At 63.6% G+C, this 56,900-nt stretch carries 53 protein-coding genes and 1 tRNA gene (2 of these 54 cut by a window edge); 19 read left to right on the forward strand and 35 right to left on the reverse strand.

The features are described from left to right. Nucleotides 1–488, reverse strand: the 5' portion of a protein-coding gene (locus FJ941_RS04365) for a J domain-containing protein (RefSeq protein WP_032922426.1). The gene continues 142 nt to the left of window position 1, outside the view; the window shows 488 of its 630 coding nt (coding positions 1–488); the start codon lies at nt 486–488; its stop codon lies off the left edge, out of view. 179 nt (nt 489–667) lie between these two features. On the opposite strand from FJ941_RS04365, the gene FJ941_RS04370 reads away from it, so the two are divergent. Continuing rightward, nucleotides 668–970, forward strand: a complete 303-nt coding sequence (locus FJ941_RS04370) for a BolA family protein (protein WP_140503342.1) — start codon at nt 668–670, stop codon at nt 968–970. A 39-nt stretch (nt 971–1,009) separates the two neighbouring features. Here the strand turns inward: FJ941_RS04370 and FJ941_RS04375 are convergent, their stop codons facing one another. Next, nucleotides 1,010–2,563, reverse strand: coding sequence for an acetolactate synthase large subunit (locus FJ941_RS04375; protein WP_140503344.1), 1,554 nt, complete (start codon nt 2,561–2,563; stop codon nt 1,010–1,012). A 317-nt stretch (nt 2,564–2,880) separates the two neighbouring features. Between FJ941_RS04375 and FJ941_RS04380 the strand changes: the two genes are divergently transcribed. The 3 genes from FJ941_RS04380 to FJ941_RS04390 are packed head-to-tail and all read left to right on the forward strand — an operon-like array spanning nt 2,881 to nt 7,717. Further along, the gene (locus FJ941_RS04380) at nt 2,881–4,830 is read left to right on the forward strand and encodes a PrkA family serine protein kinase (RefSeq protein WP_140503346.1); all 1,950 of its coding nucleotides are present in this window, start codon (nt 2,881–2,883) and stop codon (nt 4,828–4,830) included. A 19-nt stretch (nt 4,831–4,849) separates the two neighbouring features. Next, complete coding sequence (locus FJ941_RS04385) at nt 4,850–6,163, forward strand: YeaH/YhbH family protein (protein WP_140503348.1); 1,314 nt, start codon at nt 4,850–4,852, stop codon at nt 6,161–6,163. 9 nt (nt 6,164–6,172) lie between these two features. Further along, the gene (locus FJ941_RS04390) at nt 6,173–7,717 is read left to right on the forward strand and encodes a SpoVR family protein (RefSeq protein WP_140503350.1); all 1,545 of its coding nucleotides are present in this window, start codon (nt 6,173–6,175) and stop codon (nt 7,715–7,717) included. Nucleotides 7,718–7,792: 75 nt separating this feature from the next. On the opposite strand, the gene FJ941_RS04395 is transcribed toward FJ941_RS04390, so the two are convergent. The 4 genes from FJ941_RS04395 to FJ941_RS04410 form a co-directional block, all read right to left on the reverse strand. After that, nucleotides 7,793–8,596, reverse strand: a complete 804-nt coding sequence (locus FJ941_RS04395) for an alpha/beta hydrolase (protein WP_140503352.1) — start codon at nt 8,594–8,596, stop codon at nt 7,793–7,795. 128 nt (nt 8,597–8,724) lie between these two features. Next, nucleotides 8,725–9,615 carry an HlyC/CorC family transporter gene (locus FJ941_RS04400; RefSeq protein ID WP_140503354.1) on the reverse strand — a complete coding sequence of 297 codons (891 nt, stop codon included), beginning with the start codon at nt 9,613–9,615 and terminating at the stop codon, nt 8,725–8,727. A gap of 1 nt (nt 9,616) precedes the next feature. Continuing rightward, the gene (aroB, locus tag FJ941_RS04405; protein ID WP_140503356.1) at nt 9,617–10,753 is read right to left on the reverse strand and encodes a 3-dehydroquinate synthase; all 1,137 of its coding nucleotides are present in this window, start codon (nt 10,751–10,753) and stop codon (nt 9,617–9,619) included. Beyond that, nucleotides 10,750–11,361 carry a shikimate kinase gene (locus FJ941_RS04410; RefSeq protein ID WP_027143532.1) on the reverse strand — a complete coding sequence of 204 codons (612 nt, stop codon included), beginning with the start codon at nt 11,359–11,361 and terminating at the stop codon, nt 10,750–10,752. The genes aroB and FJ941_RS04410 overlap by 4 nt, the downstream gene beginning before the upstream one ends. 210 nt (nt 11,362–11,571) lie before the next feature. On the opposite strand from FJ941_RS04410, the gene FJ941_RS04415 reads away from it, so the two are divergent. The 5 genes from FJ941_RS04415 (at nt 11,572) to FJ941_RS04435 (ending at nt 15,584) form a co-directional block, all read left to right on the forward strand. Continuing rightward, a complete protein-coding gene (locus FJ941_RS04415) occupies nt 11,572–11,724 on the forward strand; it encodes a hypothetical protein (protein ID WP_027143533.1) in 153 nt (50 codons plus the stop codon). Nucleotides 11,725–11,759: 35 nt separating this feature from the next. Further along, on the forward strand, nt 11,760–12,677 hold the full coding sequence (locus tag FJ941_RS04420) for a site-specific tyrosine recombinase XerD (protein ID WP_140503358.1): 918 nt from the start codon (nt 11,760–11,762) through the stop codon (nt 12,675–12,677). A 97-nt stretch (nt 12,678–12,774) separates the two neighbouring features. Then, nucleotides 12,775–13,725 carry an acetyl-CoA carboxylase carboxyltransferase subunit alpha gene (locus tag FJ941_RS04425; RefSeq protein WP_140503360.1) on the forward strand — a complete coding sequence of 317 codons (951 nt, stop codon included), beginning with the start codon at nt 12,775–12,777 and terminating at the stop codon, nt 13,723–13,725. A gap of 239 nt (nt 13,726–13,964) precedes the next feature. Then, nucleotides 13,965–15,284 carry a murein L,D-transpeptidase family protein gene (locus FJ941_RS04430; protein WP_140503362.1) on the forward strand — a complete coding sequence of 440 codons (1,320 nt, stop codon included), beginning with the start codon at nt 13,965–13,967 and terminating at the stop codon, nt 15,282–15,284. Between the two features lie 51 nt (nt 15,285–15,335). Continuing rightward, nucleotides 15,336–15,584 (forward strand): sulfurtransferase TusA family protein, encoded by a 249-nt coding sequence (locus FJ941_RS04435; RefSeq protein WP_140503364.1) that lies wholly within the window; start codon nt 15,336–15,338, stop codon nt 15,582–15,584. Between the two features lie 3 nt (nt 15,585–15,587). Here the strand turns inward: FJ941_RS04435 and FJ941_RS04440 are convergent, their stop codons facing one another. After that, nucleotides 15,588–16,685: a GTP-binding protein gene (locus tag FJ941_RS04440; protein ID WP_140503366.1), complete on the reverse strand. Its 1,098-nt coding sequence runs from the start codon at nt 16,683–16,685 to the stop codon at nt 15,588–15,590. Nucleotides 16,686–16,747: 62 nt separating this feature from the next. Continuing rightward, entirely contained in the window at nt 16,748–17,914 is a 1,167-nt protein-coding gene (locus FJ941_RS04445; protein WP_140503368.1) for a D-alanyl-D-alanine carboxypeptidase family protein, read from the reverse strand. 273 nt (nt 17,915–18,187) lie between these two features. Between FJ941_RS04445 and FJ941_RS04450 the strand changes: the two genes are divergently transcribed. After that, nucleotides 18,188–19,351 (forward strand): M20 aminoacylase family protein, encoded by a 1,164-nt coding sequence (locus FJ941_RS04450; RefSeq protein ID WP_140503370.1) that lies wholly within the window; start codon nt 18,188–18,190, stop codon nt 19,349–19,351. Between the two features lie 86 nt (nt 19,352–19,437). After that, a tRNA-Arg gene (locus FJ941_RS04455) sits at nt 19,438–19,514 on the forward strand. Nucleotides 19,515–19,557: 43 nt separating this feature from the next. Here the strand turns inward: FJ941_RS04455 and FJ941_RS04460 are convergent. The 9 genes from FJ941_RS04460 to FJ941_RS04500 all read right to left on the reverse strand — a co-directional run bounded on the left by FJ941_RS04460 (nt 19,558) and on the right by FJ941_RS04500 (nt 28,592). After that, the gene (locus FJ941_RS04460; RefSeq protein WP_140503372.1) at nt 19,558–20,445 is read right to left on the reverse strand and encodes an MBL fold metallo-hydrolase; all 888 of its coding nucleotides are present in this window, start codon (nt 20,443–20,445) and stop codon (nt 19,558–19,560) included. Between the two features lie 236 nt (nt 20,446–20,681). Continuing rightward, complete coding sequence (locus FJ941_RS04465) at nt 20,682–21,146, reverse strand: DUF2231 domain-containing protein (protein WP_140503473.1); 465 nt, start codon at nt 21,144–21,146, stop codon at nt 20,682–20,684. Between the two features lie 281 nt (nt 21,147–21,427). Then, nucleotides 21,428–21,781, reverse strand: coding sequence for a cupin domain-containing protein (locus FJ941_RS04470; protein WP_140503374.1), 354 nt, complete (start codon nt 21,779–21,781; stop codon nt 21,428–21,430). Between the two features lie 133 nt (nt 21,782–21,914). Beyond that, the gene (locus FJ941_RS04475) at nt 21,915–22,808 is read right to left on the reverse strand and encodes a sugar phosphate isomerase/epimerase (protein ID WP_140503376.1); all 894 of its coding nucleotides are present in this window, start codon (nt 22,806–22,808) and stop codon (nt 21,915–21,917) included. A gap of 75 nt (nt 22,809–22,883) precedes the next feature. Beyond that, a complete protein-coding gene (locus tag FJ941_RS04480; protein WP_140503378.1) occupies nt 22,884–23,822 on the reverse strand; it encodes an ABC transporter substrate-binding protein in 939 nt (312 codons plus the stop codon). 78 nt (nt 23,823–23,900) lie between these two features. Beyond that, complete coding sequence (locus tag FJ941_RS04485; RefSeq protein WP_140503380.1) at nt 23,901–24,899, reverse strand: ribose ABC transporter permease; 999 nt, start codon at nt 24,897–24,899, stop codon at nt 23,901–23,903. Next, nucleotides 24,896–26,440: a sugar ABC transporter ATP-binding protein gene (locus FJ941_RS04490; RefSeq protein WP_140503382.1), complete on the reverse strand. Its 1,545-nt coding sequence runs from the start codon at nt 26,438–26,440 to the stop codon at nt 24,896–24,898. The genes FJ941_RS04485 and FJ941_RS04490 overlap by 4 nt, the downstream gene beginning before the upstream one ends. After that, nucleotides 26,437–27,813 (reverse strand): carbohydrate kinase, encoded by a 1,377-nt coding sequence (locus FJ941_RS04495; protein WP_140503383.1) that lies wholly within the window; start codon nt 27,811–27,813, stop codon nt 26,437–26,439. Before FJ941_RS04495 ends, FJ941_RS04490 begins: the two co-directional genes overlap by 4 nt. Beyond that, nucleotides 27,810–28,592, reverse strand: coding sequence for a DeoR/GlpR family DNA-binding transcription regulator (locus FJ941_RS04500; protein ID WP_140503385.1), 783 nt, complete (start codon nt 28,590–28,592; stop codon nt 27,810–27,812). The genes FJ941_RS04495 and FJ941_RS04500 overlap by 4 nt, the downstream gene beginning before the upstream one ends. A 177-nt stretch (nt 28,593–28,769) precedes the next feature. On the opposite strand from FJ941_RS04500, the gene FJ941_RS04505 reads away from it, so the two are divergent. The 3 genes from FJ941_RS04505 to FJ941_RS04515 are packed head-to-tail and all read left to right on the forward strand — an operon-like array spanning nt 28,770 to nt 31,948. After that, nucleotides 28,770–29,810 (forward strand): class II aldolase/adducin family protein, encoded by a 1,041-nt coding sequence (locus FJ941_RS04505; RefSeq protein ID WP_140503387.1) that lies wholly within the window; start codon nt 28,770–28,772, stop codon nt 29,808–29,810. Between the two features lie 15 nt (nt 29,811–29,825). Beyond that, nucleotides 29,826–31,100 (forward strand): FGGY-family carbohydrate kinase, encoded by a 1,275-nt coding sequence (locus FJ941_RS04510; RefSeq protein ID WP_140503388.1) that lies wholly within the window; start codon nt 29,826–29,828, stop codon nt 31,098–31,100. Further along, complete coding sequence (locus tag FJ941_RS04515) at nt 31,097–31,948, forward strand: TIGR01459 family HAD-type hydrolase (protein WP_140503390.1); 852 nt, start codon at nt 31,097–31,099, stop codon at nt 31,946–31,948. The genes FJ941_RS04510 and FJ941_RS04515 overlap by 4 nt, the downstream gene beginning before the upstream one ends. Here FJ941_RS04515 and FJ941_RS04520 read toward each other — a convergent pair. Further along, a complete protein-coding gene (locus tag FJ941_RS04520) occupies nt 31,935–32,960 on the reverse strand; it encodes a sugar-binding transcriptional regulator (RefSeq protein WP_140503392.1) in 1,026 nt (341 codons plus the stop codon). The genes FJ941_RS04515 and FJ941_RS04520 overlap by 14 nt on opposite strands. Before the next feature lie 157 nt (nt 32,961–33,117). Between FJ941_RS04520 and FJ941_RS04525 the strand changes: the two genes are divergently transcribed. Further along, the gene (locus FJ941_RS04525) at nt 33,118–33,918 is read left to right on the forward strand and encodes a hypothetical protein (RefSeq protein ID WP_140503394.1); all 801 of its coding nucleotides are present in this window, start codon (nt 33,118–33,120) and stop codon (nt 33,916–33,918) included. Between the two features lie 41 nt (nt 33,919–33,959). Here FJ941_RS04525 and ptsP read toward each other — a convergent pair whose 3' ends face one another. The 5 genes from ptsP to FJ941_RS04550 form a co-directional block, all read right to left on the reverse strand. Continuing rightward, on the reverse strand, nt 33,960–35,936 hold the full coding sequence (ptsP, locus tag FJ941_RS04530) for a phosphoenolpyruvate--protein phosphotransferase (protein ID WP_140503396.1): 1,977 nt from the start codon (nt 35,934–35,936) through the stop codon (nt 33,960–33,962). Between the two features lie 57 nt (nt 35,937–35,993). Then, complete coding sequence (locus FJ941_RS04535; protein WP_140503398.1) at nt 35,994–36,374, reverse strand: PTS glucitol/sorbitol transporter subunit IIA; 381 nt, start codon at nt 36,372–36,374, stop codon at nt 35,994–35,996. 26 nt (nt 36,375–36,400) lie between these two features. Then, nucleotides 36,401–37,399 carry a PTS glucitol/sorbitol transporter subunit IIB gene (locus FJ941_RS04540; RefSeq protein ID WP_140503400.1) on the reverse strand — a complete coding sequence of 333 codons (999 nt, stop codon included), beginning with the start codon at nt 37,397–37,399 and terminating at the stop codon, nt 36,401–36,403. Nucleotides 37,400–37,415: 16 nt separating this feature from the next. Beyond that, nucleotides 37,416–38,183, reverse strand: a complete 768-nt coding sequence (locus FJ941_RS04545; protein ID WP_027143558.1) for a PTS glucitol/sorbitol transporter subunit IIC — start codon at nt 38,181–38,183, stop codon at nt 37,416–37,418. 117 nt (nt 38,184–38,300) lie between these two features. Then, the gene (locus FJ941_RS04550; RefSeq protein WP_140503402.1) at nt 38,301–38,738 is read right to left on the reverse strand and encodes a transcriptional regulator GutM; all 438 of its coding nucleotides are present in this window, start codon (nt 38,736–38,738) and stop codon (nt 38,301–38,303) included. A gap of 192 nt (nt 38,739–38,930) precedes the next feature. Here FJ941_RS04550 and FJ941_RS04555 point away from each other — a divergent pair, with 192 nt between their 5' ends. Next, entirely contained in the window at nt 38,931–39,572 is a 642-nt protein-coding gene (locus tag FJ941_RS04555; RefSeq protein ID WP_140503404.1) for a hypothetical protein, read from the forward strand. A gap of 108 nt (nt 39,573–39,680) precedes the next feature. Beyond that, nucleotides 39,681–40,355, forward strand: a complete 675-nt coding sequence (locus FJ941_RS04560; protein WP_140503406.1) for an HAD family phosphatase — start codon at nt 39,681–39,683, stop codon at nt 40,353–40,355. Here FJ941_RS04560 and FJ941_RS04565 read toward each other — a convergent pair. From FJ941_RS04565 to FJ941_RS04610, 10 genes are all read right to left on the reverse strand, one after another. Next, a complete protein-coding gene (locus FJ941_RS04565; RefSeq protein WP_140503474.1) occupies nt 40,352–41,518 on the reverse strand; it encodes a DUF930 domain-containing protein in 1,167 nt (388 codons plus the stop codon). The two genes, FJ941_RS04560 and FJ941_RS04565, sit on opposite strands and share 4 nt — an antisense overlap. Nucleotides 41,519–41,733: 215 nt before the next feature. Further along, nucleotides 41,734–42,813, reverse strand: coding sequence for an ABC transporter ATP-binding protein (locus FJ941_RS04570; protein WP_140503408.1), 1,080 nt, complete (start codon nt 42,811–42,813; stop codon nt 41,734–41,736). Next, nucleotides 42,801–44,504 (reverse strand): iron ABC transporter permease, encoded by a 1,704-nt coding sequence (locus tag FJ941_RS04575; RefSeq protein WP_140503410.1) that lies wholly within the window; start codon nt 44,502–44,504, stop codon nt 42,801–42,803. Before FJ941_RS04575 ends, FJ941_RS04570 begins: the two co-directional genes overlap by 13 nt. Before the next feature lie 143 nt (nt 44,505–44,647). Then, nucleotides 44,648–45,634 carry an ABC transporter substrate-binding protein gene (locus tag FJ941_RS04580; RefSeq protein ID WP_140503412.1) on the reverse strand — a complete coding sequence of 329 codons (987 nt, stop codon included), beginning with the start codon at nt 45,632–45,634 and terminating at the stop codon, nt 44,648–44,650. A gap of 234 nt (nt 45,635–45,868) precedes the next feature. Next, complete coding sequence (locus FJ941_RS04585) at nt 45,869–47,218, reverse strand: pyruvate dehydrogenase complex dihydrolipoamide acetyltransferase (protein WP_140503414.1); 1,350 nt, start codon at nt 47,216–47,218, stop codon at nt 45,869–45,871. Nucleotides 47,219–47,221: 3 nt separating this feature from the next. Next, nucleotides 47,222–48,220 carry an alpha-ketoacid dehydrogenase subunit beta gene (locus FJ941_RS04590; RefSeq protein WP_140503416.1) on the reverse strand — a complete coding sequence of 333 codons (999 nt, stop codon included), beginning with the start codon at nt 48,218–48,220 and terminating at the stop codon, nt 47,222–47,224. After that, complete coding sequence (locus FJ941_RS04595; protein WP_140503417.1) at nt 48,220–49,248, reverse strand: thiamine pyrophosphate-dependent dehydrogenase E1 component subunit alpha; 1,029 nt, start codon at nt 49,246–49,248, stop codon at nt 48,220–48,222. The genes FJ941_RS04590 and FJ941_RS04595 overlap by 1 nt, the downstream gene beginning before the upstream one ends. A 2-nt stretch (nt 49,249–49,250) precedes the next feature. Beyond that, on the reverse strand, nt 49,251–50,579 hold the full coding sequence (locus FJ941_RS04600) for an NAD(P)H-dependent oxidoreductase (protein WP_140503419.1): 1,329 nt from the start codon (nt 50,577–50,579) through the stop codon (nt 49,251–49,253). 223 nt (nt 50,580–50,802) lie between these two features. Next, on the reverse strand, nt 50,803–51,561 hold the full coding sequence (locus tag FJ941_RS04605) for a phosphodiesterase (protein ID WP_140503421.1): 759 nt from the start codon (nt 51,559–51,561) through the stop codon (nt 50,803–50,805). A gap of 67 nt (nt 51,562–51,628) precedes the next feature. Continuing rightward, nucleotides 51,629–52,417, reverse strand: a complete 789-nt coding sequence (locus tag FJ941_RS04610) for a 3-hydroxybutyrate dehydrogenase (RefSeq protein ID WP_140503422.1) — start codon at nt 52,415–52,417, stop codon at nt 51,629–51,631. Nucleotides 52,418–52,638: 221 nt separating this feature from the next. Here FJ941_RS04610 and FJ941_RS04615 point away from each other — a divergent pair, with 221 nt between their 5' ends. Both FJ941_RS04615 and FJ941_RS04620 read left to right on the forward strand, forming a co-directional pair. Beyond that, nucleotides 52,639–53,427, forward strand: coding sequence for an acetoacetate decarboxylase (locus tag FJ941_RS04615; RefSeq protein ID WP_140503424.1), 789 nt, complete (start codon nt 52,639–52,641; stop codon nt 53,425–53,427). Further along, on the forward strand, nt 53,420–54,580 hold the full coding sequence (locus FJ941_RS04620) for a patatin-like phospholipase family protein (RefSeq protein ID WP_140503426.1): 1,161 nt from the start codon (nt 53,420–53,422) through the stop codon (nt 54,578–54,580). Before FJ941_RS04615 ends, FJ941_RS04620 begins: the two co-directional genes overlap by 8 nt. A 43-nt stretch (nt 54,581–54,623) precedes the next feature. On the opposite strand, the gene FJ941_RS04625 is transcribed toward FJ941_RS04620, so the two are convergent. Together FJ941_RS04625 and FJ941_RS04630 are read right to left on the reverse strand one after the other, a co-directional pair. Further along, nucleotides 54,624–55,649, reverse strand: a complete 1,026-nt coding sequence (locus FJ941_RS04625; protein WP_181169710.1) for a transporter — start codon at nt 55,647–55,649, stop codon at nt 54,624–54,626. A gap of 89 nt (nt 55,650–55,738) precedes the next feature. Beyond that, nucleotides 55,739–56,900: the 3' portion of an inorganic phosphate transporter gene (locus FJ941_RS04630; protein ID WP_140503430.1), read on the reverse strand. It continues 449 nt past the right edge of the window; 1,162 of the gene's 1,611 nt are visible here — the last part of the coding sequence; its start codon lies off the right edge, out of view; its stop codon occupies nt 55,739–55,741.

Consider the following 56,900-nt stretch of genomic DNA (forward strand, 5'->3'; position numbering starts at 1 on the left):
GTCGCCTTTGTATCAAGACCAAGCGTTTCCAGCGCCTTGGCCTCAAGGGGCTTGGCCTTGCGCTCGCGTGCCTCGCGCGGATCCTTCGGCCCCTTGAACAGGTCGAACGGGTCGCGCATGCGGTTGTAGTAGCCGGCGCGGCCGGAGCGCATCTGCGCCATATCGGGCGAGGAGCGTGTCGAGGCGCCGTTGACGCCCATCTTCCAGGTCGGCCGATGGCCGGTCATCGCTTCCTTCTGGAAGCGGGCGACCTCGGTGTCCGGCACGCCGGAGAAGTAGTTGAAGCCCTTGTTGTACTCGCGCACATGGTCGAAGCAGAAGCGGAAATACTCGCCCTCCTTCATGCGCCCGACAGGCGCGCGATGCGTGCCCGCCTCCTTGCAGCCATCCCACTGGCAAATCGGCGCGTGCGCCTTCACCTCCGCGTCCTTGTCTGGACGGACGCGAATCTTCTCGAAATATTTGGGATACGGCTTCATCTCACCCATTTATGGGGCGTTCGCAGATGCGAAACAAGAATTGACATTTTCGCGATCATCGCCCTAACCGCTGAATCGCGGCTTAAAGCGGGCGAATGACCGATTTTGTTGTACGCCGGCGGCCTGGTGAAACCGATTTTCGGTTTTCATGGCGGCGAGCCAGCCATATGTGGTGAAGGGAAAAGACGATGTCCATACAGGCGACCATGGAAGACAAGCTCAACAAGGCATTTTCGCCCGAGCGGCTCGTCATCCTCAACGAAAGCCATCTCCACGCCGGCCATCATCACATGGAATCCGGTCACCACACAGAATTCGACGGCGCCGGAGAGACGCATTTCCGGGTCCGCATCGTCTCTCGGAGTTTTACGGGCATGAGCCGCATCGACCGTCATCGCGCCGTCAACCAGCTTCTGGCCGACGAGTTGAAATCGGGCGTGCACGCCCTGGCGATCGAGCCCGCGGCGCCCGGCGAACAGACGCGCTGGTAGGCCAAGCTGCGAGCCAGCCCTGCGCCTCTCATGCTGCGTTTAAATGACCGCTTCGATCAGAAACGGCCCCGGTCGAGACAAGGCAGCGTCGAGCAGCGCGTCGAAACGTTCGCAGCTATCCGCACGCGCCGCCTCCACGCCCATGCCTTTGGCCAGCGAAACCCAGTCCAGCGCCGGATGGTCGAGATCGAGCATGCGCCTAGCATTCTCGCCGATCGCGTTCACGCCGACATTACGCATCTCGCCATGCAGGATCGCATAGGTGCGGTTGGAAAAGACGATCGTCAGCACGTCGAGATGTTCCCGCGCCTGCGTCCATAGCCCCTGCACCGTGTACATGCCGCTGCCATCTGCCTCGAGATTGATCACCTTGCGGCCGGGACAGGCGATCGCCGCACCTGTCGCCAGCGGAATGCCGCCGCCGATCGACCCGCCCGTGCCCATCATGTAATCATGCGGCGCGGCAAAGGCCGACAGCGCGAAGAAACGTCGCGCCGAGGTGACGGCCTCGTCGCAGACTATCGCGTCGGCCGGCAGCTTTCTCGCGACGGACAGCGCAATGGCATCTTCCGTCAGCCGGCCATTCGGCGTTGCCTCGTCACGGAAGGCACTGGCAACCGCCGTCAGATGTGACCGCTTGACGCCCAGTTCGTCGCGAAGCGCTTCCAGCGCCGCATGCAAGTCTTGCCCATGGGCTGCGAGCGTCAGCACCTGGCAGTCATCACGGACAAGCCGTCCCGGTTTTCCCGGATAGGCAAAGAAGGCGACCGGCTCCTTTCCGCCGACCAGCACAAGGACATCGATATCCCTGAGCATCGCCGTCGCCGCGTCGACCGGATAGGGGATGCGCGTCGGCGCGACACGCCCGCGCCCGCGCTGCATCCGGGCGATCAGGACCTCGCTGAACAGCCTGACATCGCAGGCCGTCGAAATCTGGCCGGCGATTTCAAGAGCATCGGCCCGTGCCGCCCGCCCCCGGACGACCATGCCAACACGGCCCGGAGTCGCGCGGATCGCGGTAGCGATCGTTCGCACGGCCTCCATGCCGACGGCTGGCGGCGATGCGAGTTCCACCTTGCCGGGCGAAACCGCGTTGGCGTCGCCCCATGCGGCATCAGCCGGCAGGATCAGCGTCGTGACGCCGGGCGGCGTCAGCGAGGCGCGAAAGGCCGCCTCCGTGGCCGGCTGGACATCGGCGGGCCCTTCGATGCGTCGAACCCAGTTGGACATCGGCGCCGCGAGGCCTTCGATATCGCTGGTCAGCGGCGCGTCGAGTGGCAAATGGTATGAGGCGTGGTCGCCGACGATGTTGATCATCGGGCTCATGGCGCGCCGGGCGTTGTGCATGTTGGCAAGACCATTGGCCAGCCCCGGCCCGGTATGCAGCAGCGTCGCGGCGGGACGGTCGGTCATGCGCGCATAGCCGTCGGCCGCACCGGTCACCACGCCCTCGAACAGGCCAAGCACACAACGCATCTCGGGCTTACGGTCGAGCGCGGCGACAAAATGCATTTCGGATGTGCCGGGATTGGCGAAGCACACCTTCACATCATTGGCCAGCAGCACGTCGCACAGGACATCGGCGCCATTCATGCAAATTTCTCCCATTCACGAAGAGCAGTTGCACCCGCGGATGTCCGCACGGCAATATCCCGCCGCCGCTTTTGGCATGATCCAGCCACAGGCGCCGCGGCGGTCAGCATGTCTCCATCCCTGCCGAAATCGCGGTCGATCTCCAAATCGCAAGAGTCTCCGCGGACGCTGCGAGCGCTCAATCAGGACAGGCAGCCATTCGGGCTGGAGCGATGCCAGGATTTTGATGCCAGATGCACGCGCGTCGACGGAACAAACAATGCCTTCCCGCAGTTGAATGTGTGGGCCCCGCCAGAATGGCTCTGAAGGCAATGATCATGCGTGAGAACCCATCCGACGTCTTCCACCTGTTTTCGGAAATTTATGCAAACGCCGCCCAGGAGGAGATAAGTCTCCAGCAATATCTGCTTGCCTGCCGCGAGGACAAGTCGATGTATGCCTCGGCGCCGGAACGAATGGTCGAGGCGATCGGCGAGCCTGACCTGGTCGACACCAGCAAGGACGAGCGGCTCGGCCGCATTTTCTCGAACCGGACCGTCAAGATATATCCCTCCTTTTCCGATTTCTACGGAATGGAGGATACGATCGAGCGCATCGCCGGATATTTCCGCTATGCCTCTCAGGGCCTCGAGGAGCGCAAGCAGATCCTTTACCTCCTAGGCCCGGTCGGCGGCGGTAAGTCCTCCTTGGCCGAACGGTTGAAGAAATTGATGGAGGAGCGCCCGATCTACACGCTGAAGGTCGGCAACCAGATCAGTCCGGTTTTCGAATCGCCGCTTGGCCTGTTCCATCCGGATCGCATGGGCGATCTCCTGGAGGACAAATATGGAATAGCCCGGCGCCGCCTGAACGGGCTTATCTCGCCATGGGCGGCCAAGCGCCTCGACGAATTGTCCGGCGACATTTCCAAATTCAGCGTCGTCAGACTGATGCCGTCGCGGCTGCGCCAGATCGGCATTGCCAAGACAGAGCCTGGCGACGAGAACAATCAGGATGTCTCAGCCCTGGTTGGCAAGGTCGACATCAGGCAATTGGAAAATTTCAGCCAGTCCGACCCCGACGCCTATTCCTACAGCGGTGGACTGAACCGGACGACGCAGGGTCTGCTCGAATTCGTCGAGATGTTCAAGGCGCCGATCAAGGTGCTGCATCCATTGCTAACGGCGACCCAGGAAGGCAGTTACAACGGCACCGAGAATTTCGGTGCCTTTCCCTACCAGGGCATCATCGTTGCCCATTCCAACGAATCCGAGTGGCAACAGTTCAAGAACAACAAGAACAATGAGGCGTTTCTCGATCGCATTCTCGTGGTCAAGGTGCCGTATTGCCTACGCATCACCGAAGAAAGGCAAATCTACGAAAAACTGCTGCGCGAGAGTGAATTGGCCGCCAGCCCCTGCGCGCCCGAGGTGTTGGACATCCTCAGCCGGTTCAGCGTCTCGACGCGCCTTGCCGAGCACGACAATTCGCCGCTGCACACCAAAATGCGCGCCTATGACGGTGAGAACCTGAAGGAAGTCGACCCGAAGGCGAAGTCAGTCCAGGAATATCGCGACGCCGCCGGCGTCGACGAAGGCATGACCGGCGTCAGCACGCGCTTTGCCTTCAAGATCCTGTCGCAGACGTTCAACTATGACACCGCGGAAGTGGCCGCCGATCCGGTGCATTTGATGTACATACTGGAAGAGGCGATCAAGCGGGAGCAGTTTCCGAAGGAGATGGAAGCGGCCTATCTCGAATTCATCAAGTCGGAACTGGCCGCCCGTTACGCCGAGTTCATCGGCCACGAAATCCAGAAGGCCTATCTGGAGTCCTATAGCGAATATGGCCAGAACCTGTTCGACCGCTACATCGCCTATGCCGATGCCTGGATCGAGGACCAGGACTACAAGGACCCCGATACCGGCCAAATCCTCAACCGCGAGGTGCTGGACAGCGAATTGTCGCAAGTCGAAAAGCCGGCAGGCATCGCCAATCCGAAGGATTTCCGCAACGAGGTGGTGAAGTTCACGCTGCGTGCCCGGGCGCGCAACCACGGTCGCAACCCGTCATGGACGAGCTACGAGAAGCTGCGCGAGGTGATCGAAAAGCGCATGTTCGGCCAGGTCGAGGACCTCCTGCCGGTGATCAGCTTCGGCTCCAAGCAGGACAGCGTCACCGAAAAACGGCACAGTGAATTCGTCCAGCGGATGGTGGAGCGCGGTTATACGGAACGGCAGGTCCGCCGGCTGGTCGATTGGTACATGCGGGTGAACAAGGCGGGCTGAGAGCAGCCCGAATGGTTGCATGCCGATCTTTATCGACCGCCGCCTCAATCCGAAGGACAAAAGCCTTGGCAATCGCCAGCGCTTCCTCAGGCGTGCCCGCGAGGAACTCAAGCGCAGCATTCGCGACCAGATCCGTGCTGGGCGGATCGCCGACGTGGACGCGGACCATGTCGTGCCGATGCCCGAGAGAGGCACCGGCGAGCCGACCTTCAACGACGCCAGGGACACCGGCCGGCGCCGGCACATTCTGCCGGGCAACAGGCAATTCGCCCAAGGTGATCTGATCCCCAAGCCTGGCCAGGGCGGAGGCAAGGGCGGTTCGTCACCGGGAAACACCGCGTCCGAGGACGACTTTCGTTTCGTCCTGTCGCGCGAGGAGGTGCTCGATCTTTTCTTCGAGGATCTCGAACTGCCCGACCTGGTGAAGCTCAATCTCAAGGAGATCCTTGCCTTCAAGCCACGCCGGGCGGGTTTCGCGGCCACCGGTTCGCCGACCAACATCAATGTCGGCCGCACGATGCGCAACAGCCACGGCCGCCGCATTGCGCTCAGGCGCCCCAAGCAAGCGGCGGTAGATGCGATCCTGCAGGACCTCGCCTCGCTGGAGGCCGCACCGCCCAATGCTCAGACGCGCGAGCGCGTCGCGGCCCTCAAAGAGGAGATCGAGCGGCTGGAGCGCCGACGCCGGCGGATTGCCTTCGTCGACCCGGTCGACATCCGGTTCAACCGCTTCGACCCGCGCCCGGTGCCGAATGCGAAAGCGGTCATGTTCTGCCTGATGGATGTGTCGGGCTCGATGGGCGAGCGCGAGAAGGACCTTGCCAAGCGCTTCTTCGTGCTGCTGCACCTGTTCCTGAAAAGACGTTATGAGCGCACCGAAATCGTCTTCATCCGCCACACGCACGAAGCGCAGGAGGTGGATGAGGAAACCTTTTTCTACTGCACGCAAAGCGGCGGCACCATCGTTTCCACCGCACTCGAGGAAATGCATCGCGTCATCGAGCAGCGTTATCCCGCGAGCGAGTGGAACATCTACGCCGCCCAGGCCTCGGACGGCGACAATTTCGCCACCGATTCCGAGCGCTGCATCGCCCTGCTGAATGGCAAGCTCATGCGCCTGTGCCAGTATTTCGCCTATGTCGAGATCATCGACGAACGCGAGAGCCACATCTTCGGCGCGACCGAAAACGGGACGTCGCTCTGGCGGGCCTACAGCGCCATTGAGTCAAACTGGCCGAACTTCCAGATGAGCCGAATAGCCACGGCCGCCGATATTTATCCTGTCTTTCGTCAGCTCTTTGCCAAACAGCCCGCGCTCCGGAAGAGTGCCTGAGGGGAAACCATGGCCAGGACAGCCAGCAAACCGGGTTTGCTCTTTTCCGGATCCGACTGGGATTTCCAGAAATTGTCGCAGGCTTATGAGGCGATCGCGGCAATCGCCGTCGAGGAGCTCAAGCTGGACACCTATCCGGTGCAGATGGAAATCATTTCTTCGCAACAGATGCTCGACGCTTATTCATCGGTCGGCATGCCGCTGATGTATCGTCATTGGTCGTTCGGCAAGCATTTCCTGTACCAGGACTTTCTCTACCGCAAGGGCGGCCGGGGGCTGGCCTATGAACTGGTCATCAATTCCAATCCCTGCATCGTCTACCTGATGGAGGAAAACACCATGGCCCTGCAGGCCCTGGTGACGGCGCATGCGGCGCTCGGACACAATCATTTCTTCAAGAACAACCACCTTTTCCAGCAGTGGACCGACGCCGGGGGAATCCTGAGCTACCTGGAGTTCGCCAAGGGCTACATTGCCCGATGCGAGGAGCGGCACGGATTGTCAGCCGTGGAAAGCATTCTCGATAGTGCCCACGCGCTCATGGAGCAAGGCGTGTTCCGATATCACAGGCCGCCAAAGCTGTCGTCCGAGCGGCAGCGTGAAGGGCTGCGCGAGCGCCTGGAATACGAAGAGCGCTCCTACAACGATTTGTGGCGCACGCTGCCTCCTTCACATGACACCAGCAAGACGGAGAAGAAGGATGAGGGCCTGACGGAGCGGAAGAAATCGCTCAACCTGCCCGAGGAAAATCTGCTCTATTTCCTCGAGAAGAACAGCCTTGTCCTGGAGCCGTGGCAGCGCGAGATCATCCGCATCGTGCGTGTCGTTGCGCAGTATTTCTATCCGCAGCGGCAAACGCAGGTGATGAATGAAGGCTGCGCCACCTTCGTGCACTACACCCTCATGAACGCATTGTTCGACCGCGGTCAGATCAGCGAGGGCGCCATGCTCGAGGTCCTGCGCAACCATTCCAATGTGATCTTCCAGCCGGCCTTCGACGACCCCCGGTTCTCCGGTATCAACCCATACGCGCTCGGCCTCGACATGATGCAGGACATCCAGCGCATTTCGATCGAGCCGACGGCGGAGGACCGCGACTGGTTTCCCGACATTGCGGGCCGCGGTGACTGGCGCGACGTGCTGCTGGACGCATGGGCCAATCACCGCGATGAATCCTTCGTCCGCCAGCACCTCAGCCCAGCCCTGATACGGAAATGGCGGATGTTTGTCCTGGCCGACCAAGCCGACGACTCGCATTACGAGGTCGCCTCGATACACAACGAGCGCGGCTACAAAAAGATACGTGCCGCGCTGGCCCAGAGCTACGACATCGGGGCGAACCGGCCAGATATCCAGGTAGTGGACGTCGACCTGCTCGGTAACCGGCATTTGCGCCTCCAGCACAAGGTGAAGGAGGGCGTACTGCTCGACAATGGCAGCCGCGACGCGACCCTGCGCCATATCCGGAGCCTCTGGGGTTACGAAGTCAGCCTGGCTTCGGTCGACGCCGAAACCGGTGCGACACTTAACGAACGCTCCAGCAATGACTGCTGAGTTTCGGCCTTGGGCCGCATCGTAGGCTGTCGAGCGGAACGAGTGGAACATGCTCCGCGGGCAGGCTGGGTGAGCTCAGCCGACCGTCGATTTCAGGAACGCCAGCGCCGCTATGGTCAGCGCATCATCACCCTCGCCGAAGTCGCGGTTGATCGACGTGTGCGTATAGGCGCTACCGTCGAACAGCGTCACATCAGTGCCGCTGGCGCGCAGGCGCTCGGCAAAGGCCGTGGACTGCTCGCCGCGACCATCGGCGCGAGAATAGGCGATGAACGTCGGCGGATGCTTGCGACCATCCACATAGCTCGCCGGCGACAGCGCCGCCCATTGCGAAGGATCGGAAAAGACCCGAGAATAGGCCCGCACCATGCCGCCATTTTTGGCGAGGGCGGCAAGATCATAGGCTCTGGTATCGTCTAGAAGCAGCCCGGCAACGCCGGGCAATTCGCCGCGCATGCCGGTCAACGCAATCAGATGGCAGCCGGCCGAATGGCCCATGCCGACGATGCGGTTGGGGTCGCCGCCATGTTGGGCGATGTTGGCCCTGACATAGGCATAGGCTTTCTCGACGTCGCCCGCCTGGGTGGCGACATCCGCCTGCGGCAGCATGCGGTAGTCGATGGAGACGAAACAGAAGCCGTTGGCGAGCAGGAAGGCCGGCTTGGCGTTTACCTGGCTGCGTTTGCCGAACCGCCAGGCGCCGCCATGGACGAAGAAGACCACCGGCAGGTTTCTCGCGCCATCGGGCGCATAGATGTCGAGCTTGGCGGGACCATAGTCGAAGGTTTCGGGCGATGGCTTGTCTTGTGCCGCCGACACGCCGGCAGGCAACAAGGTGGACATCGAAGCCAGGAGCAGGGTTCGCCGATCGATCGTCATCGGCGAAAGAATGCATCCCGGCGGGCGGGAGTTCCAGTGAGGATCGATAAGGCGACGGCTCAAGAGCAACTCTAGGAAAAGTGCGTAGCGGTAGAGCGGCTCGGCGATCCCATCAAGCACTGAGCCGCTCAACTATCGCCGGCCGGCCGGATCCTGACCCTGGCAATCCGGTTCTTGTCGCGTTTCATGACGACGAAGCGCTTGCCGTGGAACGTAAAAGCCTGCTTCTCCTCGGGGATCGATTGCGCCTCGTGGATGACGAGGCCGGCTATGGTGGTCGCCTCTTCGTCAGGCAAGTTCCAGTCGAGCGCTCGGTTGAGGTCGCGGATCGGCACCGTGCCTTCGACCACGACGGAGCCGTCGGCCTCCTGCTTGACGCCCTGGATGTCGACATCGTGCTCGTCGGCGATCTCGCCGACGATCTCCTCGATGATGTCCTCCAGCGTCACCAGCCCCTCGACCTCGCCATATTCGTCGACGACGACGGCGAAATGCGCCTTGCGGCGCAGGAACGCATTGAGCTGTTCCTGCAAGGTCGTGGTGTCGGGCACGAACCAGGGTTTTGACGCGATCTTCATCACATCGATCTGCGAAAAATCGTTGCCAACCTCGTTCAGCGCCCGCAGCAGATCCTTGGCGTGCAGCACGCCGACGATGTTGTCGAGCGAGCCTTTCCAGAGCGGCATGCGGGTATGCGGGCTCTGCAGGATCTCGCGCACCACCGCTTCCGGCGCGTTGTCGGCATTGACCGAGCGCATGTTGGTGCGGTGGACCATGACGTCGGACACTTCAAGCTCCTCGAGATCGAACAGACCGCCGATGCGGTCGCGGTCCTCGCGCACCATCTGCCCGTCGCGGCGGAAATCGTCGACCGCGCCGCGCAATTCGTCCTGGCTCGAGCGCGGCGGCTCGATGCGCGACAGTTCATAGCCGAACATGGCAAGCAGGCGTGTGCGCACGGCAGCGACCAGCACGACGACAATGGTAAGGACGGCGACGACGACCCAGCCAGTGTCCATCTCAGCCGGCTTTCCGGCTGGCTGGGTGGCTTTCCCTGAGGAACGACAGCACTTCCGAGGCCGGCACGTCCTTGGCGATGAAGGCCTGGCCGATGCCGCGCGTCAGAATGAAGGTCAGCGCGCCGCGCGACACCTTCTTGTCCTGCGTGATGAATGAAAGCAGGGCTTCGGCATCTGGCAGTTCGCCCGGGATATCGGCCATCCGCCTCGGCAGCCCGACGGCACGCAGATGCGCCTCGACGCGGGCCGCGTCGTCGGGGCTGGCGAGATTGAGCCGCGACGAGAACCGGTGCGCCAGCGCCATGCCGATGGCCACCCCTTCGCCATGGACAAGGCGAGCGCCGTCATACTGCGTGGCGGCTTCCAGCGCATGGCCGAAAGTGTGCCCGAGATTGAGCAAAGCGCGGTCACCGGTCTCGAACTCGTCGCGGGCAACGACATCGGCCTTCGCGCGGCAGGCCTCGGCAATGGCCTCGACCCGTTCCGGTCCGCCGGCGAACACCTTTTCCCAGTTCGCTTCCAGCCAGGCGAAGAATTCCGGCCGGTCGATCAGCCCGTATTTGGCAAGCTCGGCATAGCCGGCGCGGAATTCGCGGATCGGCAGCGTGTCGAGCACTTCGGTGTCGGCCAGCACCAGCTTGGGCTGGAGGAAAACGCCGACGAGGTTCTTGCCGCGCGGGCTGTTGATGCCGGTCTTGCCGCCGACCGAGGAATCGACCTGCGCCAGAAGCGAGGTCGGAACCTGCACGAAATTCATGCCACGCCGCACAATGCCGGCGGCAAAACCAGTGAGATCGCCGATGACGCCGCCGCCAAGCGCGATGACGACGTCGCCGCGCTCCAGCCTGGCCGCCAGGACGCCATCGACCACCGCCTCGAGATGGGCAAAGCTCTTGGTCTTCTCGCCGGGCGGCATCGTGATGACGGCCGGCGAGATACCACCCGTCTCGAGCCCGGCCTTCAGCGCATCGAGATGCGCGGCGGCGACGTTCTCGTCGGTCACGACGGCGGCGCGTGTGCCGGGCAGCCGGCGCGAAATCTCGGCGCCGGCGCGCGACAGCAGGCCCGAGCCGATCAAGATGTCGTAGGCCCGGTCACCCAGACCGACTTCGACGGTGACTGGCTGATCCGCGCTCATGTATCGACCTCGCCCGTCGCGGCTATCGCATCGATGCCGAAATGCCGGCACAGCGCCTCAAGCACCTCGGCCGCGATGACCTCCTTGCGATCGTCGCGGGTCGGCACGGTGATGTCAGAGGTGGCATAGACCGGATAGCGTTCCCCCATCAGCCGCTCCAGCACGGCGCGGGGATCCGCGCTTTTCAAAAGCGGCCGGTTCTGCTTCTTGGAAACGCGGTCCATCAGAAGGTCGAGCTCGGCTTTCAGCCACACCGACACGCCGTGCGTGGCGATGGCCTCGCGCGTCTGCGCGTTCATGAAGGCACCGCCGCCGGTCGACAGAACCTGCGGGCCGTTTTCAAGCACGCGCAGGATGACACGCTGTTCCAAAGCCCGGAACTCGGTCTCGCCATAGCGCTCGAACAGTTCCGGAACGGTCATCCGCGACACGCTCTCGATCTCCTGGTCGCTGTCGATGAAAGGCAGCGAAAGCATCGTCGACACCTTGCGGCCGATCGCCGTCTTGCCGGCGCCCATCAGCCCGACAAAGACAATGGACCGGCCGCCCAGCCGGCCAAGCAGCGCGGCATGGGTCTCGCCTGGAGGATTTGCCTGTAACGCGTTCATCAGCTGTTTCTTGGGCCCTCTTTGCCGGCGTATCGACATGAAAAGCCGGTTTGCGTCAAGCGTGCCGAGTGCCTTGGGCTGATATGGACAGGGCGACGCTCGCATCAGAAGTTGCTAACAGGGCCCCGCTTCTTCCTTGAATTGGCCGGATTGGCGTCCCATAAGGGCACAGGGTTTGGAAACGCAGAACAAAAAGACGGGCGAGAATTGATGCCGACACTGTTTCGCTTTGTCGTGACCCTCGCGATTCTGACCGGCATTGCCTATGGTACGATGTTCGCGCTGGTGATGTTCGTCGAGCCGAAAAAAGCGGAAATGAGCGTGCGTATTCCGCCGGAAAAGCTCAATCCTAAGAAAAACTGAATCCCAAAAAACTGACTCGGAACCGCCTCAAGGAAATGAACAGCGCCGCCCGCATCGAGGCCTTCCTGGAAATGATGAGTGCCGAGCGGGGGGCGGCCGAGAATACGCTTTCCTCCTATCGCCGCGATCTGGAGGATGCTTCCGACGGGATCGATGGCGGACTTGCCCGCGCAGGTGCCGCCGATATCAGGGCCTATCTCGACGAGATTGCCGCGCGCGGCTTCGCGCCGACCTCGCAGGCGCGCAAACTGTCGGCGATCCGCCAATTCTTCAAGTTCCTCTATGCCGAAGGTCTGCGCGGCGATGACCCGACCGGCACGCTTGACAGCCCGAAAAAGGGCCGCCCGCTGCCCAAGACGATGAGCGAGGCCGAAACCGGCCGGCTGATCGACCGCGCCGCGCACGAAGCAGGCGATGCCGGGCTCGCCCACGCCGACAGGCTGGCGGCGCTGCGCCTGCATGCGCTGGTCGAAGTGCTCTACGCCACGGGTCTGCGCGTTTCCGAGCTGGTCGGCCTGCCGGTGACGGTGGCGCAACGCGACGACCGTTTCTTCATGGTGCGCGGCAAGGGCGACAAGGAACGCATGGTGCCGCTGTCGGCCAAGGCGCGCGCGGCGATGCGGAGCTGGCTTGGCGCTCGGGCCAAGCTGCCCGCCTTCGCCAACAGCCCGTTCCTGTTTCCGGCGGCATCCGACAGCGGCTATCTCTCGCGCCAGGTCTTTGCCCGTGATCTGAAAGGATTGGCGGCGCGCGCCGGCATTGCCTCGGCCAAGATCTCACCGCACGTGCTGCGCCATGCTTTCGCCAGCCACCTCTTGCAGAACGGCGCCGATCTCAGGGCCGTGCAGCAACTGCTCGGCCATGCCGACATATCGACGACACAGATTTACACCCATGTGCTGGAGGAGCGGCTGGTGCGGCTGGTCAACGATCATCATCCGCTTGCCGACTAGACCTCATATCGCTATGTGAGGACGACATTTCACCGCCCGGAGCCTTGGTTTCAATGGTTCCGCAGTCTTGCCTTCCGACGCATCGGTCCGCCCAACCATGTACAACTACCTCGATTTCGAAAAGCCGGTGCAGGATCTTGAGCTCAAGATCCTCGAGCTGAAGAAGCTTGCCGAGAACGGCGAGGCGGTCGATGTCGCCGATGAGATCACCAGGCTCGAGAAGCGCTCGCGCGATGCGCTGCGCGAACTCTACAAGGCGCTGACGCCGTGGCAGAAGGTGCAGGTGGCGCGCCACTCCGACCGGCCGCACTGCGTCGACTACATCAAGAGCCTGTTCAGCGACTTCACGCCGCTCGCCGGTGACCGCAATTTCGGCGAGGACCAGGCGATCGTCGGCGGCTTTGCCCGTTTTCGCGGCGAACCCATCGCAATTCTCGGCCAGGAAAAGGGTTCGGACACGGCGAGCCGCCTGAAGCACAATTTCGGCTCGGTACGCCCCGAAGGCTATCGCAAGGCGGTGCGGCTGATGGAGCTTGCCGATCGCTTCAATATCCCGCTGCTGACGCTGGTCGACACGGCCGGCGCCTATCCCGGCGTCGGCGCCGAGGAGCGCGGCCAGGCCGAAGCCATAGCCCGCTCGACCTCGGCCTGCCTTGGCCTGAAAGTGCCGTCGATCTCGGTGATCATCGGCGAAGGCGGTTCGGGCGGCGCCATCGCGATCGCCACCGCCAACCGCGTCTACATGCTGGAACACGCCATCTATTCGGTGATTTCGCCTGAAGGCGCCGCCTCCATCCTGTGGCGCGACACGACCCGCTCCAAGGACGCGGCGACCAACATGAAGATCACCGCCCAGGACCTGCTGGAACTGAAGATCATCGACGCCATCATCCCCGAGCCGATGGGAGGTGCCCAGCGCGCGCCCGAAACGGTGATTGCCGCGACCGGCGATCTCATCGCCAAGACGATGAAGGAATTTGCCGGCGCCAACACCGATTTCCGCGAACAGCGCCGCGAGAAGTATCTGGCGATGGGCCGCAGCCTCTGACGCCCTTGGGCGGCGGAACACGGATGGCGGAAGCTCCCTGTCCTTGGCAATGTGGCGGCGATGAGCAATTTCGCCACAAAAATGCCGCCCCATTCGGTTCAATGAAATCACCGTGAGATTGGCCGAGCCTTGCGGTAAGGAATTTTCAAGGTTAACGGGCTTACGGTCCGTCGGTGTTCAGCATGCGGGTTTGGCCGTTTCGAAGCCATTGGCCCGAGAAAAAAGACATAGCCTTGCCCATGTTTGCCAAGCTTGCACGTACTGGAGTCCTTGCCGCCTCGATAGCCGTCGCGGGCTGCAATGATTCGTCGATGAAGGACTTTGCCCCGGAAGCCAACAAGCCGCTGCCCGACAAGATCCTTGCCGACATGAGAGCCAAGGGTATGGTCCGCACCTCCTCGGTGATGACGCGCATCTTCAAGGAAGAAGGCAAGCTCGAGATCTGGAAGGCCAAGACCAACGGCCGCTACGACATGGTAGCGAGCTATGACATCTGCAAATGGTCGGGCAAGCTCGGGCCGAAATACACGGAAGGCGACCGCCAGGCGCCGGAAGGTTTTTACACGGTTCGCCCGTCGCAGATGAATCCGCGCTCGAACTACCATTTGTCGTTCAACATCGGCTTTCCCAACGCCTATGATCGTGCCAATGGCCGCACCGGGCAGAATCTGATGGTTCATGGCGCCTGCTCGTCATCGGGCTGCTATTCGATGACCGACGCACAGATCGAGCAGATCTACGCCTTCGGTCGTGACGCCTTCCAAGGCGGGCAGACCGAGTTCCAGATCCAGGCTTTTCCGTTCCGCATGACCGCGGCCAATATGGCGCGCTACCGCAGCGACCCGAATTACGAATTCTGGAAGATGCTCAAGGTCGGCTACGACAATTTCGAGGTCACCAAGGTGCCGCCGAAGGTCGACGTCTGCGAGAAACGCTACGTCTTCAACCAGGTGGCCGCCGATGGGCAGATCTTCAATCCGACCGGCCCCTGCCCGGCGACCACGCAGCCGGATTCGCTGAAGAGCGCCTACAACGCCTATCAAAGCACCTATGACGCGGCCTTCAACAGCGCGCTCAAGGCCAGCGTGCCGCCACCCAAGCCGACGATTGCCGGCATCAAGGAAGCCAGCATCGTCTCCGACTGGTCGAAGCGCCGGGCTCGTGGCGAGCGCGTGCCGATCGATCCGCCGTCGCTCAACACCGACGGTTCGGTGACCGAGACGGCGCGCATGGGCCGCATCGATTCGCCCGCCGGCCGCAAGATGGCCGCGCTCGACGCCGAGAAGGCAGCTAAGCAGAAGGCGGAGGAGCAGAGGCTGGCGGCCATCGAGGCCGCCAAGCAAGCCAAGGCACAGGCGTTGGCTGAAAAGGAAGCAGCCAAGGCGCAAGCTGTGGCTGCAAAGGAAGCGGCCAAGGCCGCCAAGGAAGCTCCCGTCGCCACCGCGACCATCGCTGCCCCAACCGAGGCCGCACCTGCGGCCGAGACGCAGGCTGCAAGTGCCGATGAGAGCCGCGTGACGAAGCTGAAGAACAAGCTGCTCGGCATGTTCGGCGGCTGAGTTGGCCAATGCATGTCGACCAAAAGTGCGTAGCGGTTTTGGGTCAACGATATGCGTGACTTAGAACAAGCCGCGATCTATGACCTGAAGGGGCTGAACTGCCCCTTGCCCGCACTGAAGGCGAAAAAACGCCTGGCCGGTATGCAGCCCGGCAGCAGGCTCTGGCTGGAGACCACCGACCCGCTGGCCGTCATCGACATTCCGGCATTCTGCGCCGACAGCGGTCACCAATTGATCGAGACAGCGGCGATGCCCGATGGCCATCGCTTTCTGGTCGAACGCGGCGAACAGCGCCCGTAAGACTCAACGTCCGGCGATCGCCAGCGGATTGTGTTCCAGCGCCACGCGGTCGGGCGTGTCGACCGACGGCCGGTTGGTGAAGGCAGCGAACAGCCGGCGCACATAGTCTTCCGGCATGTCGAGCGTAATCAGCACCAGACGCGTGCCGCGCTGGCTATCCGGCCAGGATGGCAGCCGCACCGGCGGATGCAGGATCTTCTGCACGCCATGCACGACCAGCGGCCGCGATGGGTCCTCCTGCAGTTCGATGACGCCCTTCATCCGCAGCAGGTGCTCGCCATGTGTGGAACGCAGGAGATCGAGGAACATCTCGATGGCTGAAAACGGCACCGGCCCGTCATGCACCAGCGAATGGGTTTTTACGCGCTGGTCGTGGCGATAGGCATGATCATGATGATCATGATGGCCATCATGGTCGTGATCATGCGCGACCTCTTCGCCGAGCCAGCGCCGCACGTCGGCGGACTTGGTGGCCGGGTTGTAGAGGCCGCAGTCGAACAGCACCGCCACACCGGCTTTCGTCTCCCCGACATCAAGCAGTCGAGCCCCGGGATTGATCTGCCGCAGGCGCGCCCGCAGCGTTTCGAGATCGCCGGGATCGGCGACCAGGTCGGCCTTGGAGAGCACGATGCGGTCAGCGACCGCGACCTGCTTGACCGCCTCGACATGCGCATCGAGTGTCGTATCGCCGTTGACTGCATCGACCAGGGTTATGACGCCATCGAGCCGAAAAGCCTGGACCAGGGCCGGATGGCCCATGATCGACTGCAGCACCGGTGCCGGGTCGGCCAGCCCCGTGGTCTCGACGATGACGCGGGCAAGGCGGGCGATGCGGCCGGTCTGCAGCCGATCGACCAGGTCGGCCAGCGTGTCGACAAGTTCGCCGCGCACCGTGCAACACAGGCAGCCGTCGGAAAGCTGGATGATGCCGTCGGAGGCCTGCTCGACCAGCAGATGGTCGATCGTCACCTCGCCATACTCGTTGATGATGACCGCGGTGTCGGCCAGCGCCGGATCCTTCAGGAGCCGGTTGAGCAGCGTGGTCTTGCCGGCGCCGAGGAAGCCGGTCAGCACCGAGACGGGGATCGGGAAACCGTTCATCTGATTCTGCCTTTTGATTTGAGCATGATCTCCAGCGAAAACCGGATTTTTTGGATTATGCTCTAATTCGCGACCTTGGCCGACTGGTCGCCTTGCGCGGCGGCACCCACGACTTTCGGGCCCGTGCCGGCGGGTACCGGCTTGTCGGGCCGCCAGGCCGGGATCGGCACATCGGCATATTCCTGCGCGCCCTCGTCGAGGATTGCTTTCGGCGCCGGACCCGTGGCGCCGCCAAGGCCGACGGCAACCAGTGTCGGCACATGATCGAGCTTCTCCCGATAAGGCGACTTAGGCTGGTCCTTGGCGGCGGCCGGCGGCGGCGCCTCGGACTGCTCCGCCTTCGTCTTCTTCTTGCAGACCTCGTCATGCATGTCGTTGGGCGAGATCAGATCGCCGTAAGGCGCGAGCGTGGTGACGGTGGTGGACCCGGCGGCAGGCGCGTCAAAGCCCTGATCGAGCAATTTGGCAGCGGCTTCGGCACGGCTGACCGCCGACTTCTCGCCAAGCACGACCGCCACCAGCGTGCGTCCGTTGCGGGTCGCCGACCCGATCATGTTGAAGCCCGACGGGCAGACGAAGCCGGTCTTCATGCCGTCGGCGCCGGGATACCGGCCGATCAGCAGATTGTAGTTCGGAATGGCCTTCTTGCCGACCGCGAGCCCCTCGATCGAGAACCACGGCGCATATTGCGGAAACTCGCGGCGGATCGCCATCACCAGGATCGAAAGGTCGCGGGCCGTCGTGTACTGGTCGGGCGAGTAAAGGCCGTTCGGGTTGACGAAATGGGTGCCGTTCATGCCGAGCCTGGCCGCCTCGGCATTCATCCTTTCGGCGAAGGCTGCCTGCGAGCCGCCGACATTCTCGCCGACCGCCATGGCGATGTCGTTGGCCGACTTGACCAGCATCATCTTCAGCGCATTGTCGAGCCGCATCACCGAGCCCGGCTTGAAACCCATCTTGCTCGGCGGTTCGCCGGCGGAGTGTTTGGTCACCTTGATCGGCGAATCGAGCTGGACTTCCCCCGCCGCGATCGCCCGGAAGGTCACATAGGCGGTCATCAGCTTGCTGAGCGAGGCCGGATACCAGCGCTTGAACGCATCCTGGTGCTGCAGGATCTGGCCGCTCTTCAGGTCGAAGACCACCACCGGATTGGCCAGCGCCGACCCGGCCAGAACCGACAGCATGATTGCGCCAGCCGGGAATAGTTTGAGGAAATGCCTGTGCCGCATGATCGAATCCGAAATCGCCTCTTGCCCTGATTGCCCCTGGCTCCGTAAGATTTCGTTACGTGACCGCCAGCATAAGGATCCGACCCTCAAAAACCGGACCGCATTATTGCGGTGCTATTTACCCTATGTGACGCCAACATGGCAAAGCGCCTGACAATCACAATTGCAAAGCCCGGGGCACAATTGCAAAGCCTGCGGCACAATTGCAAGCACCGGCCCATTTGCAAAACCTCAGGCTGAAGCCGGCTGCACCAACAACGAAATGGAACCACCATGCCAATCCTGAACCGCGCCGCCGAAATGCAGGACGAAGTCGCCGGCTGGCGACAGCATCTGCACCAGACGCCAGAGCTGAACTTCGATGTCTTCAAGACCGCGGCCTTCGTCACCGAAAAGCTGAAAGAGTTTGGCTGCGACGATGTGGTGACCGGGCTCGGCAAGACGGGTGTCGTCGGCATCATTCGCGGCCGTCAGGGGGAAGGCCCCACGATCGGTTTGCGCGCCGACATGGATGCACTGCCGCTCAAGGAGATCACCGGCAAGCCCTACGCGTCGACCGTTCCCGGCAAGATGCATGCCTGCGGCCATGACGGCCACACCGCGATGTTGCTCGGCGCGGCGAAATATCTCGCCGAGACGCGCAATTTCACCGGCTCCGTTGCGGTGATCTTCCAGCCGGCGGAGGAAGGCGGCGGCGGCGGCAACGAGATGGTCAAGGACGGCATGATGGAGCGCTTCGCTATCGCGAAAGTGTTCGGCATGCACAACATGCCCGGCCTGCCGGTCGGCCAGTTCGCCATCCGTCCAGGCCCGATCATGGCGGCGACGGCCGAATTCACCATCACCGTGAAAGGCAAAGGCGGCCATGCGGCGATGCCGCACGGCACGATCGACCCGATCGTCATCGCCAGCCAGCTGGTCGGCGCCCTGCAGACGATCGCTTCGCGCAGCACCGATCCGGTCGAGGCCGTGGTGGTGTCGGTGACCAAGTTCCACGCGGGCGACGCTTACAACATTATTCCGGAATCGGCCGAGATCGCCGGCACCGTACGCACGCTGAAGAAGGAAGTGGCCAAGAAATCGGAAGAGCGTATCCGGGCGATCTGCGCGGGGCTGGCTACCGCCTATGGCGCGACGATCGAAGTCGACTACGACGCGAACTACCCCGTGACGTTCAACCATGCGGATGAGACGGTCTTCGCCAGCGATGTGGCCGCCGACGTGGCGGGCGATGCCCAGGTGCACCGCGCGATCCAGCCGGTGATGGGCGGCGAGGATTTCTCCTACATGCTGGAAGCCCGGCCCGGCGCCTTCATCTTCATCGGCAATGGCGAGACCGCCGGTCTTCACAACCCGGCCTATGACTTCAACGACGAAGCCATCCCGCACGGCATGAGCTATTGGGTGAAACTGGCGGAGACGGCGCTAGCCGCCTGAGGCCGGTCAGTAAAAACGCCGGCCGAATTGCGTTCGGCCGGCCCTCTTGGCGAAACGGTCCGAAGCGGCTATGTGTCGGGCCGCGTGGTCCCGTAGCTCAGTAGGATAGAGCGGCAGATTCCTAATCTGTAGGTCACAGGTTCGATTCCTGTCGGGATCACCACTCAGGTTCAAGCGGCTGGCATTTCCATTGCCTGAAGCAATCCCTACCGAGGCTTGTCGCTTGGCACCCATTTGAAGTGGTCGCCGTCCTTCTCGATCTGCCCGACACCCGGGAACGGGAAGTGTGGTGCGAAGATCATCTCGTGGTCCTCGGCCAGCGTCGTCAGGGTCTTGGCCCTGTTCTGCTCCGCTTCCGGCTTGTCGCTGTCGAAGGCCAAGGCCCAGTCCGGCTTGGCGAGCGAGATGATTGAGCTGTGCACCGTGTCACCAATATCGAACAGCCGTTCTTTTCCGGATTTGATCTGGTAGCCGACATGGCCAGGTGTATGGCCCTTGAGCGCTACCGACGTGATGTCAGGCGCAATTTGGACGCCGGCCTTGAATGGTTTCACATGGTCGGCGATGACACTGACGATATCGGCCGCATCCTTGTTGGACTTGGCAAAATCCCACTCCACGTCCGACATCCTTACCGTGGCATTGGGAAAAGCCAGTTTGCCGTCCTTGACCAGTCCTCCGATGTGATCGGGATGAGAATGGGTGATCAATATCTCGTTAACGTCACCGGGTTTGACACCGGCCTTGGCCAGGCTGTCCTGCAGCGCGCCGCCGACACCGGTGTCGATCAGCACGACACTGGTCTTCGATTTGACCAGCAGGGCGTCAACGCTCAGCGTGATGGTATCGGTCGGCGCCCCCGCCGCCTTGAGCAGTTCGCCGACTTCCGCGGGGCTGTGATCGAGGCCGAAGGTCTTGCCATCGTTGGGTTTGACGAACTGGGCGTCGTGCAGTGCAACGATGTCGAGCTTGCCAAGCTTGAATGATTTTGCATCCGGCTGCTGCGCCGGCATCTGCGCCATTGCCACGCCTTGATAAAAACCCATCAAGACCGTCATGGCCGTCAGCCTGATCGTGGGATTGAACCTTTTCATATGGGCATCCTCTGGCTGCGGAAGGCACGACCGTAGCGGAACACCACTAGTGGGGCGGATAATTCCGGGGTCGGGCCGATCACAAATTTGCTAGGGGATATAGGCCCTGGGCATGTTCCGGCAATGGGCGACCCGTTGCCTATAGCCGCCCCCTCGTGCGGCTCTATCGACTAGGCCGGACGGCCCCTGTCGTGCTCAAGGGCACCTGCCAGCCCCGAAGGATAGTCCGCGCAGAGTCAGCGCACTTCGTCTGAGCCATCGGCGACACCGACGCGATGACGGTAGACCATTTCCCATCCCTTCCAACCCGTGAACAGAAGGATGAGAACCACGATCAGCGAGAGGACAAGGCCGGTGGGCATCACCGCCGTCTCGCCATGGGCATAGCGCGAATACCAATTGTAGAGTTCGATCAGGACGACGACCACATTGCCGCCAGCGTGGAGCCACGCGTCACGCAGATTGCGGATTTGAACATCGCCCAAGACATCGGTCAGCCCGGCAAGAGCTGCCAAGGCGGCCATTATCAAACCCGCCCCGAGCAACCAAAGACTACCGGTGACCCATCCCGGACTGCCCGTTCGCCAGAAGATCAGGTCGCAAACGAAGGTGGCGACGAAAAAAGCGATCGGGAACGGGATCAGCATGGGATGGATCGGATGGCCGGCTATACTTGCGGTGCTTTGTGGGTTGCGGGCCATGGTAGTGCCTCGAAAGCCAGTCGCGCGCGACTGCATTGCATCTCTGAAAGACAGCGTGAGGTAAGAACGCCGGCGCCGGCTGAATGTTCCACAACCGGAAGCGGCAGAGACCTCAGGTGCGGAGATGCATGCGGGGAGCAAACCCGTTCGATGGCGGAGCAGGTAGAGCGAAGTGGCGGGGGGCGCGTAGCTATGCCGCAATGTGCGCAAAGCTGGCCGTGCTCACCCGCCATGGCGAACCATGGCGGGATTTTTCATGCTTCGGATGCGATCAGGCCGGCTCAGCGGACCCGGACGACAAAATGCTTGGTCACCGGCTCGATGATCTTCCAGGTGCCCTTGAAATCGGCTTCCACCACGAAGGCGTCGCCGGGGCCAACTTCGACCGGCGTGCCGCCGTCGGGCGTGATGATGATGCGGCCGGCGATCATGTGCACGAACTCATAGTCTGTGTAGGTCGCATGATAGGTGCCGGGCGACGCCCGCCAGGTTCCGGATATCACCTTGCCGTCTTCTGTCGTGTGCTGGACGGCGGTCTGCATGGTCGGCTGGCCCTCGACCACGATCCAGCCAGGCAGATCGCCGGCTTCCGCGTGCTCGACCGCGCCGAATTTGAAGATGGTTTTGTTCGTCATGTCGGGCTCCGTTTGCTTCGTGTGTTCGCGATCGGATAGCCGATGCACATGACGGGAGCAATGCCGTGCCATGCGAAACAGGTGCGGCTGCGCATCCGGGCATGACCCGCCCGCTGCCCGCCGACTTCGAGTGCTATGGCTTGTGCCGTGCCGAGACCAACTCCGCCCTGCGTTGCGCCGTCTCCAGCCCGAGGCCGATGAAGGCGCGCGCGTGCTTGGCGAGGGCCATATTGTCGGTCCACAGATTGCGCCAGATGGCGGTCTTCTTCGACAGGTTTTCGTCGACGATCTCCGAGGAGAAGGATTCGAAGCTGAGGTCGTCGGCGTAGCCGATGGCGGTCAGCGCATCGAATATTCCGGCGAAGTCGATGTTGCCGGTGCCGAGGAAGCCGCGATGGCTCTCGCCGATATGGACATAGCCGATCTTGGCCGCCGCGTGGCGGATGGCGAGACCGACATCGGCCTCCTCGATGTTCATGTGGAAGGTGTCGAGATGCAGGAAGATGTTGTCCGACCCGGTGTCCTCGATGAAGGCGAGGCCCTGCGCGGCGGTGTTGAGCAGGTTGCTCTCGAAGCGATTGACGATTTCGAGGTTGAGCGTGACGCCGGCGGCCTTCGCCGTCTCGGCGACCTTTGCCAGCGTTGCCGCGCTGCGGTTCCATTGATCGCGTGTCGGCGCCTCGACCTGCAGCCCATGGCTGGTCGACAGAATGCCGGCGACCTTGCGGCCGCCAAGATCGCGCGTCAGCGCGATGGTGTCGTTGAGGATCTCGACGCCGCGCGCGGCGATCGCCTTGTCGGCGCTCGAAATATCGCCATCTCCAGGCAATCCAATGCTGATCGCGACGCCGAGATCAAGAGCGGCAATGCGTTTGGCAAGCGCGCCGATATCGACATTGGCGGGGTCGAGATAGGAGAATTCGATCAGGTCGAACCCGGCCTTCTTGGTATTGGCCAGCGTGCGTTCAAGCTCGCCCTGCGCCGAGCTTGCCGACCAGACGAAGGAATGGATTCCGATGCGCGACATGATCGTCTCCGGCATTGAGATGGGATGAGAATGGGTGCGGCCGGGATCACCCCGGCCGCACCAGCCGTGGGAGGCTTAGCGGGCCGCGGTCCAGCCCTTGTAATCCTTCAGGTTCTCGGCCGTGATCAGCTTCGGGTCAAGTAGCACCGTCGGCTCAGCGGGCTTCTTGCCGGCCAGCAGATCGGCCGCCATGGTCAGCGATTGGCCGGCCATCACATAGGGATCCTGCGAGGCCGAGGCCTTGATCATCGATTTGCCGGACGCCAGTTCCTTCTCGATATCGGGTGCGCCATCGACTGCCGTGAAGACGAACTCGGAACGGTTGAGCTGCTTGGCGGCGAGTTCGGCGCCGATCGCCGTCGGATCGTTGATGGCGAATACCGCGTCGATCTTGTCAAAACGAGTGAGCAGCGACTGGAACACTTTCAGGCCGCCGTCACGCGAGCCTTCGGCATTCTGGTCGTCGGACAGGATCTTGATGTCGGGATGCTGGGCAAGCACGTTCTTGCAGCCCTTCACCCGCTCCAGGATCGACGAAGACGCCGGTCCGTTGAGGATGACGTAGTCGCCCTTACCGCCGGTGTGGTCGACCAGGTATTGGCAGGCTTCCTCGCCGGCCTTGACGTTGTTGGTCATCACAGTGACGTCGGCGCCCGGTGCCGAAACGTCGAAGGCGGCGACGACGATGCCGGCGGCCTGCGCCTTCTTCACCGCGGGAGCGATTGCCTTGGCGTCGACCGCGTTGAGCATGATCACGTCGACGCCGGCGGCGATGAAGGAATCGACCTGCGAGACCTGCTTGTTGAGGTCATAGTCGGCCGACACCGACGTCACCTCGACCTTCGGATTGATCTTCCTGGCCGCATCCTCGATGCCCTTGATGGTCGCGACGAAGAAGGGGTTGCCGAGCAGGCCGACCGAGATGCCGACCTTGTTGAGGTCCTTGGCCGATGCCGGCACGATGGCGACGGCCGCGAGGGCGGCGCCGCAGAGCAGTTTGGCGATGGTCTTCATTACGCTTACTTCCTCCTGATGCCCCGCGCCTCTCACGGTGCGTTACAAGCCGGTCTTTAATGCCGGCGACCAGGTCACTCACGTTCTCGCCCCTGCCTGGAGCCGGTAGCGGTCGAGGGCGACCGCCACGATGATGACCAATCCCTTGATGATGTACTGCCAGATATCAGAGACACCGGCCAAGATGAGCCCGTTGGACAGCACCGCGATGATCAGACCGCCGATCAGCGTGCCCCAGATAGACCCGACGCCGCCGACGAAGCTGGTGCCGCCGAGGATGACGGCGGCGATGGCGTCGAGTTCATAGCTCTGCCCGAGTTGTAAGCCGTTGGCGGCGTAGAGCCGGGCCGCCGACATCGCGCCGCCGAGACCGGCGAGCAGGCCGGAAACGCCGTAGACGAAGAGCAGCACCAGCGGCACCTTGATACCGGTCAGTCTGGCTGCCTCGGCATTGCCGCCGACGGCGTAGATCCAGGTGCCGAGCACGGTGCGCTTCAGCACCAGCCAGGACAGCACCACCACCGATAGCGCGATGATGACCAGCCAGGGGATGCCGAGCACCGAACCGTTGCCGATGAAGTCGAACGGCAGGTCGGAGTTGAACACCGTCGTGTCCTGCCCGAGCAGGCGGGCAACGCCGCGTACGGCGGTCAGCGAACCCAACGTGACGATGAACGGCGGCAGCCTGATATAGGCGACCAGCAGCCCGTTGATGAGCCCGAAACCGAAACCGACCAGGATGGCCGCCGGCACGCCGAGCAGGCCCCAGTCCGGCACCAGCGACACCAGCACCGCCACCATCGCCGAGGCGGCGAGAATGGAGCCGACCGACAGGTCGATGCCGCCGGTCAGGATGACGAAGGTCATGCCGGCGGCAAGCACGATGTTGATCGACGATTGTTGCGTGACGATGAGCAGGTTGGTGCCGGTCAGAAAGCGCGGATTGATGAACTGGAAGCCGGCGGCCAGCAGCACCAGCACCGGCAGCATGCCAAGCGCCGCAAGCGCGGTGCGCAGCCGCCGGCTTCTGACCGCCGCCTGATCCACGCTCTTCGTCCCGGTCGTCCTGTCTGTCATCGCTGAGACGCTCCCGTCGCAAGTTCCATGATCGCTTCCTGGCGAAGCGGCTCGCCTTCGGATGCCGTCACCTCGCCAGCGATCGCGCCATCGCGCATCACCAGCACGCGGTCGGCGACGCCGATCACCTCGGGCAATTCGCTGGAGATCATCAGGATGGCGATGCCCTTGTTGGCGAGATTGTCGATCAGCCGGTAGATTTCCGACTTGGCGCCGACATCGACGCCGCGGGTCGGCTCGTCGAGGATGACGACCTTCGGCTCGGTCTCCAAGAGGCGCGCGAGCAGCACCTTCTGCTGGTTGCCGCCCGACAGCGAGCCGGCATTGGCTTGTGCCGAGCCGGTGCGGATGGACAGGTCGGCAATGGCCTTTGCCGCTCTCCTGTCGGCGGCGGTGAAATCGCGAAAGCCGCCGGCTCGCGCATCCCTGGCCAGCACGCCCATGCTGATGTTGTCCGAAATCGACATGTCGAGGAACAGGCCGAGTTCCTTGCGGTCCTCGGTGAGATAGGCGATGCCGGCGTCGAGCGCCTCGCGCGGCGAGCCGATGGTCACCGGCTTGCCGTCGAGTTCCATCGTGCCGGCGCTGCGCTTGTCGGCGCCAAAGATCAGCCTGGCAAGCTCGGTGCGGCCCGAGCCGACGAGGCCTGCCAGTGCCAGCACCTCACCGTGATGGAGGTCGAACGAACAGTTCTTCAGCAGACGCCCGTCGGACATGCCGCGCACCGAGAGCGCGACGGCGCGTTTCTCGTCGGGCGGGCGATGATCCTTCTTGTAGAAGGCGGAGAGATCGCGGCCGACCATCATCGAGACCAGGCGCGACGCGTTGAGGTCGGCGCGATCGAGCGTGCCGACATAGCCGCTGTCGCGCAGCACACTGACGCGGTCGGCGAGTTGGTAGACCTCCTCCATGCGGTGGCTGATGTAGATGATCGCAATCCCTTGCGCTTTCAGCGTCGCGATCACCTCGAACAGGCGGTCGGTCTCGCGCGAGGTCAGCGACGTGGTCGGCTCGTCCATGACGATGATGCGCGCGTTGGTCGACAGCGCCCGGGCGATCTCGACCAGCTGGCGCTCGCCGAGCGACAGGCTGGAAACCAGGGCACGCGCCGAGAAGGAGACACCGAGCCGGTCGACGATCTCGGCGGCGCGCCGGTTGCACTGGTCGCGGTCGACGACGCCGAACCGGCGCGGCTCGTTGCCGAGGAAAATGTTCTGCGCCACCGTCAGATTCGGCGCCAGTGACAGTTCCTGGTAGATCACCGCGATGCCGGCGGCGCGCGCCTTGATCGGATCGCCGGTCGCGGCGGGCGCGCCATCGATCAGGATCTCACCGCCGGGATCCGGCCGATAGGCGCCGGACAGCACCTTCATCAGCGTCGACTTGCCGGCGCCGTTCTCGCCCATCAGCGCGTGCAGTTCGCCTGCGTGGACGCTGAGCGAGACGTCCTGCAGGGCGCGTATCGCGCCAAAGGTCTTGGAGATGTGGCGCATCTCCAGCACCGGCTGGCGCGCCGCTAGCGTCCGGACTGCCGCGCTCATCGCGCACCCGCTGCCGTCTTGGCGGCGCTATCATGCCCGGCAACGCGATCGCGCCAGGTGTCGCGATAGCCGGCGAGGCCGCCGAATTGTGTCGCCTGCACCGGCTCCGGCGGCTCGGCAGCGAAGTCTCGGCCCACGCTCCCGAAGGCGAGCGCCGCGGCGCCCGTGGCGCTGCCTTCCAGCGAGGCACCTTGCAGGAAGGCCTGACCGGGACGCAGCTGCGCCAGCAGCCCGGCGAGCAGGCCGCCAGTGTTCAGTCCGCCATCGACGATGACGGTATTATCGGAATGGCTGAGGTCGAGGCAGAGATCGATCATCAGCGCCACGTAAAGCAGCGCCACCGCCGCGCGTTCACCGGCATCGGGCGTGCGCCCGACCAGCCGGCCAGGGCGATCCGGCATCGGCCCGCCCGGAGCGAAGCTCGGCAGCGCCATGAGGCTGGCATCGATCGCCTGCTGTATCGGGCCATGCGGGATCGGGCCTTGCCAGCCGCCGCTGATGACGGCGAATTCGCGCCCGCCCATGAAACGGATGGTCGGCACCGGACCGCCGTCGACATCGACATTGACCAGCATGTCGCGGTCGCGGTCGAGCGCTTCGAGCGGACAGTCGGGATTGAGTACGACGACCCAGGTGCCGGTCGACACGACGGTCAGCGGTCCAAGCCCTTGCCGTCGATAGGCGTACAGCGCCGCATTGGAGTCGTGGACGCCGTTGTGGATAGCGATCGATCGCCCGGTACTGCCGAAGCGCTGCTCGCCGATGACGGCGCCGGCGCGTTCGAAAGCCGGCATCTGGCCGCGCCAGCCTTCGGCGTCGACCAGCGAGGAAAAATCACGTTCGCGCGGCGCCCACAAATGCGAATGGCAACCGAGATAGGACACCTCGCAGACCGGCAGGCCGCCGAGACGCCAGCTCCAGTACTGGGGATAGCCGAGGAACCATTTCGCCGCCGCGAACGTGTTGGGATCGACTTCCTGCAGCCACAGCATGTGACGGCCATAGTTGAAGCCGAGCGGCAGGCGGGGAGAGAACGTCTCGGCGAAATCCGGGATACGGCGGTCGATCCGCGCCGCGATTTCGGCCGGCGGCTCCTGCTCGTAGTCGAGGATCGGATGGGTCAGCGCCTTGTCGACAAGGGCGAAGGTGCAGCCATGGCCCGACACCATCACTCCTCCCACGCCGTGGCTCTCGACCGCGTCGGTGACGGCACCGAACGCCCAGCCATGGAGGGCGGCATCGTCGAGTACGCTGAAACCGCCTTGTCGCGTCCATTTCGGCTGCGTGCGGCGCTCGTCGAGGATGCGTCCGTCCTGGCCGAAGACGAACAGCTTCGAATTGGTCTTGCCGAAGTCGAGCACCGCCACGTTCACGCGAGGGCTCCCGAGGTTGAAGCAATCCGCACCATGACGCCGGCATCCTCCAGCATGCGCGCATCGGCATCGGAGAGCCCGTCATCGGTGACCAGCGTGCCGATGCGCGACAGGGGCAGCGCGACATTGCGGGCGTGGATCGACAGTTTGCGGCTATCGGCCAGCACCACGATCTGATCGGCGCAGAGGCTGAGGTCGACGATGGAGCGCACCAGCAGCGGATGCGATTCCAGCAGCCCTTCCTGGTTGAGGCCTTGCGTGCCGAGAAAGAATTTCGAGGCATAGAACGGCGTTGCCTGGGTCAGCGAATGGATGATGCCTGGCTCGCGGTGCAGGTCGCCGCCGGCAACCGTCAGGCTGCAATGGCCATGATCGCTGAGATAGGCCGCGAGCGGCATCGAGTTGGTGTAGAGCCGGATGTTGCGGTCGGCGAGCTTGACGCCGAGATGAAAGCAGGTCGAGCCGCCATGGACGATGACGGCATCGCCATCGCGTACCATGGTCGCGGCGACCGCCGCGATCTGCCGCTTGGCCTCGACGGCAAGGTCACGGTTCTCGTCATAGGGTCGGGCATAGGCGACGCCCGCATGCGAAGCGCCGTCGAGTGCCGAGATACCGCCATAGACCTTGCGGGCTTCACCGGCCTCATCGATTCGGTCGATATCGCGCCTGACCGTCGCCGCCGAGACACCGAGCCGCTCCTGCAACTCGCGCACGGAGGCGAACGGGCGGTCCCGCAGCAATTCGATGATCTGACGCTGGCGGCCGAGGTCGTTCAACCTTCCTCCCTGACGCATTTTTCGTGGCAATTGGTGTAACTTACTCAACATTAGTCGGATTGCAAGCTGATTTGACGATAGTAGATCAGCATTGACGCAGATCACTCACATCTGCGATACCATCGCCAACACCGGTCCCGACGACGGGATTTTGTGCGAGCGCTGGAGAAAAGGGCCATGGCAACCCAAGCTGATGCACAGGAACTGGCCGCCTTGCGGGCGCTTTCGACCAGCATCGGACTGAACCCGCATATGACACAGGCGGCGGGCGGCAACACCTCGTTCAAGGCCGGCGACACGCTGTGGATCAAGGCCTCGGGAACCTGGCTGAAGGATGCCCTCAGCGACGACATCATGGTGCCGGTGGCGATGGCACCGCTGCTCAAGGCCGTCGAGCAGCGTGATCCAGCCGCCGACAAACCACAGGCCTTCGCCATCGAAGACCTCAATCCGCGTGGCCTGCGCCCGTCGATCGAGACCACGGTGCATGCCTTGATGCCGCAACGCGTGGTTCTGCATGTCCACTGCGTCGACACGATTTCGCTTGCCGTCCAAGCCGATGGCGAGGCCGAGGTCGCCAGGCGGCTGGGCGACATCGAATGGGCCTGGGTGCCCTATTTCCGGCCAGGCCTACCGCTCGCCCGCGGCATTGCCGAGAAATTGCGGCCGGGGGTCGACGTGCTCATCCTTGGCAATCACGGGCTGGTGGTCGCCGCCGAAACCGTCGCCGCGGCGGAAGCCTTGCTGCATCGCGTCCGGTCGCTGCTGGCGCGGCAGCCGCGCACGACCGCAGCACCTGATATCGCCGCCTTGACGGCGCTGGCCGGCGACTACCGATTGCCGTCGGATGTCGAAGCGCACGCGGTCGCGCTCGATGCGGAAAGCCTGGAGATGGCCGAAGCCGGCAGCCTCTATCCGGACCATGTCATCTTCCTCGGCCAGGGCTCGGTCGTTGCGAAACCGGGCGAGGACGTGGCCGGCGTCATCGCGCGGGTCGGCGCGGCGCCCGTGGCAATCCTGTTTCCCCGCGCCGGCGTGCTGATGCGCGGCGACGCCAGCGCCGGTGCCGACGCCATGCAGCGTTGCCTCGCCGACGTGACCGCGCGCGTCGATGGCAAGGCGCGGCTGAACTATCTCACCGCCGCCGAGAATGACGATCTGGTCAACTGGGACGCCGAGCAGTATCGCCAGAAGCTAAACGCCGCCAGCACGGCCTAACAGGGGACGGACGACATGACGCCACTTGTCGTCGGCATCGACATCGGCACCTCCGGCGCCCGGGCCGTCGCCATGCGTCAGGATTTTTCCATCGCCGGCCAATCCGCAGTGCCACTCGACAGATTTGGCCAGAACCCCCGTGATCCCCGGACTTGGTGGCAAGCGATCCAGGCGGCGCTGGCGGATCTGCTTTCGGGCATTGACCGCGCCGCGATCCGGGCCGTCGCCGTCGACGGCACGTCGGGCACGCTGCTGCCGGTCGACATCGATGGGCGGCCGCTGGCCGAGCCACTGATGTACAACGACAAGATCGATGACGCCGACATCCTGGCCATGGTCGCCCGTGAGGCGCCGGCAGCGAGCGCCGCCCACGGAGCGACTTCCGGCCTCGCCAAAGCCTTGCGGCTCCAGCATCAGCCCGGCATAGCGGCCGTGCTGCACCAGGCCGACTGGATCGCCGGCAACCTGTCTGGACGCTTCGGCGTCAGCGACGAGAACAATGCGCTCAAGACCGGCTATGATGTCGAGGCCCGCCGCTGGCCGGACTGGATCGCGACCACCGGCATGCGCATGGACCTGCTGCCTGATGTCGTCGAACCGGGCGATGTCACCGGCACGCTAACCGCGGCCGCCGCGGAGCTTTTCGGCCTGCCGCGCGATGTGGTCGTGGTTGCCGGCACCACGGACGGCTGTGCCTCGTTCCTGGCGACGGGCGCCACCGCGGCCGGCGACGGCGTCACCGCTTTGGGCTCCTCGCTAACCATCAAGATCCTGTCCGAACGGCCGATCTCGGCGCCGCGCTTCGGCATCTACAGCCATCGGCTCGGCGATGTGTGGCTGGCGGGCGGCGCCTCGAATTCCGGCGGCAAGGTGCTGGCGCAGCATTTTCCGCTCGCGCGGATCATCGAACTCAGCGCGATCATCGACCCCACGACCGAGACCGGCCTCGACTACTATCCGCTTGGTACGGCTGGCGAACGGTTTCCCGTGGCCGATCCGGCCTTGGCGCCGCGTCTCACCCCACGGCCCGCTGACGATGCCGACTACCTCAAGGCGATGTTCGAGGGCATGGCGGCGATTGAGGCGCTTGGTTACAGCAGGCTGGCCGAACTTGGCGCGCCGGCCCTGACCTCCATTCGCAGCGTCGGTGGCGGCGCCGCTAACCCGGTGTGGAGCGCGATCCGGCAGCGCAAGCTCGGCGTCGCGTTCCTGCCGGCATTGTCGGACGAGGCCGCCGCGGGTACGGCGCGGCTGGCGCTGAAAGGCGCAAGCGAGGCAGGGCTTCTATGAATACGAAAAAGCTCGAACGTCTCGACGGCATCGGGCCGCTGGCGGAACGCTATCAGGTCTTCCTGCTCGACCAGTTTGGCGTGCTGCATGACGGGCAGGCTCCCTATCCCGGCGCGGTGGCGGCACTGTCCACGCTGAAGCGCGCCGGCAAGACCGTGGTGCTGATCTCCAATTCCGGCAAGCGCGCCCGGCCCAACGAGGCACGCCTGCTGAAGCTTGGCTTCGAGGCCGGCAGTTGGGACCATTTCGTGTCCTCCGGCGAGGTGGCGTGGCGACGTTTCCACGAGATGGCGGCGACCGGAGCCTTGCGGTCCGGCACGAGGTGCCTGCTGATCAGCCGCGACGGCGACCGCAGCGCGATCGAAGGCTTGCCCTTCGGGCTGGCGGAGGCTGGCGAAGACGCCGAACTGGTGCTGATTTCGGCCAGCGAGGGGGACCGCCACGACCTCGACCACTATCGCCGGCTGCTCGCCCCGGCGGCGGCGCGGCAAGTACCGTGCTTCTGCACCAATCCCGACAAGATCATGCTGACGGCGGTCGGACCTCGCTTCGGCGCCGGCGAGATCGCCGATCTCTACGAAACCCTGGGCGGCGGTGTCACCCGCATCGGCAAGCCCTATCCGGCGATCTTCGAGGCGGCACTCGCACTGGCCGGCGAACCAGAGCACGGCAGCGTGATCTGCGTCGGCGACAGTGTCGAACACGATGTTGCAGGCGGCAATGGTGTCGGAATCGCAACGGCGCTGGTGCTGGGTGGAATACTGGCCGGCACGCCTGACCTTGCCGCTGTTTTCGACGAACACAAGGCCCGGCCGGATTACACCACGAATTCGTTCAGCTTTCGCTGACCGCTTCCAGCATCCGTCTTGCGCTTTCCTCGTCGGTGATCAGGATTGTCGGCACAATCAGGTTCATGGCGCCGAGCAGCGCATCGGTCTTTTCCGCGCCGCCGGAGGTCAGAATGCGGATCGGCGCCTTGCGCAGCCGGTCGACGTTCACCGACATCACATGGTTGTTGACGGGATGGTCGACCAGATCGCCATTGCGGTCGTAGAAATGGAACAGGAGGTCGCCGACGGCGCCGCGCGCCAGCAGCGCCTCCCGGTCCGCTTCCCTGAGGAAGCCGCCGCGCGAGAAGGTGGTGGCTGAAGCGATGCCGCCAACACTCAGCAGAACGGCATCGAGCGCGTCGGCCATTTCAAAAACCTCCTGCAGACCGCAACGTTCGACCAGCGCGATCTTGGTCTCGACGCTGTCGACGACGGCCGGCGTCGGCATCAGATAGCCGTCGCCCTGGAAGATTTGGGCGAAGCGCCAGGCGAACTCGGCCGGGTTGGTCCGGCGTGCGATGCCGACGCCGCCAAGCAGCGAAATCACCTTGAAATCGGTCAGCGATTTGGCGCTGATGAACGGCAAGGTGTGGAACAGCGTATTGCCCCAGCCGACGCCGACCTGCATGCCGGACTTCATCGCATCGGACAGGAACATGCCGGTCTTGGCGGCGATTGCCGGGATCGGGTCGGCATTGGCCGCTGTCAGCGGCGCCACCAGCGCCTGCTGCAGGCCGAAGGTCTTTTCGAGCGCGCGTTCCAGCCGCACGATCTCCAGAAGCTCGCTCTCGATGGTGATCTTGACCTCGTTGCGCGACCGCGCCTCCGCCAGCATGCGCACGATGGTGACACGGCCGACCCCAAGCACGTCGGCGATCTCGTTCTGCGTCATCTGCTCGACGAAATACATCCAGGCGGCGCGGATCCTGAGGCGGTCCGTCCGGCTCTCGCTGACGACCTGCTCGGTCGCTTCGGCTCCTGCCCGCCTTTCGTCGGCCCGCCTTTCGTCGGTTTGTCGTCCCCTGGCCAAATGATCCCTCCCCCGCGGCGGCGGACGCGCGCGCCGTCGCCGATTCTGCGTGCTGGTCTAGTATCGCCTATTGATCTACCAATCGATAGGAACAATGTAGAGTCGGTGGGCCGGCCATTGCAGGTGGCTCCGCACGGCACATTCGAGGCGAACCGCGATGCTCCGACAAATCTCCGAAGATGTCCGCGTCAACCTCAAGGACCGGCTGCGGGAAGTCCGTGACATCATCCGCCAGAGCCGCCATGACGGCGCCAGCGAGGCCAGCCTGCTGCACGAAGCGACCAGCCATCTGCCGCCGTTTCCGGGCAAAGGCATCGAAGGCCTGCTCAGCCATGCCGCGAGTGCCGTCGACGAAGCGCTGTCGATCGCCGAATCCTTCGTCCCGCATGAACGTCCGATAAGGGTCGACGGAACGACCGTAAAAGGCCTCGGCACCTATTTCCCGGCAGGGGACGAAGACCAGCAATTGAGCGCCGAGCGCCTGTTCCGGCGCGACATGTATTATCTGACCAAGGCGGTGCTTGCCGGGCTGAAGATCGACCATGCCCGTATCCATGAAGCCGGGTTCGCCGCCGTCCACGCGGCCATGCGCAGGCGCCATGGCGATTTGTTGGCTGCGCTGGCCGCGCCTGGTGCTGGACTGCAGGCGATCGCGGCGACGTGTTCGGCGTTGCTGATCGAGTGCCTCGGCCATCGCCCGATCCGTTTTGATGACACCGCCCCGGAAGCGACGGCAATGAGTGATAGGGCGCTCGACATAAGCTGCCTGGGGCCGGTCGTCCTGGCCTGCGGGCTGGCGACAAACGGCCGCAACGATGCGCCGGAGCCCGACATGCTGGAAATCGCGATCCTGGCCGCCGATATCCGCCGCGACCGTATCATCCAGGCCTGCGCCAAAACGAGCCCGGCCGATGAATTGACACCTGTCTTCGCCACCTTGCTTGCGCATTTGCCATAAGGCCTCCTGGCGCAGTTCCAGAAAACAGAGCGGCCGCAGGGCTACTCCCCGGCCGCCATCGCCGTGATCGTCTTCTTGGCGCGCTGAATCGAGGCCGGGCTCATCGACAGTTCGGTGAGACCCATCTCCAGGAAGGCGGGGATGAGATCCGGCCGGCCCGCCGCCTCGCCGCACATGCCCACCATGATACCGGCGGCGACGCCGGCCCTTGCCGTCAGTTCGATCGCAGACATGACGGCTGGATTGGTGACGTCGTTGAGCTTCGCAACGGTCGGGTTGAGCCGGTCGGCGGCCATGATGTACTGGGTCAGGTCGTTGGTGCCTATCGAGAAGAAAGCCACCTCCTTGGCCAGTGCCCGGGCGATCAGCACCGCAGCCGGGGTTTCGATCATCACGCCGAGATCGAACGTCGCGTGCGGCACGCCTTCGGCCTGGAGTTCGGCGGCGCATTCGTCGACAAGAACGCGCGTCTGCCGCACCTCGCCAAGATCGGAAACCATCGGCAGCATCACCTTGATGTTGCCGTGTACGGCGGCCCTTAGCAGCGCCCTGAGTTGGCGCTTGAAGATATCGGGCCGGTCGAGGCACATGCGGATGCCGCGCCAGCCGAGGAACGGATTTTCCTCGTCGGGAAACTCGATGCCGGCAATCGGCTTGTCGCCGCCGATGTCGAGCGTGCGCACGATGACCGGATAAGGCGCGAAGGCCTTGGCCAGCGCCGCATAGGTCTCGGCCTGCATGTCTTCCGACGGCAGGTGCATGTGACGCATGAACAGGAGCTCGGTGCGGAACAGGCCGACACCCATGGCGCCGGCTTCCTGCGCCGCCTCGATCTCCTCGAGCGAGCCTATATTGGCCGCGACTTCGATCACCTTGCCGTCCGCCAGCTTCGGCGTCACCGTCTTGAAGGCGGCCAGGCCGGCACGTTCCTTCGCCGCCGCTTCGACCCGGCTGGCGAAATCGGCGCGTGTCGCCGCATCGGGATCGATGATCACCTGGCCGGTATTGCCGTCGAGCGCTACTTCTTGCGCCGTGCGCAAGGCATTGATCCGGTCGCCAAGGCCCAGTACCGCCGGAATGCCATGCGAGCGAGCGATGATGGCGATGTGCGAAGTGGCGCCGCCATGGCCGCACACCACGCCGCCGATGCGTTTCAGCGGCGCACGCGCCAGGTCCCAGGCGCCGATGTCGTCGGCGATCAGGATCGCACCTTGCGAAATATTTTCGAGGCCGACGTCGTCTTGGCCCAGCAGCGCCAGGCAGATCTGCCGTCCGACTGCATGGACATCGTCCGCCCGCGCATTGAGGTAATGATCGTCGACGGCGCTGAAATCGGCGGCGATGGTGGAAGCTGCGGTAATCATGGCCGAGACCGCGTCATTGCCGCCCTTGATCGCCTTCTCGGCCTCGCCGGTCAGGCTGTCGTCGGCCGCGATATCCCTGAGCGCCGCCACGATGCCCCTGTCACCGGCCGACAGACTATCCTGCGCCAGCGCCCGATCCATACGCGCCTGGACAGCGGCGACGGCGGCGCGGAACCTGTCGATTTCGCCGGCGATCTCATCGGCTTGCAACATGCGGCCCTGTCCGGCGATGTCAGGCGGGAAATGCGCGAATGCCGGCCCGACGGCAACGCCCTCGCTTGCGGCGACACCACGCAAACCATTCGCTTCGGCTGGTGCCGCCGGCGCGGATTGGGACGCAGGCGCCGCTTCCTTGCCTGCGTCATTCGCCGGGGCGTGGGCTTCGTCGTCGTCGAGACCCGCCTTGGGGTTCTCGAGATAGCCGATCAGCGCCTCGATCGCCTCGATGGCATCGGCGCCGTTCGCCCGCACGGTGACTTCCTGGTTTTCCTTGACCGCCAACAGCATCAGCTTGACCGAGCTCTTGGCGCTGACCGCCTTGCCGTCCTTGACCAGTTCGACGTCGGATTCGAAAGCCTTGGCGAGCTTGACGAAGCGCGTGGCGGGACGGGCGTGCAAACCTTCATGCACTCTGACGATGGTCGAGCGTTCCATGGCAAATACTCTGCTTTTTTGGGCGCCAAAGCCAGACCGGCTGGGGCGCGGATGCTTTCAGGCGGCGATGGTGATGATCGCGTCTGTTTTCAGGGCGGCCACGAGCGCTTGCGTGTCGACCTGCGATGCACAGATCTCGCCCGGCCTTTCGGCCTCACTGGCGCCATTGAACGAGATGACGACGTGGCCCATCTCGAGGACCTTGCTCCAGGCACTGGAGCCGACGGCGGTTATAACGGCCGAAACCGGGCCAAGGGTGATCGACGCGCCCTTTTCAGGCGCGCCGTCGCTGGGTCCGATCTCCGTCTTGTGGAGCACGGAAACCTCGGCAAGCTCCGGTGGCGAGCCATCCGCGAACAGGATGACCACGCCGCCCTCGGCGAGGTCCGCCACTTCGGGTCCTATTGCCGTGACCCGTGTCTTGAGAAGAACCGACATATGGCGAACCTCGCTATTTCTGGTGTCTAGAACACGATCAGGGAGACGATCCAGGCGATCAGCACCGAGACCGGACCCATGATCTGGCGGCTGATGAGCACCGCCGGCACGCCGATTTCGATGGTTTTCGGCTTGGCTTCACCCAGTGCAAGGCCGACAGGAACGAAGTCGCAGCCGACTTGGGTGTTGTAGGCAAACAGCGCCGGCAGCGCCATTGCCGGCGAAATCGTGCCGTTAGCGATCTGCGGGCCGATAATGGCGACGCCGATGACCTGCGCGATGACGGCGCCTGGCCCCAGAATGGGCGACAGGAACGGCAGGCCGCAGATGGCCGAGATGACCAGCAGGCCGACGATGTTGTTGGCCAGCGGTCCCATCGGCTGCGCCAGCACGTCGCCGATGCCGGTGTACAGGATCAGGCCGATAAGCATGGTCACGAAGGCCATGAACGGCAGCACGTTGCGGACGACCTGGTCGATGGTCCGGCGGCCGGCATTGAAGAAAATGCCGACGACACGACCCATGACGCGGCCGATCGTGCTGATGAATCCGATCAAGCCACCCTCGCTGGGCAGCGCCGTCGGCGTCGCAGTGCTGTTGTTTGAGCTCATCGACGCTGCTCCCCCTGCAGTTGTGACCGCCTCGGAACCGTCCGCCATTGTGACATTGGCCGGTTTCACGCCCGAAACATAGATATCCTCGGTGATGAACTGGGCGAGCGGCCCAGCCTGGCCGACCGGCGTCAGGTTGACGGTCGGGATACGCTTGCGCGGATAGACGCCGCATCGCGCGGTGCCACCGCAATCGACGACGACAACCGCCATCTCGCCTTCCACCGGCGGCGCCTTGAAACCGTCTACGGCTGTGGCGCCGGTCATGTCGGCGATGAGCTGGGCCACGGGATGGATCCCGCCACCGGTCACGGAGACGACCTTGTCGCGCTGCGCGGTCGGCTCGATGACGAGCGGGCCGCCCCAGCCGGTGGAACCCCGGGAGACTTTTACGGCTTTGTATGTCTTGGTCATGATGTCCTCCCCGCCCTTACAGTTCAACGCCCTGGCGGCGTGCCATGATGGCTGTGATGCGCTCGGTCAGCATGCCCTTGAGCAGGATCACGACGAGACCAACGATCGCGTACCAGATCGCCACCTTGACGTGGTAACCGGCGACGACAACGCCCCGCTTCTCGAGATCGAGCAAGGCAACGAGCATGCCTCCCCAGACGAAATATTCGCCAGGGTTGATGTGCGGGAAGAGGCCGAGCGGCGGATGCACGTAGGACACGGCCGCGTCGTAGAAGGCGGGCTTGTGCTTCTCTTCCAGGAACGACCCGAAGGTGTAGGCCATCGGGTTGGTGAGGAAAAACACCGCCAGCAGCGGTAGCACGGTATAGCGGGTCAGCGCGATGCGGCCAGCACCACGCGCCAGGCCGTGGACACGCTCTTCGCCGACCAGTTCGGTGACGGCGTAGAAGGCTGTCATCAGCACGACAAGTGTCGGGATGATGCCGGTGACAAAGCCGGCGAAAACCTCGCCGCCCTTCTGGAAGATGCCGATGAAGTACTTGCCGATGGCAGTGAGCCAGCCAAGCTGCTCTTCCTGCTGCACATTTTTCAGCTGTTCCTTCAGCTGCTCGGCAGTAACCGGCGCCCCGTCGGTCTGCGCCTGCGCAAGGATCACGAGATGATCGGAAGCATGCTCGACGGCGAGCCTGCCATGCAATGCAGCGTCCGAAACCATGGCACCCGCGATATGCAGGTTATGCACGGCCATGTCGGCATGCTGCGCCAACAACGAAAATACAGACATTTCTCCTCCTTATGCCGGCCCGCCGGTTGATCCCAGTCGGCGCACGGCCTCCTCTATCCCTTTGATCCAGAGGCGGATTCAGATTTCAGGTCGATTTGACCTGGAAATCATCCGACTCTAGGCCCTTGCTACATTCAAGCCGGCCAGGCCCGGCTTCTTCCCCGGCTCCGATCGTGCTTTGTCGATCTGTTCGATCGCCCGCTTCACGGCCTCGGCCACACCGGGTTCCCCCTCCCCCATGATCGTAGGGTTGGACCGGAGTCGATCGAGGGGGACACCCTCGAATTCTTCATGTCGCTTGAATTTGGTGAACACGGAACGGCCGCTCATCACCATCATGCGGCGCACGATCAGGTCGGGCGTAACCACGACCAGCGCGATTGTTCCCTTGGCAAATCGGCCGCGAAAATTGCCAGCGCCGACGAAGCCATCCTTGTACTGATCGGTGACGCCCCGAAAGACATCCGAATAGTGCCGCATCTGCAGCCAGACGCCGAGCGACTGCAACGCCCACACAATAACCAGCAGGAGCAGTCCCCACTGCCAAATCGCCATTCGGTTCTCCTCCCGAAGCCTCAGTCGAGGCGCACCTTGGACCGGCACGCGACAACAACAAAGTGAGAACATTTGTTTCCGCGAATGTCAATATGTATGATATTGGCCTCAACCACGGTCATCCACAGGGCCGCCGCGCGATTTCGGCGGGGGCACGACTGTGCTAGCCTGTGGACAAACGGGATACAGGAAATGGAACTGCCCTTCAGGGATGAACTGGCCCTCATGCCCGATCTGCGCCACCGGCTTCGGCAGTTGCGATGGTTCCGCGCCACCTTCCGCGGCAGCGCCAAGGTGGTTTCGGACACATTCGGCGTACGCTTCGAAATCGACGAGGCGAAGCTGACCCGGGCTTTTCTCGACTGGGTCGAGGTGATGGAAGCGCAGAAGCGCTTCGCCACGATCGACCGCGCCGATTTCATCGTCTTTGCCGCCGGCCTCGTGCTGCGCGAACTGATCAAGCAGGCGCCGGCCAGGGAGATCTCCGGCCTTACCCACCTCATCGAAACGGATCAGAATGCCGGCACGCTGGACATCATCCGCTTCTGGCCGGAAGGCTTTCTCTACACCAACTACTGCGTCTCGGTGATTTCGGCCATTTACGAGCAGGAGTTCGGTTCAGCGCCTAGCATCGACAAATGCGCCGACGACCTGCGCACCTGGTGGTCCTATCGCGAAAACGTCACCGAAATGCCGGCCTATGCCGTGGCTTTCCTCGACCGCTTCCTGGGCGCGGAACCGAACTGGATCACGCCCGACCGCGCGCAGTCGCGGCAGGCCATGCAACGAGCGTTGGGGTCCTCCCGCGCCAGCGATGCCTTGCGCCAGCTTTGAATTGGCCTCTATTGCCCCCTATTCGAGAGGCCGCGAGTGCCCGCTATTGAACATTTGACTTTTTGTCGATAGCGATGTGCCAATTCTGACAGAGGCCGGGAGAAATGCGTGGCGCCGTCAAGACTGATCATTTTCGATTGCGACGGCGTTCTCGTCGACAGCGAGCCACTGGCCGCCAAGGCCTATGAACGTGTCTACGATAAGCATGGCATGCCGGGCGTTCACGGCGGTATCATCGCCCAGTGCGTCGGCATGAAGCAGGCCGACATCATCGTCAGGATCAAGGAATTGACCGGCCATCAGTTTCCCGCGACGGCCGATGGCGATATCTGGGCCGAGACTAAAGCCCTGTTTTCGCAGGAATTGAAGCCGACACCGGGAATCACCGCATTCCTGGAAACGCTCGAGGGCGGCAGTTGCGTTGCCTCGTCGTCCTCCGTCGAGCGTATCGACCACAGCCTGACCATCACCGGACTGGCGCGGTTCTTTGGCGATGCGATCTACAGCTCCTCGATGGTCAAGAACGGCAAGCCGGCGCCTGATATTTTCCTGTTCGTCGCTGCGAAGATGGGGGCCAACCCGGCGGACTGCATTGTCATCGAGGATTCACCTTTCGGCATCCAGGGCGCGGTCGCCGCCGGCATGACCGCGATCGGCTATACCGGTGGCGGACATACTTATGCGGAACATGCCGCACGGCTGACGGCCGCCGGTGCCGATTTCATCTGCGCCGACTGGAATGAAGTTAGCCGGCAATTGTCGGGGCTGGGTGTATCGGCCTAGCGAGCGGGTAGTCCAAGGCGCGCCCATTCGCCAGGCGGAATCACAGCTCCGACACGGAAGTCGAAGGACAAGACCCTGGTCGCGTCGCTGTCGACCTCGCAGCGGAAGCCCAGATGGAACCACGTGGTTGAGGTACGGAAAGCAACGTCAGGGGCGTCAAGAACATTGCCGGCCTTCAGCGGAACACTTGGAATCAAGATAGGAAAATAGGAGGCGTCCAGCAATTGCTGCTGCAACGCGCTGGCGCAAAGTTTAGCCCCACGCTGACCGCGAGGCACGCCACCCATCGAGGTCGTGGCCAGCGCGTCACCCGTAGCGCCCTGCGAGTAAAGCCTGCGAACGCCCGGAAGGCCTGAATACCTGCGCGATGCGGCGCTGGCTACATCAGTGGAACCTGGGCTTCCGGCGCCCCCATTTCGGGACTTCGCAACCTTTGAAGAACTGGGCTTCGGTGTATTTGTCGGTTTAGGCTCCGGCTTCGCAGCCGATATTGGAAGCTCGACCTCACCGCCCCCGTCTGTGGCCAGCGGCGTTGGTGCCGCGCCTGTCTGCTTGGCGGCGTCCTGCACTCCCGCCTGTTGTTTGGCGTCCTGCTGCTTATCTGCGTCCTGGGTCAGAGTTGCCTGCTTGTCCTGCGCGGGCTGGGTATCCTTCGCGTCGGCTACCGGCTTTTCGCCGGCCTCAGCTAAATCCGGCGGCTTCTCGGTCCCTGCCGGCACGTCGGATTGGGTCTCAGCAGGCTTCTGCACGACCGGCGGCTTCGATTCCTCATCCTTGGTCGGCGACGGCGAACTGTCTTGAGCGCTGGCCCCATCCAGGGATTTCCGGGGGCCCGCATCCTTGTCGCCGAACTGAAAAACAGGCTTCAGCACCTCGATTGGCAGAGGCTTCCGAGGTTGCGGAGCCGGCTTTTCAACTTTCTGCTCAGGCGGTTTTTCAACCCTCGGTTCCGGTGGCTTAGGGGACGGTACAGGGGCCGGTTTCGGTTTTGGCTGCTCGGGCGGGGGCACGAGCGCGACATTGACCGGTTCCTCCTCCTGCGGCTGTTGGCGAGGTGTGGGCAGGCCATAGATCAGGAGCCCCGCGACAAGCGCATGCAGGATCAGCGATGCGGGGATACCCCACAGCAAATTCCGACGCCGCTCTCCTGTCTCGCCCTTCATCCTGACCGATGTGGAATGAAATAGCGGCGGCTTCAAGCATAAGCAATTGGATTGGCGCAATTTGGGCGCTGACAGGTTGGTGATCTGGATCACCACGGGCAGGGCCGTGTTAGCGAGGCGTCGGCACGACATCGAGCAGGATGCGATCATTGCCGCTGCTCACGGCGAGGGCGGGTGCCACCCTTTTCGCCGAAACCGCCAAGCAGGTTCAGTCATCACGAGGCTGCTCCCGCCGCCGGGATCAGCCAGCCGGATTTTATGCGCAGGCGCGCTTGCGCCCCGTTCTCCAGCACAACCGGATCGGGCTGTTCGAAATGCAAGGTGAGGTCGGGACCGGCCTTGGGCGTGAATTCGATGCGCGCCGCTCCGCCTTGGTAGACCGCCCGCTTGACGAGACCGTCGAAGCCCGAGGCATCGGCCGAAATCTCGATGTCGGCGGAGCGGCAGCAGATCCTGGCGCCGGCGCGCGGCCGCTCGCCACGCCGGCAGCGGACCACCAACTCGCTTCCGAGTACCCGGACCTTGCAATAGCCGCTTTCCTCGGCCGTCAGCACCTCCGCCGGCAGCAGGATGCCTTGCGAAATGAAGGAAGCGACCATTTCATTTGCCGGCTCATGATAGAGGTCGCGCGGCTTCGCAAGCTGCGCCAGGCGTCCACGATCCATCACCGCGATGCGGTCGGCCAGCGCCATCGCCTCGGTCTGGTCATGGGTAATGTAGACGATGGTCGTGCCCGTGCGCTTGTGGAAGGCGGCGAACTCGTCCTCCATCGAGGCCCTGAGATGCACGTCGAGATTGGCGAGCGGCTCGTCGAACAGCACCAGCGAGGGTGCCGCCACCAGGCAACGCGCCAATGCCACGCGCTGGCGTTGGCCGCCGGAAAGACTGGCGGGCCTGCGCTCACCCAGGCCCTGCAGATTGACCAAGGCAAGCGCGTCTTCCACTTTTTGGCGCGCAACCGCCTTGTCGAGTTTGGCCACCTTCAGCGAATAGCCGATGTTCTCGGCGACACTCATGTGCGGCCACAGGGCGTAATTCTGGAAGACGATGCCGATGCGCCGCTTTTCCGGCGCGATGCTGCCGCCGCTGTTCGAAACGACATCGCCGCCGATGCGGATTTCGCCCGAGGTCACTTTCTCGAAACCGGCGATCAGCCGCAGCAACGTCGTCTTGCCGCAGCCGGAAGGTCCGAGCACCGCCAGAAACTCGCCGTCGCCGACGTCGATCGAGACATCCTTCACGGCATCGAAATCGGCGAAGCTCTTGGTCACGTGGTCCAGGGTCAGTCGCGCCATGGCAGAACTCCGCTCGGAAGATGAGGGGCAAGCAGGTTGGTCACCAGCATCAGCACGAAGCTAACCGCGACCGTGATGACGGACATCGCCGCCGCGTAGTTGGAATCGCCGCCCTGCTCGAAGGAAAACATCACCACGCCGATGGTCTCCGAACCCGAGGACCACAACAATGCCGAGACCGTGAGTTCACTGAGCCCCGTCATGAAGATCAAAAGGCCACCGGCGACCGCAGCCGGCGCGACCAGCGGAAAGAGGATGGTGCGCATGCGCGTGAACAGGCCGGCGCCCGCCACCTGCGCTGCCTCCTCCAGTGCCCGGTCGATCTGGTGATAGCCGCTGATGGTCGGCCGCAGCGCCAGCACCAGGAAGCGGGCGAGATAGGCATAGAGGATGATCCAGACAGTGTTGTAGAGCTGGATGCCGGTCAGCGGGATCGGCCGCAGGAACAAGAGAAGCGAAGCGATCGCCAGCACAACGCCGGGCAAGGCGTAGGGCAGTTCGACCGAGAGATTGAGCAGCCGCACCCAGCGCTGCTTGCCCCAGGCGATGAGATAGCCAACCGGCACGGCAACGATGACGGCGACGAACGCTGCAGCAATCGACAGCCAGAAACTGTTGAAGAAGGCGCGGGTGGCGGCATCATGCTCGAACAGCACGAAACGGTAATTGTCGAGCGTCGCCGTCTTGGCGGTGAGCGCAATGCCGTAGCCCGGCAGCAGCGAGGTCAATACCAGCCCTAAGAGCGGCAGGACCAGCACCAATACGATGAGCAGCCACATGCCGGCCTTGACGACCGGCCGCCAGCGGCCCAGTTCATAAGGTTCGGCCGGCAGCGCTGTCGAAGAGATGCGGTAGTCGCGGCGGCGGCTCATCACCTCCTGGGCGAGGATGCCGGCCATGGCGATGATGCCGATCAGCACGGACAGGAACGCGGTCTCGCCGAGCACCGCCGGACCGCCGCCGGCCAGCTTCTGATAGATGAGCGTCGGCAGCACCAGGTAGTTGGCGGGAATGCCGAGAAAGGCCGGAATGCCGAAATTGCCGACGCAGGAGACGAAGGCAAGTGCTGCCGCCGCCATGATGGAGGGCGTCATCAAGGGCAGCACGATGGTAGCCAGTACGGTGAACCAGTTTGCACCGCCGGCACGTGCGGCTTCGACCAGTTCGCGCGGCAGCTTGCGCAAGCCGGCCCGCACCAGCAGGAAGACCAGCGGCCCGTACTGTACGCCAAGCAGCAGGATGATGCCCGAGGTCGAATAGAGCGGGTTCTTCGTGCCGAGCGGGGGAGCCGCCCCGAAAAGCTTGAGGAACGGGCTCGCCGGACCAAACAGTTGCAGCCAGGCTAGCGCCGTCACCTGCGGCGCGATCATCAGCGGCATGACGTAGCAGAACACCAGGGCGCTTCGGCAGCGTATGTCGGTCAGCGAGACGAGCACGGCCACCAGTGTTCCCGAAAGCACCGCCAGAAGCGTGCCGCCAATGCCGACGACCAGCGTGTGCCACGTCGCGATCCAGGTTGCCGGGCTTCTCAGCCCGGCTTCCACGGCCGCGGTCGACAAGGTACCGCCGGGCGCCACGATCTCCTTGACGAGGCGCAGCATGGGCAACATCGAAAGCAGGACGATGACGACGGTCGCCGCCACCGTCAGGACCATCTCCTGGCCACGGCTTTCCCTGATGCGTGTCGGCATGATTGCGTTTCCTGGGGTCAATGCGACCGGGTGCGGTTCATTTTCGGCGCAATTCCGGACGGAAAACGCTTCGCACTTTTCCTGGAATTGCTCTGGCGAAGCGAGCGGGATGCCGCTGCCGGCACCCCGCCGCGATTGACAGTTCAGCCGCCGAACAGTTCCTGGAATTTCGCCTTGTCGGCGTCGGTCTTGGCGACGATCGCCTTGGTGTCGAACTTCATCACCTTGACCTTGACGCCTTCCGGCAGCCAGTCGGGACGGCCGACCGAGGCGCGTGCCGGCAGGTAGCCCATAGACAGCGCCAGCTTCTGGCCCTCATCGGACAGAATGAAGTCGACGAACTTCTTGGCGCCATCGACGTTCTTGGCGGTCTTCATGATGGCGACCGGCTCGGTCACGGCAGGCACGCCTTCGCTGGGGAACACGAACTCGACCGGCGAGCCCTTCTTCTTGGCGTTCATCGCCATGAAATCGACGAGGATGCCATAGGGCTTCTCGCCCGAAGCCACCGACTTCAGCACCGCGCCATTGCCGCGCACGCTGACGGTATTGTTGGTCTTCAGCTTCTGGAAGAAATCCCAGCCATAGTTGGTATCGCCGGCGAAGCCCGAAAGCAGGTAGGCGGCCGCACCCGAATAGAGCGGGCTTGGCATGACCAGACCATCGGCATAGGCCGGCTTGGCGAGATCGGCCCAATGCTGCGGCTTTTCGGCGGCGGCGGTGTTGTAGACGATGCCGGTGGTGATCAGCTTGCTGCCGAAATAGGTCTTGTCGGCATCATAGGCATCCGCGTCGACCCCGTCGAGCTTGGCCTCGGGATAGGCCATCAGCCTGTCGTCCTTCTTCAGCAGTTCCATCGAGACCGCGTCGGCGATGAGCAGCACGTCGGGCTGCGGGCTGCCTGCGGCGAACTCGGCCGCCATCTTGGTCAGGATGTCGCTGGTTCCGGAGCGATAGATGGTGACGTCGATGCCGGGCTGCGCCTTCTTGAAGGCATCCACGGTCTTGGCCGCGTCCGCTTCCGGCTGGGATGTGTAGAGCGTCAGTGTTTCGGCATTTGCCACGCCGGCGAACAAAGTTGCCGCGAGCGCCAGCTGGCTGGCCAACAGCTTGATGAATAGCGTCTTCATGAGACCTCCTGTCCTGTCTGTGCATGACCGGTCTGGCCCCTGACCAGCACCCCGTCTCTTCCTCCCTGCACGGCGCATATGACTGGTGGATGACACAGCGCATCAAGGCTTGGATCAAGATGAGATCAGGCCGCCTTCTCGCGCAAGAGGCGCGTCGACGCCCAACAGGCGTTTTGTGTAAGGCTGCGCCGGGAGGAATCTGGGCGGGAGGTCATCAGAACCCGGAGATCGGTGCTAGACCAGCATGCCCATCGGATTTTCGATCAGCTTCTTGAAGGCGACCAGCAGTTCGGCCCCAAGCGCGCCGTCGACGGCGCGATGATCGGTCGACAGCGTCACCGACATCACCGTGGCTATTTTGATCTCGCCGTTCTTGACCACCGCCCGCTCCTCGCCGGCGCCGACCGCCAGGATCGTCGCATGCGGCGGGTTGATCACCGCGGCAAAATCCTTGATGCCGAACATGCCGAGATTGGAGACCGCCGTCATACCACCCTGATACTCCTCGGGCTTCAGCTTGCGGCTGCGGGCGCGGCTGGCCAGATCCTTCATCTCGTTGGAGATGACGGACAGCGTCTTTTCGTCCGCATGCCGGATGATCGGCGTGATCAGGCCACCGGGGATCGACACGGCAACGCCGACATCGGCATGCTTGTGCTTGACCATGGCGCTCTCGGTCCACGAGGCATTGGCATCCGGCACCGCCTTCAGCGCCATGGCCATCGCCTTGATCACCATGTCGTTGACCGACAGCTTGTAGGCAGGCGCCTCACCCTTGTCGGTCTTCTTCACCGGCGCGGCGGCATTGAGTTGCGTGCGCAGGGCCAGCAGCGCATCGAGTTCGCAGTCGAGCGTCAGGTAGAAATGCGGGATGGTGGTTTTGGCTTCGACCAGGCGCCGCGCGATGGTCTTGCGCATGTTGTCATGCGGAATGAGTTCGTAGGAGTCTTCCTCGAACAGCTTCAGCACCTGGTCGTCCGACATTGGCTTCACCGCCGGCGCGGCGGCTGGTGCGCCAGCCGGAGCCTTGGCGGCGGGCGCTGCCTTGGCACCACCGCCGGCGATCGCGGCATCCACGTCTGCTTTCACCACCCGGCCATGCGGGCCGGTGCCGGATATGGCTGAAAGGGTGAGGCCCGCCTCGCGCGCCAGACGGCGAGCCAGCGGTGTCGCGCGTCCGCCCGACGGCGACTGGCCAATCTCCCCGCCTGTGGGGGAGACACCCGGCAGGGCAGAGGGGGGCGTGACGGAATGAGGCGTTGGCGGGACAGCGCCCCCTTCTGTCGGCTCCGCCGACATCTCCCCCACGAGGGGGAAGATTGGCGCCTTGTCCCCATACGTCTCATTCTCCGCATAGATCCACGCAACCGGCGCGCCGACCGGAATGTCGACACCTTCCTTGCCCGTCACGTCGCGCAACACGCCACTGGCCGGTGCATCGATTTCCATCGCCGCCTTGTCGGTCTCGATCTCGAACAGCACGTCGCCCTTCTTGACGTGCGCGCCTTCCTCGGCGAACCAGCGCGAGATCTGTCCGGTCGCCATGTCCATGTCGACCTTGGGAAGAATGACTTCGGTCGGCATGTCTCAGCGAACCCCTTTCACGAGGTCGCGCGCGGCGGTGATGATGTCGGGAACTTGCGGCACCGTGGCCTTTTCCAGCTCCGGATTGTACGGGATTGGCGTTTCCGCGCCACCCAGCCGCACGATCGGAGCGTCGAGGTAGTCGAACGCCTCGCTCTCGGCGATCATGGCGCTGACCTCGGCGCCGATGCCCAGCGTTTTGACTGCTTCATAGACGCACATCAGCCGCGACGTCTTCTTGACGCTATCGATGACCGTCTGCTTGTCCATCGGCCGGATGGTCCGGAGATCGACGACTTCGACGTCGATGCCTTCGGCCTCCAGCGTGGCGGCGGCGTCGAGCGCCTTCTGCACCATGATCGAGGTGGCGACGATCGTGAGGTCGCGGCCCTCGCGGCGGATGTCGGCCCTGCCGATCGGCACGGTGTAGTAGCCTTCCGGCACCGGCCCCTTCATCTTGTAGAGCAGCTTGTGCTCGAAGATCATCACCGGATCGGGATCGGCGACGGCAGCCAGAAGCATGCCCTTGGCATCATAGGGTGTCGCCGGCTGGATGACCTTCAGACCTGGCACATGGCCGAGCCAGGCTTCCAGGCTCTGGCTGTGCTGCGCCGCCGCACCCGTGCCGGAGCCGGCGGGAAACCGCATCACCACCGGCACTGAAACCTCGCCGCCCAGCATGAAGCGCATCTTCGCGGCCTGGTTGACGATCTGCTCCATGGCGAGCGTGGCGAAATCGGAAAACTGGAATTCGAAGATCGGCCGCATGCCGGTTAGCGCGGCGCCGACAGCAACGCCCGCACCGCCCAGTTCAGAGATCGGTGTGTCCAGCACCCGCTCAGCGCCATAGCGTTCGACCAGGTCGCCGGTCACCTGGAAGGCGCCGCCATAGACGCCGATATCCTCGCCCATCAGGAAGACGCGGTCGTCCATGTCCATGGCAATCGCCATCGCCTCCTGGATCGCCTGGGCGTAGCTCAGTTCACGCACCATCGCGTCCATCACGCCTGCTCCGTATACACGTAATTTCCGGTCTCGCTGACGTCGGGCGAAGGGCTCGCCTTGGCGAACTCGATGCCGTCGGCGATCTCCCGCGCCACCGCCTCGCGGAGGGCCGCGATGCCCTTGTCGTCGATGAAACCGAATTCCCGCAGTTCGTTCTCGAAGAGCGTGATCGGATCGCGGTTGGACATCCAGTCCTCGATCTCTTCCTTGGTCCGGTAGCGATTGCGGTCGCTTTTGGAATGGCCGCGATGGCGATAGGTCTTGGATTCGATCAGCGTCGGCCCCTTGCCCGCACGTGCCCGCTCGACCGCCCTGTACGAAGCCTCGGCAACCTCGGAGAAGATGTTGCCGTTGACGATGACGCCCGGCATCGAATACGCGGCGGCGCGGTCGGCGATGTTCTTGACAGCGGTGGAGCGGGCCGTCGACGTCGACATGCCGTAGCCATTGTTCTCGCAGACGAAAATCACCGGCAACTTCCAGACCGCCGCCATGTTGAGCGCCTCGTGGAAGGCGCCTTCATTGTTGGCGCCGTCGCCGAAGAAGGAGACCACGACCTTGCCGGTCTTCATCATCTTGGAGGAGAGCGCGGCACCGACGGCGATCGGAATGCCGCCGCCGACAATGCCGTTGGCGCCGAGATTGCCCTTGGCGACATCGGCGATGTGCATCGAACCGCCACGGCCCTTGCAGTAGCCGGTGGTCTTGCCAAAGAACTCGGCGAACATGCGCTTGACCTCGGCGCCCTTGGCGATGCAGTGGCCATGCCCGCGATGAGTAGAGGTGATCTGGTCATCCTCGCCAAGCGGCATGCATATGCCCATGGCGCTGGCCTCCTGGCCGATCGACAGATGCATGGTGCCGTGGATGAAGCCCCGCGTGTAGCTTTCCTCCGCGCCCTCTTCGAAGCGGCGGATGAGGTACATCTTGTAGAGCACCTGCTTCAGTTGTTCGGCGCTGTATTGGCGATAGACGAAGGGCAGGTTGGCGCGGCTGTCCGCGACGGCTTTGCTGGCTCCGGCCATGATCAGGCCTCCACGGTTCCGTAGACGAGCTTGTCCTGGCGGGCGCGCAATTCGGCGATCTTGGAGCCCGCTGCAGGGGCGGCATTGGCGTAGGCGATCAACTCGCCCTTCTTGATCGGCGCCGTCACCGAACCGCCCTGCAGCAGGCCGCAGGGAATGGCCCTGGCGGCATGCGCTTCCGGCGCCGTCATGATCCAGGCGCGATAGCAATATTCGCCGATCGCATCGAGCTTTTCGCCCGGCTGCATGTCTTTCTTGGCCACCGCGCAGACTTCGGCCACCGGCTTTGCCAGCGGCACCATGTCGGCCTTGCCGTAGAGCACGACGCGGGCGCAGGTCAGCGGCACTTCGAGCGACGTCAGGTGATAGGGGCGGTGGAAGGTGAAGTACGGACCCTTGCCCATCTTCAAATCTTCCATGCGTTCCGAGATGCGCGGATGCGACATGTCGGCGACGACGAAGACGCCGGGCGCGACACCCTTGCCGATCGAATAGTCGACGACGCCGACCCTGGACAACACGCCGCCGTCCTTCTGCGGCACCAGCACCTTGTTCAATTCGCCGAGCGTCGCGGCCGGGCCATGCATGCCGGCCCTGTCGGGCACCAGGCCAGTGGCGTTGGCGATCGCCGCCATCTCGACCATGGTCTTGGAACCGTCGACGAACTCGACCAGCATGCGCACATTCATGTGCCGGCGCCTGGCCTCTTCCTCATAGGCGGGCGGCGTGGCGTCGATGTTGAGCGGGTTGTTCTTGCCCTTGCCGGCGGCGACGATCGGGTGGCCCATGGCCGAAACGAATTCGATCAGCTCCATGCAGGAGGACGGCTCGTCGCCGGCGCCCAGCGAATAGGTGACGCCGAGCCGGTCGGCCTCGCTCTTGAGATAAGCGCCGATGGTGACGTCGGCCTCGACATTCATCATCACCAGATGCTTGCCATGCTCCATGGCGCGCAAACCGATCTCTGCGCCGACGGCGGGAACACCGGTCGCATCGATGACGACGTCGATGAGATCGTTGTTGATGACCAGGCTGGCGTCGTTGGTCACCGCCACCTTGCCGGCCTCCATGGCAGCCGTCATCGCCGAAGCGTTCGAAACTTCGCGCGCATGGCCGGTTTCCTGGAAGGCGATGTCCACCGCCTTGCTGGCGGCGGGCAGGTTCAGTTCGGAGATGGCACCGATCTCGATGCCCGACATATGGGCGACACGGGTGACGATGTCGGTTCCCATCTCGCCCGACCCGATCAGACCGATGCGGATCGGCTTGCCCGATTTGCCGCGTTCCTCGAGGTCGCGGGCAAGGCCCGTCAACGAAACATTGGAAGCCATACCACTCATTCCTCCCATAATGCAGGCCTGTTCAATCGCCTGACGGGTATTGAACATCTGTATTTCTGTCAAGACTAATGTCCAAATCCGTGTGCTTTTGCGGCACTTTCCCGGGGTCCACCGCAGGGTGGGAAAGAGGTCGGGAAAGCCGGCAAATCGCGGAATTCATTGGCCCACTCGGGCTCACAGTTGAGCGGTCGGCGTCCTGCTCCTGTTGGCGGTGTTATCCGGCAACAGGAAAATCGTGAAAATGGACGACCACTCCATCGGCATCGATGAAGATCACAGCATAAGCGGGTGGCTCGTGGCCCAGCCGCCAGCTGTCCGAAAAATCGAGGGCGCTCTGATGGTTGGTGCTGCGCAGCGTGCTGACCGGTATGCCGCGCCAGCTGCCGGCGATCAGCCTGTGGACGTGGCCGGCAAAGATGTGGCCGACATTGCCGTGGCGCAGGAGAACGTCATGGAAGGTATCGGCATTGGCGAGCTTGACCTCGTCAAGCACCGGCATGTGGATCCGGAACGGCGGATGGTGCATGAAGAGGAAGACCGGCCGGTCGCGGGCTTCCTGCAACTTCTCGTCCAGCCAGTCCAGCCGTGCCGGGCACAGCCTGCCCTCGACATGTCCGCTGTCCAGCGTATCGAGCAGGATCAGGCGGCCATCGCTGCCATCGAAAACGCTCTGGACGAACCCGCGCTCGGCTGGCGTTTGCGGGAACATCTCGACAAAAAGCGCACGGTCGTCGTGGTTGCCGAGCATCAGCCGGCAAGGCGGCACGAACCCCGACAGCGCCTCCCCCAATGCCGCATAGGCGGCGCGCTCGCCATCATTGGTCAGGTCGCCTGATATCACCACCAGATCGGCATCGGCATGGTTCCTGCCGATGTCCGCCAGGCAGGCCTCCAGCCGGTCGAGCGGATCGGAGCCATGGAGACGACCACCCGGCGCCATCAGATGCGGATCGGAGAGCTGGATGATTTTCATGGCCCCGCGCACTGCTTCCTGCCGGCGCCCCTGGCGTCGGCCTGAAGGCGTTATCTCTCGACCAGCTCTACTGTGCCGTCCAGCCGCCGTCCATCGGCAAGGTCGTGCCGGTGATCTGCTTGGCTGCATCCGAGCACAGGAACAGCGTCAGCGCCGCAAGCTCTTCCACGGTGACGAATTCCTTGGTCGGCTGCGCGGCCAAGAGCACGTCGTGCTTGACCTGTTCCTCGGTCATGCCGCGCGCCTTCATCGTGTCGGGGATCTGCTTCTCGACCAGCGGCGTCCAGACATAGCCGGGCGCGATCGCGTTGACGGTGATGCCGTCCTGCGCGACTTCCAGCGCCACCGTCTTGGTCAGGCCCGATATGCCATGCTTGGCCGAGACATAGGCCGACTTGAATGGCGAGGCGACGAGCGCATGCGCCGAGGCCGTGTTGATGATGCGGCCCCATTTGCGGCTCTTCATGCCTGGCACCACCGCCTTGATGGCGTAGAAGGCGGCCAAAAGGTTGATGCGGATGATGGCTTCCCACTTGTCGTCGGGAAACGCCTCGATCGGCGCCACATGCTGGATGCCGGCATTGTTGACCAGGATGTCCAGGCTGCCGAATGCCTCTTCGGCGTCATGGACCATGGCGGTGACGGCGGCGCCATCCATCATATTGGCATCGGAGTAGCGGCACTTGACGCCGAAATCCTTCTCGATGCCGGCGCGCTCCTGCTCGATGGCGGCGGCATCGCCCAGGCCATTGATGGTGACGTTGGCGCCCTCGGCGGCAAAGGCGCGGGCGATTGCCAAGCCGATGCCGCTGGTCGAGCCGGTGACAAGCGCATTCCTCGAAGACAGGGAACCCATGGGAGATCTCGCAAGAGGTGGGAGGAACTGATGAGAATAGTTTGTGCGACGCAACACGACAATGCCACGGCCATATGTCGGCTCGATTACAGCCCCGCGACGGCCTTTGCCAGCTCCGTGAGAAGGCGTCTTCGAGGTGACACGGCATTGTCATGGTGCCGTGCAACATATTTGCCAGCGCATTCGCGCGGGGTCATTTTCGAACCGTTGGGGGCACCTGGATGGAAATCGCCGATGTCGTGAAGCGCGCCTATGCGATGCCGCTCACCAATCCCTCCTTCCCGCCGGGTCCTTATCGTTTCTTCGACCGCGAATACATCATCATCACCTACCGCACGACACGCGAGGCGCTCGAAGCCGTCGTGCCGGCGCCGTTGGAGATCGACGAGCCGCTGGTCAAGTACGAGTTCATCCGCATGCCGGATTCGACCGGCTTCGGCGACTACACCGAGACCGGCCAGGTCATCCCGGTACGCTACAAGGGCCAACATGGCGGCTATGTCCATTCGATGTATCTCGACGACGACGCGCCGATCGCCGGCGGGCGTGAACTGTGGGGTTTCCCGAAAAAGCTTGCCAATCCCAAGATCGTTCATGAAGGCGAGGTGATCGTCGGCACGCTGCACTATGGTAGCGTGCTCTGCGCCACCGGCACGATGGGTTACAAGCACAGTGAGGCTGATCATGACCAGGTGCTCGCTTCGCTCGCCGCCCCCAATTTCCTGATCAAGATTATCCCGCATGTCGACGGCACGCCGCGCATTTGCGAGCTGGTCCGCTACTACCTCACTGATATCACGCTCAAGGAAGCCTGGACGGCGCCGGCCGCGCTCGATCTGCGGCCTCATGTCATGGCCGACGTGGCGAAGCTGCCTGTGCTTGACATCGTGTCGGCGGTTCACTTCAAGGCCGATCTGACGCTCGGCCTGGGCGAAGTCGTGCATGATTACCTCCCTGACCACAGCCGATCCGCTGCCAGCGCAACCGAGCTGGAGAAAGTCGGTGCTTGAGCGCAACCGCAACAAGGCAGCCGCCGCCACCATCGAGGAAATCACGGCGCAGTATGACCGTATCGCGCTGGTCTTTCAGGGCGGCGGCGCGCTCGGCGCCTATCAGGCAGGGGTCTACCAGGCGCTGGCCGACGCAGGCTGCGAGCCGAGCTGGCTATCAGGCGTCTCAATCGGCGCCATCAACGCCGCGATCATCGCCGGCAATGAACCGAGCCGCCGGCTGCAACGGCTGGAACAGTTCTGGCAGACGATTTCCGGCCGCAAGATCTGGTCCTACACGCCCGAAGGTGACATCTACCGCGACATCCGCAACCAGACCTCGTCGTTGATGACGATGACGATGGGCCAGCCCGGCTTCTTCAAGCCGCGCAATCCCAATCCCTGGTTCCAGCTGTCGGGAGCGGAAGGCGCCACCAGCTTCTACGACACCGCCGAGTTGAAGGACACGCTGGAGAGCCTGATCGATTTCGACGTGCTGAACGACGGCAAGAAGCGGCTGAGCGTCGGCGCGGTCAATGTCAGGACCGGTAACTTCGTCTATTTCGACACCGAGAACGTGCGTATCGAGCCGGAGCACATCATGGCGAGCGGCGCGCTGCCGCCGGCCTTCCCCTCGATCCGCATCGAGGGCGAGTATTACTGGGATGGCGGCATCGTCTCCAACACGCCGCTGCAATATCTGCTCGACCAGGAAGAGGACCGTTCCTCGCTGGTCTTCCAGGTCGATCTGTTCAGCGCCCGCGGCGTGCTGCCGCGCGGCATGGCCGACGTGCTGTCGCGCCACAAGGACATCATGTATTCGAGCCGTACGCGGCAGAACACCGACAATTTCGAGCGCATCCATGCGCTGAAGATGAAGCTGCTCGATGCGCTGAAGCGCGTGCCGCCGGAGCAGCTTAGGGACGGCGAGCAGGAGTTGATCGCCGACTATTCCAACGCCGGCGTGGTCAACATCGTCCACCTGATCTACCAGCACAAAGGCTATGAGGGCCACGCCAAGGACTACGAGTTTTCGGGCACCTCGATGCGCGAGCATTGGGAGATGGGCCTCGAGGACACCGAGCGCACGCTGCGTCACAAGAAATGGCTGATGCTGCCGACCAATGCCGACGGCGTCACCATCCACGACCTGCATCGCGAAGATCCGACCTGAAGGTCAGCCCTGAAACGCCTTGGTCCGGAATGCCGGGCCGGGCTCAAAATCTCAGATTGGCGCCGGCTCTCAGCAGGAGCCAGTAGAACAGGCCGGTCGCGCCCGCCGCGATCAGCAGCGCCAGTTCGAATCCGCCCGGCGTTTGTGTGAGCGGCAGGCCGGCGGTGTTCATGCCGAACATGCCGACGATAAGCGAGCCGGGCAAAAGCAGCGCGCTCATCACTGCAAGTGCCTTCAGGCTGCGGTTGGATTCGTCCGCGAGCTCGGCGGCGACCTCCTCCTGCAACAGCCGCGCCCGGTCGTTGACCATGACGACCTCCCGGTCGAGCCGTTCAAGACGAGTGGTGAGCCGGCGCAACGTCTCGTGTGCGCCTTCCGACAGTTTCCAGTCCGACCGGTCCTCGTCCTGGAAAAGTGCCGCCAGCGCCGAGATCGGCCGGTGCAGGGAGACCGCCAGCCGGCGAACATCTTTCAGCCGCCGCCTTTCGTCGGCAAGCCGTTCGGTCACCAGATGATCTTCCACCTCGTCGAGCCGCTTGGTGGCGGCTGCGAGCCGCAGGCTCGTTCCGCCGCAGAAGGCCAGCACGATCGCCTCGAACAGTTCGAAGGCGGTGGCGGGCCGCAGCCCCGCGGCCAGCGCCTCATGCACCTCCTCGACCGCTGCCAGCGAATGGCGGCGGCCGGTCACCAGCAGCCGCTCCGAGACCGCGAAGCGCAATCTGCCGATGGTGGTCGACTGACGCGCGATTTCGCTGTGCAGGTCGGCGGAAATGCCATGAACCACACCATCCTCATGCGCCAGCGCGGGGCTGTCCTCATGGCCTTCGAGGATCGCGTTGGCCGAAACCGGCAAGTCGCAGGTACGGCTGACCCAGGAATGGGCGCGCTGGTCGACGAGATCGACATGCAGCCACACCCAGCCTTCCGGCATCGCCAGTGCTGTGGCGATGTCGCGCGGAGCAAGCGCCACCGGCGGTTTGCCTGGCAAGCCGTGACAGGCCCAGACCAGGCCAGGCGCCGGATCCTGGTCGTCGACGGCAAGCAGGGCCAGATGCGATGCGTCGTTCATGACTGCCGCCCGAACTCGTCGCGAACCTGTCGCCGGAAAACGAGACGGCGCCAATGTGGCGCCGTCGTTAGTGTCGTCGCTTCGCCCGCTCAGAACACCTGGCGGAAGATGATGAACAGCACGAAGGCCAGCGTGATCGAGCAGGGCAGGGTCAGCACCCAGGCGAGCAGCAGGTTGCGAACCGTCGACCATTGCAGACCCGAGCCGTTGGCAGCCATGGTTCCGGCGACGCCGGACGACAGCACATGGGTCGTCGACACCGGCAGACCCAGGCGGTCGGCCATGCCGATAGTGACCATCGCCACGAGTTCGGCGGCAGCGCCCTGGCCATAGGTCAGGTGGCTTTTGCCGATCTTCTCGCCGACCGTGACGACGATGCGTTTCCAGCCGACCATGGTGCCCAGGCCAAGCGCCAGGGCCACCGCGACCTTCACCCATATCGGGATGAACTTCGTCGCGTTGTCGACGGCCTTGTGATAGTCGGTGACCGCCTTGAGATCGGCGGCCTCCATCGGCAGCAACTTCTTCTTGTCGATCAGCTTAAGCGCCTCGCCGATCAGATAGATGTCGTTGCGGGCGTTGCTGACCAGATCTGTCGGCACGTTGTCGACCGAAGCGTAAGGCTGCAACTCGGCCGTCGTGTTGTGGATGTAGCTCTGCAGAGCGACCGTCGTCTTGTCGCTCCAGCTCCGGGTGCGCACGGCATCCTGCACGGCAGCCTTGGCATCCTTCGCATCGGCGACGGTGACACCGGGCTTCACATATTTGCCTAGCGCGGTCTCCACGCTGACCGAAGCCGACTTGTAGGCTTCGAGATAGTTGATGTCGGGCGTGCGGTTGAGCGCATAGGCCGTCGGCACCACGCCGATCAGGATCAGCATGATCAGGCCCATGCCCTTTTGTCCGTCATTGGAGCCATGCGCGAAGCTGACGCCGGTGCAGGTGAAGATCAGCAGCGCGCGGATCCACCAGGGTGGCGGGGCATTGCCTTTCGGCGCCTCGTAGAGCGCCGGATTGCGGACGAGAAGCTTCATCGCGTAGAGCAGGATGGCGGCGGCGAAGAAGCCGATGATCGGCGACACCAGCAACGTCACGCCGACATTGGTGGCCTGCGACCAGTCGACGCCGCTGGTGGCGCTGCCGGCAGGTGCCATGAATTGGTTGGCAAGGCCGACGCCGATGATCGAGCCGACCATGGTGTGCGAGCTCGACGCCGGCAGGCCGAGGAACCAGGTGCCGAGGTTCCACAGG

The organism is Mesorhizobium sp. B2-3-13 (assembly GCF_006442195.1).
Taxonomy (GTDB): Bacteria; Pseudomonadota; Alphaproteobacteria; order Rhizobiales; family Rhizobiaceae; genus Mesorhizobium; species Mesorhizobium salmacidum.

Coding starts and splice junctions, on each gene's coding strand:
- FJ941_RS04385 (WP_140503348.1), top strand. CDS start 4,850: ATGCCGATCTTTATCGACCGCCGCCTCAATCCGAAGGACAAAAGCCTT.
- FJ941_RS04575 (WP_140503410.1), bottom strand. CDS start 44,504: ATGCCGACACGCATCAGGGAAAGCCGTGGCCAGGAGATGGTCCTGACG.
- FJ941_RS04565 (WP_140503474.1), bottom strand. CDS start 41,518: ATGAAGGGCGAGACAGGAGAGCGGCGTCGGAATTTGCTGTGGGGTATC.
- FJ941_RS04375 (WP_140503344.1), bottom strand. CDS start 2,563: ATGAATGGCGCCGATGTCCTGTGCGACGTGCTGCTGGCCAATGATGTG.
- ptsP (WP_140503396.1), bottom strand. CDS start 35,936: ATGGAACGCTCGACCATCGTCAGAGTGCATGAAGGTTTGCACGCCCGT.
- FJ941_RS04625 (WP_181169710.1), bottom strand. CDS start 55,649: ATGAACGACGCATCGCATCTGGCCCTGCTTGCCGTCGACGACCAGGAT.
- FJ941_RS04465 (WP_140503473.1), bottom strand. CDS start 21,146: ATGGCCCGCAACCCACAAAGCACCGCAAGTATAGCCGGCCATCCGATC.
- FJ941_RS04595 (WP_140503417.1), bottom strand. CDS start 49,248: ATGGCCGGAGCCAGCAAAGCCGTCGCGGACAGCCGCGCCAACCTGCCC.
- FJ941_RS04540 (WP_140503400.1), bottom strand. CDS start 37,399: ATGACCAAGACATACAAAGCCGTAAAAGTCTCCCGGGGTTCCACCGGC.
- FJ941_RS04425 (WP_140503360.1), top strand. CDS start 12,775: ATGTACAACTACCTCGATTTCGAAAAGCCGGTGCAGGATCTTGAGCTC.
- FJ941_RS04505 (WP_140503387.1), top strand. CDS start 28,770: ATGGCAACCCAAGCTGATGCACAGGAACTGGCCGCCTTGCGGGCGCTT.
- FJ941_RS04400 (WP_140503354.1), bottom strand. CDS start 9,615: ATGGACACTGGCTGGGTCGTCGTCGCCGTCCTTACCATTGTCGTCGTG.
- FJ941_RS04600 (WP_140503419.1), bottom strand. CDS start 50,579: ATGGCTTCCAATGTTTCGTTGACGGGCCTTGCCCGCGACCTCGAGGAA.
- FJ941_RS04570 (WP_140503408.1), bottom strand. CDS start 42,813: ATGGCGCGACTGACCCTGGACCACGTGACCAAGAGCTTCGCCGATTTC.
- FJ941_RS04420 (WP_140503358.1), top strand. CDS start 11,760: ATGAACAGCGCCGCCCGCATCGAGGCCTTCCTGGAAATGATGAGTGCC.
- FJ941_RS04490 (WP_140503382.1), bottom strand. CDS start 26,440: ATGAGCGCGGCAGTCCGGACGCTAGCGGCGCGCCAGCCGGTGCTGGAG.
- FJ941_RS04415 (WP_027143533.1), top strand. CDS start 11,572: ATGCCGACACTGTTTCGCTTTGTCGTGACCCTCGCGATTCTGACCGGC.
- FJ941_RS04410 (WP_027143532.1), bottom strand. CDS start 11,361: ATGAACGCGTTACAGGCAAATCCTCCAGGCGAGACCCATGCCGCGCTG.
- FJ941_RS04585 (WP_140503414.1), bottom strand. CDS start 47,218: ATGCCGACCGAAGTCATTCTTCCCAAGGTCGACATGGACATGGCGACC.
- FJ941_RS04550 (WP_140503402.1), bottom strand. CDS start 38,738: ATGGCGATTTGGCAGTGGGGACTGCTCCTGCTGGTTATTGTGTGGGCG.
- FJ941_RS04435 (WP_140503364.1), top strand. CDS start 15,336: ATGCGTGACTTAGAACAAGCCGCGATCTATGACCTGAAGGGGCTGAAC.
- FJ941_RS04590 (WP_140503416.1), bottom strand. CDS start 48,220: ATGGACGCGATGGTGCGTGAACTGAGCTACGCCCAGGCGATCCAGGAG.
- FJ941_RS04440 (WP_140503366.1), bottom strand. CDS start 16,685: ATGAACGGTTTCCCGATCCCCGTCTCGGTGCTGACCGGCTTCCTCGGC.
- FJ941_RS04510 (WP_140503388.1), top strand. CDS start 29,826: ATGACGCCACTTGTCGTCGGCATCGACATCGGCACCTCCGGCGCCCGG.
- FJ941_RS04605 (WP_140503421.1), bottom strand. CDS start 51,561: ATGAAAATCATCCAGCTCTCCGATCCGCATCTGATGGCGCCGGGTGGT.
- FJ941_RS04515 (WP_140503390.1), top strand. CDS start 31,097: ATGAATACGAAAAAGCTCGAACGTCTCGACGGCATCGGGCCGCTGGCG.
- FJ941_RS04535 (WP_140503398.1), bottom strand. CDS start 36,374: ATGTCGGTTCTTCTCAAGACACGGGTCACGGCAATAGGACCCGAAGTG.
- FJ941_RS04480 (WP_140503378.1), bottom strand. CDS start 23,822: ATGAAGACCATCGCCAAACTGCTCTGCGGCGCCGCCCTCGCGGCCGTC.
- FJ941_RS04390 (WP_140503350.1), top strand. CDS start 6,173: ATGGCCAGGACAGCCAGCAAACCGGGTTTGCTCTTTTCCGGATCCGAC.
- FJ941_RS04475 (WP_140503376.1), bottom strand. CDS start 22,808: ATGTCGCGCATCGGAATCCATTCCTTCGTCTGGTCGGCAAGCTCGGCG.
- FJ941_RS04615 (WP_140503424.1), top strand. CDS start 52,639: ATGGAAATCGCCGATGTCGTGAAGCGCGCCTATGCGATGCCGCTCACC.
- FJ941_RS04450 (WP_140503370.1), top strand. CDS start 18,188: ATGCCAATCCTGAACCGCGCCGCCGAAATGCAGGACGAAGTCGCCGGC.
- FJ941_RS04485 (WP_140503380.1), bottom strand. CDS start 24,899: ATGACAGACAGGACGACCGGGACGAAGAGCGTGGATCAGGCGGCGGTC.
- FJ941_RS04395 (WP_140503352.1), bottom strand. CDS start 8,596: ATGACGATCGATCGGCGAACCCTGCTCCTGGCTTCGATGTCCACCTTG.
- FJ941_RS04545 (WP_027143558.1), bottom strand. CDS start 38,183: ATGTCTGTATTTTCGTTGTTGGCGCAGCATGCCGACATGGCCGTGCAT.
- aroB (WP_140503356.1), bottom strand. CDS start 10,753: ATGAGCGCGGATCAGCCAGTCACCGTCGAAGTCGGTCTGGGTGACCGG.
- FJ941_RS04430 (WP_140503362.1), top strand. CDS start 13,965: ATGTTTGCCAAGCTTGCACGTACTGGAGTCCTTGCCGCCTCGATAGCC.
- FJ941_RS04580 (WP_140503412.1), bottom strand. CDS start 45,634: ATGAAGACGCTATTCATCAAGCTGTTGGCCAGCCAGCTGGCGCTCGCG.
- FJ941_RS04445 (WP_140503368.1), bottom strand. CDS start 17,914: ATGCGGCACAGGCATTTCCTCAAACTATTCCCGGCTGGCGCAATCATG.
- FJ941_RS04370 (WP_140503342.1), top strand. CDS start 668: ATGTCCATACAGGCGACCATGGAAGACAAGCTCAACAAGGCATTTTCG.
- FJ941_RS04380 (WP_140503346.1), top strand. CDS start 2,881: ATGCGTGAGAACCCATCCGACGTCTTCCACCTGTTTTCGGAAATTTAT.
- FJ941_RS04555 (WP_140503404.1), top strand. CDS start 38,931: ATGGAACTGCCCTTCAGGGATGAACTGGCCCTCATGCCCGATCTGCGC.
- FJ941_RS04460 (WP_140503372.1), bottom strand. CDS start 20,445: ATGAAAAGGTTCAATCCCACGATCAGGCTGACGGCCATGACGGTCTTG.
- FJ941_RS04470 (WP_140503374.1), bottom strand. CDS start 21,781: ATGACGAACAAAACCATCTTCAAATTCGGCGCGGTCGAGCACGCGGAA.
- FJ941_RS04610 (WP_140503422.1), bottom strand. CDS start 52,417: ATGGGTTCCCTGTCTTCGAGGAATGCGCTTGTCACCGGCTCGACCAGC.
- FJ941_RS04525 (WP_140503394.1), top strand. CDS start 33,118: ATGCTCCGACAAATCTCCGAAGATGTCCGCGTCAACCTCAAGGACCGG.